We start from the raw sequence: 57,671 nt of genomic DNA on the forward strand, positions 1-57,671 counted from the left end.
ACTCTCTAATTTGCGTTCTCTCCGTTAATCACAGCGAAGAGGTTCCACCGTCACGTGGACCAGGGACTGGCAGTGTGCCTGAATGCGCTCCTTATAAACTGCGGGCGACTCGGGCTGATGCGAGACGACTGAGACAATAGCCGCATGAATGTTTGGGCCTATCGCCCACACATGCAGATCACTGACTTTGGCATCGTCGTCTTCGACGGCCTGTCTGACGGTTTCCTCCATGTCCTGATGCTGCTCGTCGAGGAGGACCTTTGAGGTCTCTTTCAGCAGATGCCAGGACCAACGGGTTACCAGAATCGCACCGATAATCCCCATCATCGGGTCCATCCAGTTCCACCCGGCATATTTACCCGCCAGAAGGGCAACAATAGCAAGGACTGACGTCAGCGCATCCGCAAGTACATGAAGGTAGGCCGCACGGCGGTTGTGGTCATGGTGATGATGGTGGTGACCGTGATCATGGCCGTGACTGTGACCATGATCATGGCCTGCATCCCCCAGTATCCAGGCTGACACCCCGTTGACCACCAGGCCAATGATGGCCACAAAAATAGCCCCATCGAAAGAAATGGGGACGGGCTGAATAAAACGCCCGACGCTCTCGATGACCATGTAGAGCGCAAAGACAGCCAGCAGAATCGCGCCGGTAAAGCCGCCCAGCGCATTGACCTTCCCCGTCCCGAAAGAGAACCTGGCGCTGCCCGCGTTTTTCCTGGCATACGCATAGGCGAAGGCGGCAATACCCAGAGCCACCGCGTGCGAACCCATGTGCAGGCCATCAGCCAGCAAAGCCATTGAGCCATAAACGATCCCGGCCAGGATCAAAACCAGCTTTTGACCTATCCCCCCTGGGGGGATGGCATGAGAATGCTACTGTAGCCAGATGGCTTCAACAACCTTGACAGAGGGGGGCAGTGTCCAATTCGGCATACTCTCACCCTCCCCCCCATGAAGACGAGTAAACCAAGGTGCTATCGCTTTCCAACATGGCTTACGATCTGGAAGACCTCATCAGCCCTGCGCTCACGGGGCCAGGGGTCATGTCGCTGAACCTGGTTGTGAGCTTTTCAGGGGTGCAGTCATGCCTTATCCGATCCGGTCCATGGCTCAGCGGCCCGGTGTTGCTTACAACCCTCCCGGGGTGCCGTCAGCGGCTCATGATGCAGCGCCTTCAACAGGCCAGCTGTCATAGCAACGATAACCAGCGAGAATGGCAGGGCCGCGAGGATGACCGCATCCTGGAGGACGGCAATACCTCCCGCCACTAGCAATACCGCGGTCAATACTCCGTTGCCAATGGCCCAGCCTGCTCTCGACGCCTTGGGAGGCTCAAGCTGCCCTCCCGACAAAATGATATTGACGACCAATGCGCCCGAGTCAGCAGACGTTATAAAGTAGATGCTGATAAGGAGCGTTGCCACCAGACCCATCAAAAATTTAATTGAGTCAGTCGTCTGCAGGTGCTCAATGGTCGCGAAAAGTGCATAGGCGATGTCTTTATTGACCGCCTCAACAATTCCGCCACCCCCGAATAGCTCGCTGTGGAGTGCAGCGCCCCCCATCACCGAGATCCATACAAAAGTCACCAGCGTTGGTAAGAGAAGAACCCCGAAAACAAACTCTCTCAGGGTTCGGCCGCGGGATATCCGGGCGATAAACAACCCGACAAAAGGTGACCAGGCCAGCCACCAGCCCCAGAAAAACACCGTCCAGGTCGATTGCCAATTTCCCGGTTCATTGGCGCCAACATAGAATGTCATGATCAATAGACTATCCAGGTAACCGCCAATTTCCTGCACCAACAACCCTGCCATGTAATCAAAGGGGCCAATAATCATAAAGGCGGCGAGTAAAATCAGCGTTAGCCAAAGATTTACCTCACTCAATATTTTCACGCCCCGCCTGACCCCAGAAACCACCGAAATCGTCGCGATTACAGTAACCACGGCGACCACCGACAGCTCCACCCAAAGAGACGCCTCCACGGAGAAAAGCCACTTGAGCCCCGTGCCAGTCTGACGGGCTCCCAGCCCCAGCGTCGTCGCCAGACCAAATACAGTCGCAAAAACAGCGAGCGCGTCAACGACGTGCCCCCAAAAGCCAAAGATTCTTTCACCAATAAACGGGTACAGCGCTGATCGAGGCGCGAGCGGGAGATCATGGCGATAGCTGAAGTATCCGAATGCAATCGCGACCAACGCAAAAATAGCCCATCCGTTCAGCCCCCAGTGGAAAAACGACAATTGAATTGCAGTAGACGCAGCGGAGGGAGTAAAGCCCTCCGAAGTAAAAGGGTTACCCTGAAAGTGCATGATTGGCTCGGCGATGCTCCAGAACAGCAGCCCCACACCCGTGCCGGCCGCAAACAGCATCGCCAACCAGGGAAAAAGCCGGTATTCCGGTTGTTCGTAGTCTTTACCAAGGCGCACGTTCTTGTAACGCCCCAGCCCTAGCCAAATAACAAATGCCGTCAGAAACGCAACCAGTGCCACATACCACCAGCGCAGCAGACCATCCACGTACGAGGAAACATAATCAAGCGCATACGCAAACTCAGACTGCCAGATCAGCGCGCCAGCGAGGGTCAAACCAATGGCGCCAATGCTGAATAGTGACGGCAAGATGGGTTGTTGGAGATGGCTATTGCCTTTTTCGTTCCACATGATGATTAGCCTTTTATTATGTCCTGGTCTGCCAATAGCGATGCTCGTATAAATTACGAAAAATGCTGCAGTTATTATCTGAATTCACGACCCCAGGGGAGCGGTACCAAGGCTCATCCTCAGCATCTTCTTATTGCAGGTAACAACAAGAACCAATCCCGACAGCAGCACCAACAACACACCCCAGATCAAATAGGTATAGAGCATCGGCATAAAAAACCATCCTGGCTCAGTGTTTATTCACAAGATTGCGGGGGGCACCCTCGATGAAGCCAACAATGTTTTCGCCAGTGGTCTTGAGGATTCTTTCGACAGCCTCTTTCGTATTGAACGCACTGTGGGGGGTGACGATGACGTTTCTCATGTGCTGAAGAACATGGTTGGCAAACAGCGTTTCCAGATCATGTTCCTTGTCAAAAAAAGAGCGGATCAATTCCACCTCTTCCCTGATGGAGGGCTCATCCGGCAGTACATCAAGACCGGCAGCCGACACCTTCCCATCCGCCAGCGCGTGCAGCAAAGCCTGGGTATCAACAATGGAGCCGCGAGCGGTATTAATCAGGACAACCCCGCGCTTCATCCGGGCGAACTCCCTGTCCGACAGAAGATGCTTGGCCGATTTGCTGCCAGGAACGTGCAGCGTCACAACATCGGACTGCTCAAGAAGACCATCCAAATCGACGTAAGACACGTTATATCGGTCCGCGAATACGTAATCCGGCTTGGGATCGCAGGCAAGAACGTTCAGACGAAACCCTTGCGCGATTTCCACAACACGCTTACCGATAGCACCGGTACCGATCACTCCAAGGGTTTTGCCTTGCAGATCGAATCCCTGCAGGCCTTTCTGCGAAAAATCCCCCTTGCGAGTGCGATTGATCGCCTCTGGAATCTTGTGGCTAATGGCAAGGAGCAGCGCAAAAACATGCTCCGCAACAGTCTGGTCACCGTAGACGGGCACATTGCTGACTGGAATCGCATTTCTGGTGCAATACTCCAAATCGATATGGTCGTATCCCGTCGACCGGGTAGCGACAAATTTCAGATGCTCAAAGCACTCAAGTACCGAACGATCCAGGGCTGAATGAACGAAGGGTGAGATGATATCGGCGTCCCTGTATAACCCAACGTTGTCTATTCCGAGTTCCTCGTCCGTGAAGACAACCTCATGATTGCAGCAGGCATGCTGCAAAATATCGCACTCCCACTTCTCTGCCTCAAAGAACACAATTTTCATTAGCTTTCCCTGGCCAAACTCATTTTTACTCCGACCTCAGCACTGAGAGCCACAGGATAGGGCTACCAGTGAGAGGTCATCGATATGGTCGTTTCGCGCCTAGACTTTCTCTCGACGCAAACGCAGGGAGTTCATTACCACCGACAATGAGGACGCGCTCATTGCAAAAGCGGCAAAGATAGGTCCTATCAGGATGCCAAAGAATGGGTAGAGCACACCAGCAGCCACCGGCACACCCGCACCGTTGTAGACCAAGGCAAAAAACAGGTTCTGCTTGATATTTCGCATCGTCGCCTGGGACAACCGTCTGGCGCGGACAATGCCATCGAGGTTACCCTTAACCAAGGTAAAGCCCGCGCTCTCAATGGCGACATCCGCGCCGGTTCCCATTGCAATACCAACATCGGCCTGGGCCAGGGCGGGTGCGTCATTCACGCCGTCCCCCGCCATCGCTACCTTGCGCCCCTGGCTCTGAAGTTCGCGAATGATGCTGGCCTTGTCCTCTGGCAGCACATCGGCACGAATCTCATCGATACCGAGTTTACCCGCCACCGCCTTTGCCGTGCGCTCATTGTCGCCAGTTGCCATAATTATGCGGAAGCCAGCGGCGTGGAGGGCCTTGAGCGCAGCGGGTGTCGTTTCCTTGACCGGGTCGGCTACGCTGACAAGGCCTGCAACGGCGCCGTTAAGCACCACAAACATGACCGTTTCGCCTTCATCGCGTCTGCTATTGGCAACCTCCATCAGATGGCCACCGTCCAAGCCCAGCTCTTCCAGTAGTTTGGCATTGCCCAAAGCCACTGGTTTGCCATCCACAACGCCCTTAACACCCTTGCCAGTAACGGCTTCAAAGTCATCGGCCTTTCCAAGCATTACGTTACGTGCCTCGGCGCCGGAAACGATCGCTTCAGCTAGCGGATGTTCTGACCCTTTCTCCAGTGTGGCCGCAAGCCTGAGGACCTCGGTCTCGTCATGATCCGATTCCGGCAGCACCGCCACTAGTCTGGGCTTACCTTCGGTCAAGGTACCAGTTTTATCCACAATCAAGGTGTCCACCTTGGCGAAACGCTCCAGGGCTTCGGCGTTCTTGATCAGCACACCCAACTGGGCGCCTCGCCCTGTCGCCGTCATGATTGACATGGGCGTAGCCAACCCCAATGCGCAAGGGCAGGCAATGATAAGAACCGCTACCGCAGACACGAGCGCATACGACAAAGCTGGCGCCGGTCCCCAGATGGCCCACGCCACAAAGGACAGGGCGGCTATGGCAATAACCGCCGGTACGAACTTGCCGGCCACCATATCGGCAAACTTCTGGATAGGCGCGCGGCTACGCTGGGCGTTGGCAACCATTTCGACAATCTGACTGAGCGTAGTATCCGCACCAACCCGGGTCGCCTCCATAACCAGGCTTCCGGTACCGTTGATGGTGGCCCCGGTGACCTTGTCTCCTTCCACCTTCTCTACCGGAACTGGCTCCCCGGAAATCATCGACTCATCAATGGAAGAGCGACCTTCAACAACCACGCCGTCAACGGGCACCTTATCACCGGGCCGAACACGCAGGTGATCACCGACCTTCACATCCTCCAGAGCGACTTCTTCCTCGGTTCCATCGGGCCGGATCAGGCGCGCCGATTTCGCGGCCATGTCCAGCAACGCACGTATGGCTTTACCTGTGCCCTCACGGGCCCTCAGCTCCATCACCTGGCCCAGCAGAACCAGCGTGACGATAACGGCTGCCGCCTCAAAATAAACGCCGACGTTTCCTTCAGAATCCCGGAAGCCTTCCGGGAAGATCCCTGGCACAAGGACCGCTACGATGCTGAAGATATAGGCTGCCCCAACTCCCATGCCGATCAGGCTGAACATATTCAGGTTCATTGTCCGAAACGAGATGTAACCGCGAGCAAAGAAGGGCCAGCCGGACCATAGGATTACAGGAGTAGCAAGCACCAGTTCAATCCAGAGTGACAAACGCTCACCGAAGAAGTCGCGAACCGCCATGACACCGATATAGGGAGTCATGGTCAAAATCAGCAAGGGCACTGAAAATGCCAGGGCAACCCAGAGCCGATGAGAAAAGTCCACCAACTCCGGGTTGGGCCCCTCATCTTCCGCGGTGGCCGATTCCTGCTCCAGTCCCATACCGCACAGAGGACATGCCCCGGGCTTTGTCTGTCGGACTTGAGGGTGCATGGGACAAGTGTAAACCACCCCCGAATACCCGGGTGGTACACGGTCATATGTTCGATCGTCGCCTGACGGTTTTTCATGATCTCCAGAACAATGGTGAGAGTGATCTGAATGAGAACTCACTTTATTGTTTTCCAGAGGCACAAGGTGCATCCCGCATTTCGGGCAATTCCCAGGCTCATCAGATATGACCTCCGGATGCATCGGGCAGGTATACTGGCCCTCCGACTCCTTCCCAGCACTATCTTTGATAGCAGAACTATTTTCTTTGGCAGACATCTTCCGATCATCCTTTCGATGGTTTCATACCATTCGAGCCTCTCAAGGTTCGACCCGGTCATAAGCAATGTAGTTGCCCTCTACTGCACCCCATTCCACTACACCCGGCTGAACTGAACCTGAAAAGCACTTCTGCGCTTTGCATTTTTTTGATCACCATCAACTTTTCGGTAAAGCCATTGCCCTGAGGTACACGTCAAACCGGACTTTCAGCTGAAATTCAGTCTTTGTCTATAATCTGGTCACTTAAGCAACATAACAGTTCGCTCGCCCCTTTTCAGAAGCTGGAGATACAAAAGATGGTCGGTCAGAGAATTATTCGCGTCGCGGTCAACGGTTATGGCGTTATCGGCAAACGGGTAGCGCAAGCCGTTGCGGTACAAAAAGACATGGCTGTGGCTGGCGTAGCTGATGTCGCGCAGGACTGGCGAGTGAGGGCCGCGCTGAGTAGAGGGTATGCCCTGTACGGCGCGACTGAAGAGCACGCCGTTGCCATGGGCGCAGCCGGGCTTGATGTTTCCGGCACACTGGATGACTTACTTGAAGCCGCGGACATCGTGGTGGACTGTACACCGAAACACCTGGCCAGCAAGAATATCGAAACCTACCGGCGGCTCGGTATCAGGTTCATCGTTCATGGCGGCGAGAAACATCAAAGCACGGGCCATTCATTCGTTGCCGAGGCCAACTACGCCAGCGCTGTCGGCCGTGACTGCACACGCGTCGTATCGTGCAACACGACGTCGATCATTCGTACCCTGTCAGCGCTCAAACGCCACGGCTTGCTGGACCGGGCACGGGGAACCCTTCTGCGCCGGGCCACCGATCCCTGGGAGAGCCACCAGGGCGGGATCATGAATACCGTCGTGCCAGAGCCGGAGATTCCCAGTCACCAGGGCCCGGACGCCCAAAGTGTCGACCCGGACCTGGATGTGGTAACCATGGCGGTCAAGGTTCCGGAGACACTGGCCCACCTGCACTACTGGTCCGTTCAACTGACACGTGAGGCGAGCAAGGACGAAGTGCTCGATGCGTTCCGCACCTCCTCCCGCATTGTTTTCCTCCGGAACAGCGACGGGCTAAGCGCGATCAACAGCGTCAAGGAGTTGATGGCCGACCTTGGCCGACCTCACGACAGCCTGTATGAAGTCGCGCTTTGGGAAGACATGCTCAAAGTGCAGGGCAATGAGCTGTTTTATGCCTATATGGTCGACAACCAGGCGATTGTTGTTCCGGAAACCATCGATGCCATACGCGCACTGACCGGGGCCGAACCCGATGCGGAAACGTCGATCAGAGACACCAACGACAGCCTGGGTATCGGCTCTTTGGGGTTATAGATATGGACGGCAACCCCGGCGACGTCGCCTGTGAACCCGAGGGCGGGGCCGTGAAGGGTGTGTTCAGGCTGTTCGGTGAGGGAGACGAACTCTATGCGGAGATGATTCGCTCGGTCCGTGCTGCCACCCAGCGTATCTTTCTTGCTTCGTATATCCTCGCGGCGGACGAGGTGGGGACTGAACTGCTTGATGAACTGATGAAGCAGTCCCGCCACGGCCTCGACGTGCGCATTCACGTTGATGCGCTGGGCTCAAGCAGCGTTCTTACCCGAAAGCACCGACGCCAGCTCAGAGCCGCCGGCATCCGTCTACAGCGCTTTCACCGCTGGAGCTGGCGGCAACCGATGCGTTACAACCGTCGCGACCATCGCAAGCTGCTGGTCATTGACGGCAAAACAGCGTATCTCGGCGGCTTCAACATTCATCGCGAAGGCTCGAGGCGCTATTACGGCCCAAAGCGTTGGCGCGACGTGCATGTGTGCTTCGAGGGGCCTCTGGCGGCGGAGGCTGACGCTCTGTTTGACGCCTTCTGGTGCGGTCACCCTGACTGGAGCCCACAGAGTCATACCATCGGTGACAGCCGGATCACTCCCAATACCACACGCGCCTGCCGCATCCAGCTGCGGTGCTCCATCAAAGACCAACTGGCCGGAGCATCCGACAAAATCTGGCTGGCGACGCCCTATTTCGTACCGGACCGGGGATTACGCAAACAACTTGCTCTCGCGGCCCGCCGGGGAGTCGATGTGCGGATCCTGACCACCGAAAAGACCGACTCGACCCCCGCACAATGGGCTGCCCGCGCCATTTACGGGGAACTGCTGGAACACGGCGTTCGCATATTCGAGTACACACCCCGGCTATTGCATTCCAAAGTACTGCTCGTTGACGATGCCTGGGGCAGCATAGGGACCGCGAACTTCGACTACAGAAGTTTGTTTATTAACTATGAACTGACGCTGATTTCCACAAACGAAGCCTTGAATGGCCAGTTAAGAAACGAGTTCGTAACTGACTTGCAGGATGCCAGTGAAATCACTGGCATCGCCTGGAAACACCGCGGCTTCATGAAAGGCGTGTATGACACGCTTGGCCTGTTGCTACGCAAGTGGCTTTGACGTGGGCCGACTTAGATCGGGGCTCAACTTGCCTGGTATGCCGAACCAGGGGCCCAGCCACCCGGTGCGGCAATGATTAAGGACGCAGCGAGTGCTTTGGTGCGAGTCGAGTCATACCGCCTTGATAATCTCCGACAGCCTATCTCTCACCTCACCCGCAATATGCTTGAGTTGCTCATTATCGATCGCTGTCATGGATAACACGGGATCAACCGCACTGACTTCAACGCCCTCCGGGGTCTCGCGCAGGATGACATTGCACGGCAACATAGCGCCTACCCGGGGTTCCACGCCAATCGCTTCCCAGGCCATGGCCGGATTGCAGGCACCGAGAATTCGGTAGGCGGGCATGTCCTTGTCCAGTTTCTTTTTCATGGTGGCCTTGACGTCTATCTCCGTCAAAACCCCGAATCCCTGATCGGCCAGGGCCTTACGGGTTCGCTCATCCACGGTCTCGAAATCCACATTCTGAATTACGCGATTCATTGTGTAAGACATATACATCTCCTTTTCTTTGGGTAAACCGAGTAAGGCCTACAGTAGCCAGCCCTTCAATATCAACACCTAACCTTTTCAGAACCCATAGCGCACCCCCAGATACAGGTTATTGTTGTCCTGAAACTGACCGAAGAAGGTTTCCTCCCGGGCGCCGAAAAACAGGTTCCCGCCGGCTTCAACAGAGAGATGATCATCAACCTGATAGCCCACCCGGGGGCGCAGGTACGCGTCCCGGTCCGAGGGCGAGTAGAACAGGAACAACGACCACTCCAGATTCTGGCTGTGTGTCAGCCATGTCAGCCGCTGGGTGAGGACGTGGCGATTCTCGTCCCGCACCGGGGCACCAGGGGGCAAGGCCCGCCGGTAGGCCTCAAACTCGCCCATGCGCTCAAGGTAGTATTGCAGGCCCAGGGTCAGGTTACGGGCAATTTCCTGCTCATAGCCGAGCAGCAGGCGCAGCTCGCTGTTGCGCACCGTGGGATCGTCGCCATCGCGGTCGGCGCGGGAATCGTAATAGCCCAGCTCGACGTTGCCGATGCCGGCCCCCACCGGCCCGCGCAGGCTGGCGCCGAGCACCGACAGCGGAGGAAACCTGGCCCGACCGCTGGCCGGCTCGGCCCCGGCCGGGCTCTTCCAGAAGCCGTCGTAGCCGTAGAGCGCGACCTCGTAGGCGCCAAGGTTACGGTACAGCCGGGCGGCCCACTCGTCGTCTTCGAACGCGTCCGCCGGGCGGTCCGCCAGTACAACCGCATTGCGCCCGGTCAGCCGCCCTTGCCCTGTGTTGAAGAAAGAGAGACGGCGGCCGTCGATGAAGCGATCAGCGTCAAACCGGGGGGTGTAGACAAGGTCAAGATTGGCCCAGCTGGAAAAAGCCGAGACCTTCAGCGCGTCCGAGGGCGCCTTGAGGTACTCCACATCGCGGCCGATAAAAAACGAGACCCAGTCCTTGGGAAACAGATCGTTGATGAACACCAGGTCGCCGGTTCCCCAGGTTAGTATCTGGCGCCCCAGCTTGACATCGGTGTCCGCGCTCGGCGAAAACACCAGGCTGGCCTCACGCAGGTCGAACGCGCCCTCACCCGATTCCAGGTCCACCGACCGATCATCGTCCAGGTCGTCATAGAGAAAATCGCCGGTAAGGCGCAGCGTTACTCCCTTGAAATACTTCTCCGCCTCGAGCTGCAACCGGGTTTCGGCGATGGACAGATCGCGCTGGTGAGGATCATCGCCCAGCCGGGTTCCGCCGCGGGCCTCCCAGAAGCCGCGCAGACGAAATGGCAGCGCCGCCGAAGCCGGTCGGTCGGTGGTCTGTTCTGCTCCGGTCTCACCCCCGAGGCCCGCTGGCAGGGCCGGTTCTGCGGTATCACTGGCTGGCGCACCCAGCCCCTCCGGCAGCTCGGGCGCGGCCGCCCATAGCGCCCCGGGCGCCCCACCGAGAACGCTGCCCGCCAGCAACATACCCCAGAGCAGGCTTCTGGTGTTCATCCACGCCCTCCTGCTCTCAGTGCACCGGTGGTCACTGCAAGTACTCCTTTGGTGCCCGGCGCAGGTAGCGCTCCGAAAACACGTCTTCCGGCAGGCCCAGGTCATAGTCAATGCCAGTGTAGGTCAGCTCCGTGGTGCCGCCGCTGCGCAGGTTCTCCATCCTCGCCTTGACGACCGTGGGGTAACCCTGCACCTTCTCCACCGCCAGCGCGGTGTAACGCCGGTAGAGGTTGCCACTGTCGTCGACATACTCGGTGCGAACCGGCAGGAACGACTGCTTGTGGATATAGACATCGTAGTAGGCGAACTCAACCTCCCCGGGCCGCTTGGGTGTGTTGCGCACTACGTAGTAATTGTCTGTGGTCTCGATCAGCTCATGGCTGTCGGCATCAATACTGCGCCCGGAGATATCCTCGTAAAAGAAATCCGAGCCGACGAAGCTGGTGCGTTTGTCGGAAGCGGCAATTCGCTTAACCAGATCCAGCGCCGGCAGGTACAGCCAGCGGTCGTCGTCCCGGTCCTGGTGTTTCCAAACCAGCAACGTCATCTGGCTCACATCCGCCGGTCGTCGGAAATAGACATAGTACTTCTGCTCGCCGAGATAGGCGCTCCCCTCAATGGCATCTGTCTCCGGACCGTCTCTCCGCAAAATGGTGAGTTCGCGACTACGGGTACGCCCCTGGCTATCCGTGATGGTCATAGCGACCCTGGCGCGGCCATCACGCCCCTGAAAGTAGGAGACCATATTGGCACGGTTGACAATGCGCTCCACCGAGGGCGCAGCGCCGGCATCCTGGGCCAGGGCAATGGGCGTGATGCCCAGAGCGATCACCACCAGGGCCAGCTTTTGGAACAGGGTAACAGGCCAGTATCTACTCATTGCACGCCTTCCTCTTGGTTTTGCGGATTCGGGGCGGCCCTGCGGGCACCGGGAAACAGCCATCGTTGCAGCAGGGTTACCAGTGCCGGCAGGATCAGCAGTGTGCTCAGGCCGGCGGTCAACAGAATGGCCGCGATAAATACCCCCACCGTCTGGTAGGGCACGAGCGGCGCCGCCAGCAGCGGCAGGAAACCAACGCCAAGCACGATGGCGTTGCGGGTTATTGCTCGTGCAGGCTCACCGAACATCGGTGCCACCGAGCGACGCCAGGAGCCGGTCTCGGCCTGAGTGGCGCGGGTACGGGCCAGGAAGTGGATGGCGTAGTCCACGGCGAGCCCCAGACTCAGGGCGCTCAGCACGGCGACCGGCATATCGTAATTCTTGCCGACAATGCCGATCAGACCGTAGATGGCCCCGATGGTCACGGTCAGGGGGATCATGCACAGCAGGCCCCAGAGCAGAGAGCGGAACAATAGGGCCATCAACAGGAGCACAACAACGAAACTGCCGAACAGGGCCATGGCCATGCCGCTGACCATTTTTTCCTGCCAGACGACATTGATATAGTTCAGACCGAACCAGCGTGCCTGGAGCGATGCAGGCGGAGGGTTAGTTGCGATGAAGTCGTTGAGCGCCTCGACCACCCGGCTCATGTCCCGGTTGTCGCCGCTGGTGAGCTGAACCCAGATGCTGGCACGGCGGTAGTCGGGGGTAACGAAGTGCCAGAGGTCCTGGGGGCGGTGGCCATTCTGGTAGGTGAGCAGGGTCTGCGCAACCGCCGCCGGACTGTCCGGAATGCGAAAGGCTTCGTCATCGCCGCCCAGCAGTTCGCGGTGAACGGTTTTGACCAGATCGGCGACGGAGTTGGACTTGCCGACCACACCGGTCTCGCCCAGCCGCTGCTGCAGGCTGGCGATGTAGCGCAGGACTTCGGGGCGTTTGAAGATCTGGTTGTCCTGGGCCGCGTTATCCCCCTCCGGAACCAGTGCCAGATAGGCCATGTAGGTGCCGCCGAAATGTTCGTTGAGCACCCGGTCTGCCACCCGGATGGGGTGCTCGGGCTCGAACCACTTGACCGGGTTATCGTTGATGCGGATCTGGCTGATGCCATAACCGGCGGCCACCACCACGACCATGGTAACCACCAGCACCGCCCTGGCGTGGCTGACCACGCCCTCGCCGAGGCGACGCAGCCAGCGCCCCATGACCGTATCCTGGTCCGGGTCCCCGGCGGCGTGACCGAAGCCGGTGAGCCGCCGCTCCGGCATCAGCATGATGTAAGCCGGAATGAAGGTCACCGTGCACAACCAGGCCAGGAACACACCAATCGCGATAAAGATGCCGAACACCTGAACGGGCGGGATCGGGGTGAGTGCCAGTGAGGCAAACCCCGCCATCGTCGTCAGGGTGGTGAACAGCATCGGTTTGAACAGTATCCCCATAACCTCCCGGATGGCCCGGTGGCGGTCACGATGCAGGGGATAGCGGTCGAAGAATTCCGAGAGGATATGCACCGCGTCCAGCACCGCAATGGGCATGATGAATACGGGGATCATCGAGCTCATGATGTGGACGGTGCTGCCGCTGATCACCAGCAGCGCCATGGTGCTCGCGGCCGCCACCATGGCCACGATCATCGCCGAGGTAATGAGCCGGATGTGGCGGAAGAACCACCACATCGCCAGGAAGATGACCAGCATTGCCAGTGGCGCCGAGATCGCCATCTGATAGAACATCTGCACACCGAACGTGTCCTCCGCCACGGGCAGCCCGGTGATGTAGACCTGGTCGCCGGTATCTTCCCAACTAGCGACTTTGTCAAGCAGGGCTTCGCGGACCCGGTAACTCATGTCCTTGCTGGTCAGCGGCAGGTAAAGGGCGACTGCCTTACCATCGGCGCTGACCAGGGTATTGTCGAACAGCGGAATGCGTTGCGCCCGCTCAAGAATAGCGAGCGCCTGGTTGCGGGTATCCGGCGGCTCTGGCATGAGCCAGCTGAAACGAACCGAGCCGACCCCCTCTTGCTCAATGTTGTCGACCCGCGAGAGCGCGAGCATATCCTCCTCAACCACGCCCTCCTGCCGGCCCGGGTTGTCCGGATCGGGCCACCTGAGCGTACTGGCATACTCCGTCAGCTCATAGATGCGCCGCAGCGAGCCGACATTGAATACCCCGTCAGGGTTGCTTTCGTTGACCACACCCACCACGACCATGTCATAAAGCGAGAATTGCTCCTTCATGTCGTCGTGGAAAACGCGCACGGGTTCGTCGGAAGAGAGCATGTTCTCGGGGTCGGTATCGATGGTCAGCGGATTAAGCAGACCGAACCGCTCGGGCCAGACGCTTGGCAGCGCCGCCAGCGCCACCAGCGCCAGCGTGGCAACCACCATGGCCCAAACGGTCAGTCGAGGACGGTCAGTGGCGAACTGTAGCCACGAACTCTCGGTGTTTTCAGACATTTACAGTGCCTCCGTGCGTCAATCGAAGGCGGCACCGGGCTTCTTGCCCAAGGCCTTGAGGATCTTCGCCAGAGGGCAGAATCCGCTGAAGGCAGCCTGCAGCATGTTGGCGCCCACAAACGCGGTGAACCACAACCAGTAAGGTGAGTGGAGCTGGGAGAGAGCCAGACTTACAAGAATGAAAGATCCTGCGAAGGCGAGTACAAGGCGATCAATGGACATATCTCTCTCCTGTTATACTAACGCGCTCTAGATCCAACAGATTGCGCGCCCCGTCGAAATTACACGGTATTTGGGTTGTCTGCTTGGCGACTAACTATAAGGAAGCCGAAATTTGCCAGAGGACAAGCAACGCTTAACTTGTTGACCAAGTATGTTTCGGAAAAACTAACATATTCACGAATTCAGAGCTATGAATATATGAATGGCAACCAGATGTCAGAAGCGGCTGATCACGCTACTAACTTGTTAAAAGCACTCTCCGGAAAGAGCAGATTAATGATCCTCTGCCAACTAGTGGAAGGCGAGCGGGCGGTGAGCGAACTCGCCGATACACTGGATATGCGCCAAGCGGCTGTTTCCCAACAACTTGCTCTACTGCGCAAAGATGGCCTGGTCAATGTGCGCCGTGACGGACGAACCATGCGCTATTCTCTGGCGGGAGACAAAGCGCGCCGTATCATTGAGCTTCTATATGAACTGTTCTGCGATAACGAAACATTCTAGGGCCCGGAATTATCCATCGCAGGCTTACGGTAATATGGGGTGCATCTATCCATGTAGGCATGAGAATTCGCAGTAAGAAATACATCACGCTGCCTCATCATCGCTGCCGTTATGTGACGCAGCGGCGAGCTGACGCCACCGCCCCCAACGGGGGATGAACATTGGCACCTGCCGCTGGTAGGCACGGTACTCCTCACCAAACTCCTTGAGCACCTGCCGTTCCTCACGCCGAGCCAGCCATGTGTAGACAAGCACGATGGCCGGGAAAAGGCCGACCGAGAATAACGTTGGCCAATGCACCACCCCTTCTCCAAACAGAGCGATGAATAGCCCCGTATATTGCGGATGCCGCACATACGCATACAAGCCGTCTTTCACCAAACGGTTTTCACCTCGCGCCTTGTGGACCTGACGCCACCCCTGAATAAAGAGGCCGATCCCGGTGAACGCGAGCGCATAGCCGAGCAACATTGAGACCAACATCCCGGTTTCGCCCAGCCCTATCAGGGTCGACCACAGGCTGGCGCTGACATACTCACTGTCGAGGCCAAAAAAACGCACCAACAGATAAATAGTGAGCGGAAAACCGTACATTTCCGCATAAAGTGCAATGATGAAGGCCTGCACCACTCCGGCGCCGGCCCATTCCCGCCAGTTTTTCGGCGCGAAGTAACGGTAAAAGAACCAGGACACCAGAACGATAACGATCAGTGTGATGCCCCAGGCCCCAGCGTGATTGAACGATTCATTCATAGCATGATTGACCTGTATGTCGGGCGGCTAGCTGAATCGGTTGCCGCCCGGATTGTTTTAGTGTGAGAATCAGCACGGTGATCACCAACGCTTTACTTTTCCCCGTAAAGACTGTTGTAAATCGATCCTCGCGCTCCATCGCTACAATGTCGCCTTATCAGCGCCTGAGGAGCCACTTTTTGACAGGATCGCCTGCACTATCGAATGTGCATCACATTTGTTGGCCTGCAGCAGCCCCGATGTATCCAGGGTGCCACCATGGTTTTCATAACCAAACGCCAGCGTCCGGTCAGGTCCGAGATCGAGAGGACGGCAGATTCCCAGCAATGCCTCTGGGCGCATATGGCAGACGAACACTCTGAGTTTTGTATCGTGGGGAAACAGCTCGGCCCTGTAAGAAGTACCAGACTGATGTCCTGACTCGATTGGATCCCGGGGACTCCGGAATCGACCGGGCTCGAGAAGGCAGACCACACCACTCGAAAGCCCTCTCTGAGCCAGCGCTTCGGCAACCTCAAGGCAAACCCGGAGTTGATAGGCGCCGACAGCGATCAACTGCACATCACCGGCTTCACCAAGAGCGATGGCACCATCCCGGAGCAATTGCACAGCCTGACGGCCGTCAAAAACGGCAGGCAGTTTTGCCTTGGGAACCGTCATGGCCCAGAACTGCCCCTGGGTTCGAAAACACTCGTTAAGGCACGCCACAGCACTATTGCAGTCGGGAGGATAGACAACGCGGGCAGTGTCACTCATTTCTCCCATCAGGACTTCGCCGAAGGCCGGGTCCTGATGAGACTGCTCGTTCTTGCCGTTTTCCCAGAGGTGCGACGTCGCAATGACCGGCACGGATAACCATCGGGCGGGCCGACCGAGACTTTTCTGGTGTCGCGCAAAAATAATTTCCTGCCGAAGAGCGCCAATCATTTTCATGGCAAACGCTTCGTAGGACACCACCAGATTCATACCTCCCTTATTACCCAGAGCGGCGCTGACAACGGCCTCCTCATTCAGGGCTGTGATTACCGAGCCGTGAAGGGATTCCGCAAGGCCGGGCTCGGGCGTCAGGGTGCGATGCTTCAGAAGGTCAAGCGACTGGTTCATCTGATTACTACGCAATTCATCCGGGTTCCCCAGGCGAATACGAAGCGCCGGGTTGGCCTTTACAAGGGCAACAAACTGCCGATCAATCGCAACCATGGGCGACTCTGATACCGCCGTTTGCAACCAGACCGGTTCGGGTACAGTTTGCAGCTTGACGTCACGACAACTCAGCGGATGATCCTTTTCCGCAGGCCGATCGTCTGCCCGGTGAGTTGCCAGCACGTCGCGGGCGCCGTGAATCTCGATCTCGGGCACAAACAAACGGGCAATGGATTCGTTAAAGTGCCTGCGCGAGACCTCATCAAATCTCGGTATTGCCGGAAGCGGGGTACCATGCGCCGCGTTTGAACCAGCACCATAGAAACCATAGCCTTTGACCGTCTCGGCAATCAGATAGGGGAGCTTTACAGGGTACCTCATGTGGCCGGCGCTGACCTGTTCGCTGCACGCCTGAAGCCTCGATTCGGCCTCGAAGATGCCCCAGATAAAGGCCGCAGGATCGCGGCCATCAATGAGTATGGGGTAAAAGCCATTGAGTTCCAGGTGTTGCCGGAACCAGTCCGCCCCCCCTTGCAGAAAAATCGTTGAACGTTGATCGATGCGGCGGCCGTTGGCAATCATCACCGGGGTCACCAGGCCACAGTCCTCGGCTCGCCACCAGCGGCTTGCCCAGTCGCTGCCCCGCTGCTCCTCAAATGCCCCATCACTGAGAAACGCGACCAGACGCTCCCCCGGCAGCGGCATGTGGGTGTATTGCAGTTCAGCGAAGCCCAGATATCCGCCCTCGATCAGCCCGCCGGCAGTGTGGGGGTTGACGTGACTGCCCAGGGGAACCCCCGGTGTGCCATCCGGAGTGACGGCGTAGCTGTAAAAGTCACTCACCAGCCGGGACAGCCCCGCCTCGTCGAGCGTGTACCGAGCCTGCTGTTCTGGATGCAGATTGCCGAGCAGTATGTTGACGCTTTCGATAGCCGCCACACAGTGCCCCTGCCCCATCAGCCAGCTACGGGTCAGCCCCGCCAACGCGTTGGCGGCCGTGTAGCCAAGATAGGCAGGCACCATGTTCAGCGAACCACCGGTATGCCCCTGAGGATTTTCCTTGAAGTCATCCGCCGCCAGCGGCTGTCCGGACAGGTCCACTCTGCTGGCATAAGTCATGTGGGCTACCAGCCACATGGCCGCGTTGGTGAGGGTGTCTGCAGCCTCGAAAATAATCAGGGCATCGTCGAGCGAGTCATAACGCCCGGCACAAACGAGTTCCTGGCACAGGTCGAACACGCGCACCTGGGTCAAATCGGTATGTTCGATCACCCCGCGCCCTTTTGCCCAGTTGGCAAACTGGGGGTAACGCTGCCGGTATTGGGCAGCACGCTGCTGGATTCGATGTGAATCCTCAATGGAATAGCCGTTCATGATCTCTCCCTGATAACTCTACTGACGTTAATGGTGGCCTACTAGAAATCCTCGCCGTAAATATCCGGATTACCCCGGGTATTTGCCCGGTCTCACATCATTCTTAGTGGCGCAGTGGGACAGGCATCTTGCAAGATGAGCATGCAGGTCCCGTGTCCAGTTAATAAGTTCTCCGAAGGTTTTAATATCCATCTTCCCTTTCCCTTATGTTGTTTCGTTTTGCCAATTACGCCAGCAGACAGCCATTACCTACTACTAAAACTCATGAGCCTGAATTCATGCTGAAAAAATCCAACAAAAGATGAAAAAAGAGCCTCTCTATAATGAGGAATTGATACGCATCAAACTTTCCACTTTGGCAATTCTTCAGCACCGGAGAATCCGATGGGAACCACCTTCCGCCCCTATTCACCTGATCAGGAACTGCTTCTTCCCCCGAGCCTGAACGAGTGGCTGCCCGAAGGGCATCTGGCCTATTTCATCAGTGACGTGGTCGAGGAACTGGATCTGAGTGCCTTCTACGCCCGGTATGAAGGGAGCGGTCGGCGCAACTCGCCTTTCGATCCGCGGATGATGTTGAAGGTGTTGATCTATGCGTACGCGACCGGCGTGTTTTCATCACGAAAGATCGCCCGGAAGTTGGAAGAAGATGTCGCCCTTCGGGTCCTGGCGGCTGGCAATTTCCCCAGACACCGCACTATCTGCGATTTTCGCAAGCAACACCTGGCTGCGTTCAAGGCCGTATTTATTCAGGTGGTCCGGATCGCCCAGGAAGCGGAATTGGTTACTCTCGGTACGCTGGCGATTGATGGCACCAAGGTCCGGGCCAACGCCAGTAAGCACAAGGCCATGAGCTATGACCGCATGCGGGAGGAAGAAGCCCGTCTGTCAAAAGAGGTTGATGAGCTTTGTGGCCAGGCTCGCCGTGTGGATGAATCGGAAGACCAACAGTTTGGCCCGGATCAGCGGGGCGACGAGTTACCCGAAGAGCTTCAGCACCGTCAGGGGCGGCTGGACAAGATCCGGGCAGCGAAGGAGAAACTGGAAGCGGATCAAAAAACGCAAGATGAGGCCAAAGGCCGGCATCCAGACGATGATCGCCGCTCACCCAAGGGTGGCCGGAACTTCAAGAGAGATTATGGAGTTCCGGAGGACAAGGCTCAGAGTAACTTTACCGACCCCCAAAGCCGGATCATGAAAACGAATGATGGGTTCCAGCAATGCTATAACGGCCAACTGGCCGTGGATGGCGAGTTCCAGATCATCGTGGGCAACCGCCAGGGTAACAACCCCAGTGATAACGGCTGTCTGGTGCCGCTGCTGGGCGAGGTAAAAGAAACTCTGGGAAGTTACCCGGGCCAATGTCTGGCTGATGCGGGTTATCGCAAAGAGGAAGACTTGCAGGCATTGGAGACAAAAGGCATAGATGGCTACGTCTCGCTGCGCCGGGAAGGCAAAAAAACCGGAGATATAAACGCGAGCCGGTACCCGGCGACGGCCCGCATGGAGGAGAAGCTTACCACGGCGGAGGGGCGAGCAGTCTACGCTCAGCGCAAGCACATGGTTGAGGCGGTGAATGGCTGGATCAAGAATGTCCTGGGCTTCCGGCAGTTCGGCTTGCGGGGCCTTCAGGCGGTGCAGGGTGAATGGGATCTTGTCTGTCTGTCGCTCAATCTCAGGCGCATGAGTTCACTGATGAGGCTGGCATAAGTCGCTGAGGCAGCCTTTGGCTCACGGTAGGTACAGCTGGGGCCCTGCGATGCCCCTTTTAACCGGTTAACTGGCTGGATCGAAAGCGATGATGGAGCCGATCCGATATCGCGAACACTCCTTCCGGCCAGACAATGATCCGGTCTGGCGGAAACGAGGGCTCAAAACGTTTCTGCCGCGCAGACTCCTAGCAGGTAAATGGTGAGCGGGAAGCCGTACATCTCGGCATACAGAGCGATGATAAAGGCCTGTACCACCCCGGCGCCCGCCCACTCGCGCCAACTTCTAGGTGCAAAATAACGATAGAAAAACCAGGATACCAGCACGATAAAAATAATCGCGATACCCCAAGCCCCTCCGTGACTGATCGACTGGTCCATCACTGACATTCCAAGCCATTGCAAAGGCCAGCCGGCGGACTCCCTACCGGCCAGGCCGTTTTTCTAGGGCTCATCCGGCCTACCGGTGATCCTTCTCGTAACGCCGACGCAGTAACATTGAGTTACCAATGACCGAGAGCGAGCTGACAGTCATCGCCACTACACCAATCATCGGGTGCAGCAGCCCCGCCGCAGCTATAGGAATAGCCGCAGCGTTGTATCCACTGGCCCATAGGAGGTTCTCAACGATCTTTTTGAAGGTCGCACGTGACAGCACCATGGCGTCAACAACACCAGATAATTCGCCACGGACCAGGGTAACGTCAGCAGCTTCGATAGCCACATCCGCACCAGCGCCTATGGCAATGCCTACGTTAGCCTGTTTGAGTGCCGGGGCGTCGTTAATGCCATCACCCACCATGGCAACATGATTGCCGTACTTTTCCTGCAGTTCCCGAATGGCATCCACCTTGCCTTCCGGCAACACCCCGGCGCGAACCTCGTCAATGCCCACTTCACGGGCAACGGCGTTGGCTGCACGCTCGTTGTCACCAGTAATCATCACAACATACAGTCCTTGCTCGTGCATGGCCCGAATGGCGGCCACCGATTCGTCCTTGAGCGTGTCGGCTACCGCGACAATGCCGTAGGCCTCGCCATCACGGGCAACAATAACGGCGGTTCTGCCCTGATCCTCAAGGTCGGAAAGACTCTTGTCCAAGGCATCCAGCCCATTAACGCCCTGCTCTTCCAGCAGGAGGCGGTTACCAATCAGCACGGTGCTCTCACCGACCCTTCCCGAAACACCTCTGGCGCCGGTGGAGCGGAAATCAACAACGTTCCCGGGTTTGATACCACGTTCCCGGGCACCGTCCACAATGGCACGGGCGATGGGATGCTCAGACGCATTTTCTACCGCGGTGGCAAGCTCCAGCAGCTCGGTCTCCGAAACGCCGGCGGCGGGTACTACATCGGTAAGCTTCGGCTCACCCCTGGTAATGGTGCCTGTTTTATCGAGGACCATTACCTTGACGTCCTTGAAGGTCTGAATGGCCTCTCCAGAGCGAATCAGGATGCCCCGCTCGGCGCCGACGCCCGAACCCACCATCAGCGCAGTCGGCGTTGCCAACCCCAATGCACAGGGGCAGGCAATTACCAGCACAGCAATAGCCGCCAGGATAGCCAGCACCGGCGTGGCCGCCGTCGGGTCCACCCACGGCAGGAAAGCGGCGCCCCATTCAAGGATTGGTCGGAGTGTATCGACTGCAAACAGCCAGACCACAAGACTGCCCAGGGCAATAACAAGAACCAGCGGCACGAAGCGACCGGTCATGCGGTCAGCAAACTCCTGGATTGGCACCCTGGAGCCCTGAGCCTCGTCGATCAGTTTCACCACCTGGGCCAGGAAGGTATCACCACCAACACGGGTAGCCTTGACTCTCAGGCGACCTTCCTTGTTGATGGTGGCACCAATAACCGTGTCTCCCGTGCTTTTGTATACCGGGACAGACTCGCCAGTGGCAATGGATTCATCCAGATGACTCTCACCATCCACCACTTCACCATCAGTGGGCACCTTGTCACCGGGCCGGACAATCATGATGTCGCCTGGAGCCAAATCCTTCACGGGAATTTCGACCTCTTCCCCTTCCCGTTCCACGCGCGCGGTCTTAGCGCCGAGGGTGAGCAATTTCCGGATGGCCTCCGAGGCCTTGCCCTTGGCTTTTGCTTCCAGGTACCGACCAAGCATATGGAAGGTCATGATGGTAACGGCCATTTCGATGAAAGAGGTCATCGGATAGACAAAGCCCACCAGACCAATCAGGTAGGGGGGAAGGCTGCCCATGGAAATGAGCACATCCATGTTGAAGGTGCCATTCTTCAGTGAACGCCAGGAAGCCTTGTGGGTAGCGGCACCGCCATAAAGAAACACTACCGGGAAGCCGAGCACTGCAATAATAGCCAGATACCCCGGAATGGGCTGCCAGAACATATGAAACATCATCAACACCATGATCAGTGTTGTCGGTACCGCAGCGATCCAGAACCTGCGTAATGCAAGCTTCAGATAGGCCTCTTCAACGGCCGAGTCCTCCTCCTGACTGGCATCTCCCTCAAGAGCGACAGCAGCAACATCATATCCGGCGCCCTCTATCAGCTCTTTCAGCTCATTTTCTGTCGGCCCATCCGAGCCGACCACCACGCTCACTGTGTGATTGGCTATGTTGGTTGACGTCGTCTGCACGCCGTCGTGTCGCGCAAGGGTACTCTTGATAATACCCGCACAATGGTCGGACCCCATTCCGGGTACCGTGACCCTGAAAGTCCTGCCACCCACTTCCCTCACGGAGGCCACATCGTAACCGGCACCCTCCACAGCGTGTTTTAAGGCTTCCCCGTCAGGCCCCGACGCAAGGGAGCGAACACTCACCTTATGTTTGGCAATGTTAGTCTCTATCTGGTCGATTCCGTCCAAGCGGCCAATCGTTTTGTTGATAATGCCGGCGCAGTGGTCTGACCCCATTCCCGGCACAATCAGCTCAAGGTCCCTTTGCCTTTGCGGTGCCTGTGTTTTCGTACTGTTCATCAAGATCTCCCGTCATTGTTTCTGTTGCTTGGCCAGTCACTGAACGCAATGAAATAAAGTAATACGAGATTGACGATGGGAATCAGTATCAGGATGCCCATCCAGCCCGGATACCCGGTACGCTGGCAAATACGCCAGGCCGGAATCACAACTACAATGGCAATCACCAGCATCCACAGCCAGTGCCCTGCCCACATGGTGTTGCCAAACATATTACCTTCCATCATAGCACTGCCCTCCACGTCGAATGCCGGTTAATGGTGATCATGAGCATGAGATTCCTCATCTCCCGATTGCCGGGAATTCTCGGACTTTTTCAAAAAAATCTGCTCTGCCACTGCAATAACGATCATGGTGGCCACCGCAACACCGATGACAAACGGGTCCGTATTCAGCTTGACCCACACAAAGCCCCCAAGAACGAGCAAATCCAGCAAAATGGCCATGACTGGCACCCAGGCGCTGGCCTTCACGTCTTCGCGTAGATAGCGAAGTACACCCCAATGGATGGCAATATCCATGATCAGGTAGAACACGATCCCCAGTGCTGCAATTCGGGAGAGGTCGAAGAAGGCCGTAAGGATCAGCCCCAGGACCACGGTGTAGACCAGGGTGTGCTTCTGGATGCTGCCAGGCATGCCGAAATGCCGGTGGGGGACCAGCTTCATCTCCGTCAGCATGGCCAGCATGCGTGAGACCGCAAAAATGCTGGCCAGAATGCCTCCGGCAGTAGCCATCATGGCAATGGCAACGGTGAACCACACGGCGTACTCCCCCAGTGCCGGGCGGGCGGCGGCGGCAAGGGAGTAGTCCTGTGTCTCGATAATCTCGGCCAGGGACAAGTTGCTGGCAACAGCAAAACCAACCAACGTATAGATCACCACGCAGGCTGCAATGGAAATAATGATCGCCCGTCCTACGTTCCGCTTGGGGTCTATTACTTCGGAGCCGCTGTTGGTAATGGTGGTGAAGCCCTTGAAAGCTAGAATTCCGAGCGCGGTTGCTCCAAGGAAGTTGCCCACAGTTCCGGCCTCTCCGGGATTCGAGAAGTCAACCGATATGGAGTCGGCGACCCATACCCCCACCAACCCGAAAATCAGTATGCCGCCGATTTTCAGGACGCCGATAAAGGAAGCCACACCCTGAATCATCCGGTTACCCAGCAGATTTATGAGAAACGCTGCCAGGATCAGTGACACCCCGAGAATGGGCACCATTCGCCCGCTTTCGTCGCCACCGAAGAGCTGCATGGTGTAGGAGCCGAACGTGCGGGCCAGAAAACTCTGGGCGATCACCATGGAAAAGTACATCAGCAAGGCGTTAAATGCGGTCGGCAGCCGGTTTCCGTAGGCCTTGTGTAAGTACATGCCGATACCGCCCGCAGACGGGTACGCATCGGAAATTTTGATGTAGGAATAAGCACTGAAGCTGACGATCACGGCGGCCGCCAGAAACGCCAGGGGGAACAGAACGCCCGTCATCTGTGCCATCTGTCCGGTCAACGCAAAAATACCAGCGCCTATCATGACGCCGGTACCCAGCATGACGGTTCCTGGCAGGGTGAGACTGCCTTCCTGATAGCGAGTGGTTCTGTCTTGCTCCCTGCTCATTCAACCTCCGGTTATTGTCGTTTCTATTTACGCTTCATAGGTGGGATTTTGGAACAGCAAAACGGATCATGTTTTGCGTTGGCCCGAACATTGTCGTCTGTAAACCGACACCACGCCAGTTTCCGCTGGGTCCACCACCCGGCCTGCAACCCGCCTCCGTGGGTTTTGATCAGTTCCATTAACTCGTCAAGAGACCAATGGGTTCCATCGTAGACGACATGCAGCTGGTTGTTCGGTTTGCGCTCGGCAAAATCAACACAGGGATGATGGTTGAGTTCATGGATGAAATCGCCCCACTGACTCTCGCCAAATCACTCACCATTTTGGCACGTAGATGCCGGTGAGGTGAGGAGGAGTCCATCCCATTGATTCAGGTTACTGATGAAAATGAATAATCACGGTAATCCTGATGCCTATGCGCCGTATCCTCTTGGCCGTGTAGCGACAAACGTCAGGCACTCACCCAACCGATCTCATTGTACCCGGCGTCGAAAGACCCAAAGGGAGAAAATAAACAGCGTGACACCGATTACCAGCAAGGCGAGAGCCTCATCCCAGAGAACCGCCAGGCCGGCGCCTTTGAGGAAAATACCGACGATGATATCCATGTAATAACGCAGTGGACTCAGCAGGGAGAGGCTTTGCAGGAAAGGCGGCATGGTTTCTACCGGTGTCAAACTGCCCGACAGGAACATCAGCGGGAAAAGTCCGAAAAAGGAGAGCAGCAACGCCTGCTGAAGGGTCCGGCTGTAGGCGGCAATCAGTACGCCCAGCGCAATCGCACTGAGCAAAAAGATGGCGGTCAGCACCAGAAATAAAAGCAGACTGCCCTGAAGGGGCACATCAAAGACTCTAACAATCACCAAACTCGGAAAGATGGACAGTACGCCCATGATCAGCGTGGGTGTGACCTTGGCCAGGAACAGTTCCAGGGTGGAAATGGGCGTCACCAGCAGCTGCTCGATAGTGCCTCGCTCCTTTTCCCGGACAATAGAGGCGGCCGGGTGAATAACGCCCACCATCATACCGGCCAGAGCAATCATCGATAACACGATAAAACCCGATGTTGTCAGATCGGGGTTATACCAGATACGGATCAGGGGTACCGCGACCCCCTTCTTCCCGGCAGCAGGGAGCGCTTCGCGCTCCTGGCGCTGGACGATCTGCAGAGCATCATTGACGGCATTGGCGGCAATGTTGGAATTGGTGCCGTCCTGGAGCAACTGGAGCTGAGCACTCTTGCCAGCGAGAAGAGCACCTTCGAACCCGGCGGGAACGACCAACACCATGGTGGCATCACCTTTCTCCAGGAGGTCAGTGGCGGTTGCCACACGGGTTTCCTGAAATTTCAGGTCGAAGGTTTCGCTCACCGCAAATTTCTGGATCAACGAGCGACTCAAGGCGCTGCGATCCTCGTCCACCACCGCCAGGGGCAGGTGGCTTACATCAAAACTGAGCGCAACGGCACAGATGACGACTTCAATGGTGTAAAGCCAAAGTATCAGGGTCAGTATCAACCGGTCACGAAAGAACTGCACGAGCTCCTTGCGCAACAAACCAAATAAGGCAATTCCCATCAGGCCACCTTCTGCTTCATTCGCCAGGCCGCGAAGACAAATACCAGGACCGTATAGACGATCAACATCATCAGATTTGGCAGAACGGCTTCAAGGCCGGCTGATTTCAGTACGATGCCCCGGGAGATTTCCATAAAATAACCGGCAGGGAAAAGCCAGCTATACAGTTGCAGGGCAAGAGGCATGGTGAACAGAGGGAACAGAAAACCGGAAAACAAAAACGACGGCATCAAGGTGACAATCAGCGTTATCAACATGGCCGCCAACTGGGTACGGACCAGGGATGAGACCAACAGGCCGATACCCACCGTGGTCAGCACATAAACGAAAGCGGACGTCAGCAGCAGTATCGGGCTGCCGGCAATGGGGACCTGAAACCAGGCAAACCCCACCACCATGACCATAAGAATCTCCAGGAAAGCCACCAGACCGTAGGGCACCAGCTTGCCGACAACAAACTCGGTTGAGGTGATCGGCGATGCATAGATCTGCTCAATCGTACCGGTCTCTTTCTCACGCACGATCGCCAGGGCGGTCAGCAGGGGTGGGAACGCCATCAGGATCACGGCAAATAACCCGGGGATGACGAAATTGACGCTGCGCAGGGAGGGATTGAACCAGACCCTGGCCTGGACCCGGACGGCGCTCTGACGCGGGGCGGGGAAATTTGCGATTACCGCCTCGGCATAGGCCGATGCCAATCGACCCAGAACAGGATAGCCGCCGTCCACGATCACCTGGACAGGCGCCTCGTCGCCTCTGAGCAGTTGCCGGGCCAAGCCGGCTGGAATCACCACGCCCATGCTGATGGTCGAGCTTTGCAGTGCCGACTCCAGATCGCGGAGATCGGTCGTTTTCTGCTCTAATTGAAAATACCGCGAGCTGTCGAAACGGGCTGACAGGTCGCGGCTTGCCGGCGTGTTGTCCAGATCGTAAATGCCCACGGCAACCTGTTCCACATCCAGATTGACCGCATAGCCGAACAGAAAAAGCATGATCAGCGGCATGATCACGGCCAACGCAATGGTAACCGGGTCGCGAATCAGCTCGCGACTTTCCTTGACGATGAGGGCTCCAAGCCGATGAGCCTTCATGGTCCCAACGCCCGGGAATTGGCCGTTCCCGCCTGTTCTATGGCCGCCGTGAAGAGCATCTCCACCGTGGCGTCGGCTTCGAGGCCGAGCGAATGATTCAGCGATGATCGGCTACCGTGTGCAAGCAGCCGCCCGTCCAGCATTAACGCCAAACGATCACAATAGGCCGCTTCCTCCAGGTAGTGGGTAGTGACCAGCACGGTCATACCGCTGGCGGCCAGCTCACGGATAACCCGCCAGAAACGGTACCGGGCGACGGGATCGACACCCGAGGTGGGCTCATCAAGGAACAAGACCCGGGGCCGGTGAAGCAGGCTGCAGGCCAGCGCCAGACGCTGGCGCAAGGCACTTGAAAGATCACCGGTGAGCTTGTCGGGAATATCTGTCAGCCCCGTTACTTCCCTGGCCCAGTCGATCGCAGCCCGCGCCGCGCCTCCGGCCAGGCCGTAGGCATTGGCAAAGAAGCGGAGATTCTCCCAGGGGGTCAGTTCCAGATAGAGTGAAAACCGTTGTGACATATAACCAATTTGCCGGCGCAATGCGGTGCTACCCCCGCCGGAGCTCACCCCGGCCACCCGGGCGTTGCCCTCATCGATGGCCACCAGCCCGCACAAGGCCCTGATCAGGGTTGTCTTGCCCGCCCCGTTGGGCCCCAGCAACGCAAGCAGTTCGCCAGATGGCGCCTCGAAACTCACCCGGTCAACGGCCTTGAAATGTCCGAAGCGGACGCTCAGGCCGGTGGCCACCAGCCCTTCCTCTTTTCCCCTGTCTTGCCGGGCCAATTCCGGAAACTGCTGCTCGCCGGCCCTCCTGTCCGTCCGCAGCACAAACAGATCCTCGAGCCGGGGCTCGGCCGCCGCCAGGTGGGTTCCCTCGGGCAATAACTCGGCGAGCTGGTTTTCAGCGATGTCCGCGTTCATCACCAGTCGCAGGTGATCCGGCAACCACTGCACTGAATGGACGCTGTCAATTTGAGCCAGGATGCCGGACAACTCCCGCAAGCCTCGTCCGGTATCTCCAGCATTTACAGTGAACACCCTTCCGGCGGCGGGCCTCAGCAGCTCTTCCAGCGACCCATCCGCAAGAACGCGGCCCTGTTCCAGCAGCAGTATCCTGTCGCAGCGCTCCGCCTCGTCCATGTAGGAGGTAGCCACAACCATGGTCAGGCCCTGCGACCGGAAGCGGTCGAGCATGGTCCAGAGATGGCGCCGGGACAGGGGGTCGACGCCGAGCCCCGGTTCGTCAAGGATCAGCAGCTCCGGTTCATGGACCAGATTGGTACATAGCGACAACTTTTTCTGCATGCCACCGGACAGTTTGGCGGCGGGCCTGTCAGTAAAGCGGCCAAGCCCCGACATGGATAGCAACCTTTCTGAACGCTCCCGATAGAGTTCGTCGGGCACATCCCGGATGCGAGCGGCAAAGCTCAGGTTTTCCTTGACGCTGAGTCGATCGTAAAGCGTAAATCCCTGGGACATATAGCCAATCTTGGCAGCAACCTGCTTGGCCTCACGACGGGTATCGAAGCCCAGGACCCGGCATTCCCCCACAGTGGGGTCCAGGATGCCAGCCAACATCTGTAACAGCGTCGTCTTGCCAGCGCCATCAGCACCGACAATGCCCACTCGTTGGCCGCGATCAACGGAAACATCCAGTGGCTCGATGACAACATTGTCTCCGAATTGGCGGCCAAGGCCTTTGGCGACGATGGGTTCCGGGGAAGACATGACGGCTCAGCGCGCCGGAACCGAGAGGGTCGCTGGCCACTCGGCGCCCGGATCCCAGCGAATCCAGGCATCTGCCGGCATACCCGGTTTCAGAGCATCGGCCGGATTATCCAGCACCAGGGTAACGCCATAGACCATCCGAACTCTCTCGTCGGGCATGTGGACATCGCGGGGGGTGAACTGGGCGAAATCGTCAATCCTGCCGACTTTGGCGGAAAAGTCCCCGGGCAAACCGTCCACGCGGATTCTGGCGGGATCCCCCAAGCTGATCCGGTTGAGGATATCACCGGGGACATAGACCTTGAGTTCGAGCTGCTGCAGATTCACCATCGTGGCCAGCGGCTGGCCGGTATCGACAACCTCTCCCGTCTCCACCGCCCGGATCAGGATGGTTCCGGAGAGCGGCGCGGCAACCTCCGCTTTGTCCAGTTGCGATTCAGCCAGTGCCACCTGCGCCGCCCTTGCAGCCACCTGTTCTTCGGCGGCATCCTTCTGCCGCTGGAGAGACTCAAGTCGGCCCCGGGCCTCACTGACGGCATTTTCCGCCTGATCCAGATCACTCGAGCTGGCCAGATTGCGGGACCGCAAGTCCCGGATCCGCTGCCGTTGTTTCTCGGCATTCTTGAGATGATGACGCCAGGTGGTGATTTGGCTGTCGAAGCCGTCACGGACTTCCCGCGCCGAGGCCAGCTCGGCCTGTGCCGAGCGCAGGCGGTCTCTGGCATCGGCGGGGTCGATCACGGCTACCGTGTCGCCAGCCGAAACCTTGCTGCCTTCCGCGAGATGGTGCTCGATGACCCGACCGGCCACTTCGGCCGCGATCCGCACTTCCCGCCCCTCGATATGGCCATTGCCATAGACGATTCCCTGCGGCAAGGGCTCTTCCCCAAACAGAACAAAAACCCCATAAGAACCGCCGGCGAGCACCAACACCGCTATCAGAGACCAGAGCCAGGATTGGGATTTCACCAAACACTCCTTATGACATTACTGTTCAGGTTGGAGCCGGGATCAGGGCCACTGCCTCTCACTCCAGCCAATGAGATCGCCCACTCTAGCACTCGGCAGCCGCCGCGTCCAAGGTCGTTGCCGGATCTTAAGCGGCTCATTCAGGTCGCCCTCGAAGATGGCCGTCAGGGCATCGTCAAAGACGCAAAATGGATTGGTAGCCTGCCACCTCCACCTCAAACCGGGTGTTCTGACGCAAGTGATCCTTCATGGCCTCCAGCGCCTCCGGATCACCGTGGATCAGGTTGATCGGCGTTTCGGGGGCTAAGTCACTTTGAGCCAGCCACTGTTCAATCTCTGTGAAATCTCCATGTCCGGAAAGCCCACTCAACACCTCCAGCCGGGCCTTGACCGGAATCCAGTCGCCGTGGATCTTGATCCTTTCCGCTCCATCAACCATTTTGGCGCCTCGTGTCCCCCCTGCCTGATAACCGGCAAAGATAACGGTTGTACGGTGCTGGCCGAGGAGACGTTTGAAGTGATGAAGAATGCGACCGCCCGTTGCCATACCGCTGCCTGCAATAATTACGTGCGGGTAGGCCTGATCAGCCAGCGCCTTGGAGTCTTGGGCGCTGCGGCTATAATGAACGGTGCTGCACATTTCGTGGCATTCTGAACTGCTCAACCGATGCTGATCTTCGTAGCGGCAGTAAATCTCAGAAACATCAATCGCCATGGGGCTATCCAGATAAACTGGCAACCTTGGAATTCGTCCCGCCTTCATCAGGTCGGTGAGCATATGCTGCAAGACCTGCGCTCTGCCCACGGCAAAGGCCGGAATCAGTATATTGCCCCCTTTGTCGACGGTTTCATTAACGATGTCTGCCAACTGCGACAACGGGTCCGCATCGTCGTGGCGACGATTGCCATACGTTGACTCCAGCATCAGCATGTCCAGAGCTGGCAGAGGCGCAGGTGGCCTCATGAAAATATCATTGAGGCGGCCCACATCGCCGGAAAAACCGACGCGTTTACCTTCCGCCTCGATGATGACACAGGCCGCCCCGAGAATGTGCCCGACCGGTCGCAGATGAAAGCGTATATCACCGAGCTGGATCACTTGGTGAAAGTCCACCGACTGAAACAGCTCCATGCAGGCTTCTGCATCCTCCTGATCATACAGGGGCTCCGGATTCTCATGCCTGCTCAGCTTATGGCGGCCGAGGTAATGTGCCTCCTCTTCCTGAAGATGGCCGCTATCGGCCAGCAATATGCTGCATAGCTCTCGGGTGGCATGATGGGTATAAACCGCCCCCCGGAAGCCCTGCTTGTACAACACGGGGATGTAGCCTGAATGATCCAGATGGGCATGGGTCAGAAGCACGGCATCCAGCGAGGCAATATCGAGCGGCAACGGTTGCCGGTTGCGCTTTCTCAGCCACTTGTACCCCTGAAACAGGCCGCAATCGACCAATACACGTGTCTGGCCGGTTTCAACCAGGAACTTGGAGCCGGTCACGGTTTCCGTGCCACCCAGAAATGTAATGTTCATCGGCGCTCACCCTCCACCTGATTGAGAAAATGCCTGACCGGCGGCACCAGCAACTCGCTGACATCGATCTCATTGCTGCTGTGTGGAACCGTGTTGGTGGTCACCAGCGTCTGCAGGCCGGTACCCAGAAGGTAGGTGTCCGAGGCCTCCGCAAAAATGCCATGCACCGCCGCACACAGGATGGCCTCCGTGCCTTGCGCCTTAAGTGCCCTGACACACTCGCCAATGGTGCGGCCGCTGGAAATAACGTCATCAATGATGACGGCTTTCCGGCCGTTATACGCCGAGATATCCGGCAAGGTGACTTCAACGCGCCGGTCACCCAGACGCTGCTTGGTGCCAATGACATAAGGATGGTTACTGGCCTGCGCGATACTTGATACCCATTGCTCACTTTCCGCGTCCGGACCTACCAGCAACAGACCGTTTTGCCCCCGTAGCCAATCCGCCAGCGCCGGTGCTCCCTGAACAACTTGCGTGGGTATGCTGTAGATTTCGTCAAGAGACTGGTACCTGTGCAAATGTGGATCAACGGTGATCAGCCAGTCGATATGTAAAGACAAAGACTGGGCAAACACCCTGGAAGTGACCGCCTCCCCTTCTTCGAAGCGTCGATCCTGGCGCATATAGCAAAGATAGGGCGCCACCAACCCAATCGACCTGGCACCGAGTTCCCGGAGAGTTTCAAAGAGAAACAGGAGAGCAAGGTATTTGGTGTCTGGATGCGTTAGGTCGGCCAATATTACGCAGTTCGCACCTTTGACTGATGTGAGCACACGTAAGTAGGACTCACCATCAGGGAACCTCCGCACCTCCAAACTTCCCGGCTCCAAGTTAAGCTGATCACAAAGCTTCTCCTGTAATGGGTGCGGGGTGAGGCTAAACAGCACATTTTTTTCAATAATGTCCACAATCATTCCTCTCGCTTTACAGTGAAGATTGCCGGCCCCATATCGTTAAACGCCAGCGCATAATCCTGCTGCCCCGGACTGTCACTGAGCAATTCATAGAGAGGCTCTCCCTTAGTGACTCTATCACCGACGGTCGCCAGTAGCCGCAGCCCTGCGGTAGAGCTGGCAGGTGCGCCTGCCAGCTTGGCGACACGGGCAAGCCGACGATTGTCGATAGACACGATTGTTCCGGATTCCGAGGACAGAACTGGACGCCGAAAACGGGCTTCACCTAAGCTCTTCAGTCCCCCCTGAGCCTTTGTTATGCGCTTGAACTGCTCCCAGGCAGAGCCGTTTTGAAGTAATCGCTCTGCTTTGATCATCCCCTCTTTCACGCCAAGACCATCGGCCAGATCGAATAAATGGCCAGCCAGCAAGATGGCGCGGCTCCGTAGATCCTCCGGCGCACCCCGCTTTCCCTGCAACACGGCCAAAACATCACGGGCCTCCTCTGTCGGCCCGATCCCTGCACCAACCGGCTTGCTGCCGTCTGTCGCGATGCAGCGTACCTTCAGCCCACAGGCCGCCCCAACGCTTGTGAAAAGAGAGGCCAGCCGATCAGCATCGGCTGGCGTTCGAACCTTGGCCGTCTCCCCCACCGGAATATCAATCACCGCATGGGTGGAACCGGCAGCAATCTTCTTGGACAGCACCGAGGCCACGAGCTGGCCCTCACCATCAAGGTCCAGCGCTCTCTCGATGCGAATCAACAGGTCATCAGCCGGGCTGAGGTTCATCGCCCCACCCCAGGCGAGACAGGCACCGGTTTCTCTGACCACACGGCGAATCTCGTTCAGCCCAAGCCTCACATTGGTCAGCGCTTCCATGGTGTCCGCTGTTCCCGCCGGTGAGGTGATGGCACGGGAGGAGGTTTTAGGCATTACTAAGCCTGCTGCGCTGACGATCGACACAACCAGCGGCGTGGTCCGGTTGCCCGGCAGGCCTCCAACACAGTGTTTGTCGAACACACGATCCACGCCTGGCCAATCGAGCTGTTGTCCGCAATTCACCATCGCCTGGGTCAAAGCAACAATCTCATCGAAACCTAATCTGCCACCCGCACAAGCGCTCAGGAAACAGGCTATTTCGACATCGCTGTATTTGTGTGCGGAGATATCGGAGACAATGCGGGCCATCTCAGCCGGAAGCAAGCTGTGTCCGAATACTTTCCGACGAACCAGACTCAAGGATTCGATATAGGGCGCATGATGTACTGAAACCAGGTCAGACTGAGCCACCCCGAGCCGCTCTATGGCGATATCTGAAAGCCCCGCATACCCTTTGGGAACCGTTTCATCAGACGAAATATTGAGAGTTGCGATGATGGAACGTCCCTGCGAGGAAATTCCCACCCTGGAACTGGCGGCGAATCCTTCTGAAAGGCACACATCACAATCATCACGCATGTAGACGACAGGCTCCTGATGAGTATTGATACCCATCTTGAAAACCCGTAACTGACTGGAAGACGCCACCATGTATCAACATCCTTTTCTGCGTCGAAGAATAATTTCAGTGTTCTGATCAGAGGTCGTTCATACGCCCTATCTGCCTGGCCAATCGCATAGCTTCGTTCTCTTCCATGGTTAGCAACGACTGCAGTAATTCTTTCGCCTCGGGAATTTCGGCTTTGTCGGCCAGGGTACGATAAAGGTCCTCTATCTGATCATGGAAATCGAATACTTCTCTGCATATGCCCTCAAAATCCAGCTGTGCGTAGGGCTCATCGCAGGTTCTGTGGGTCTTAATGGGATGGTGAGACAGGTAGTCGTAGACCCTTGTCTCCAACGCTTTGGAATCGCCCTGCGACTTGAACTCGTTCACAATACGTTCCATTTCCGATTCATGGGTCGCCAAATAGTCCAGCAACGCTTGTGCTCGCTCTTCTTCATTCTTAGTGGCGCAGTGGGACAGGCATCTTGCAAGATGAGCATGCAAATCCCGTGTCCAGCTAATAAGTTCTCCAAAGGTTTTGATGTCCATTTACCCGTTCCCCCTTGTTGTCATTAATCATGTCAGCAAACAGCAATTACCTACCACTTAAACTCATAAGCCTGAATTCACACTGAAAAACCCCAACAAAAGATGCAAAAAGAGTCGCTCAATAGCGTGGGCTTGATGAACATCAATTTTTCCAATTGGAAGTGTTCGTCTACCCTAAGCCGTCCAGTCGGGTTCGCTTTAGCAGGAGTGCATTTACCGCAACAAGAGCGGAGCTTCCAGACATTGCGAGCGCCGCTACTTCTGGGCTTATCACCAACGGATAGAACACGCCTGCCGCCGCGGGAAAGGCGATGACGTTATAGCCCACCGCCCAGAACAGGTTCTGGTGCATCTTGCGCAGGGTAGCGCGCGACAGCTCGATGGCTCCCAGCACATCGTAGGGGTCGCTCTTCATCAGCACCACGTCAGCGCTCTCAATGGCCACATCAGTGCCGGCACCGATGGCGAAACCCACCTCCGCCTGGGTCAGTGCCGGGGCGTCATTGACACCGTCGCCCACCATGCCAACCTTCTTGCCCTGAGCCTGGAGCTCCTTGATCTTGTCTGCTTTCTGCCCCGGAAGGACATCGGCGATCACCATCTCAATGCCGAGTTCCCGGGCGATGCGCTCGGCGGTGGCCTGGTTGTCGCCGGTGAGCATCGCCACCTCCACCCCGCGTTCACGCATCTTTTTGACCATGGCAGTAGCGGTGGGGCGCGGCGCATCGGCAATGGCGATAAGGCCGACCAGCTTCCCGTCCTGGGCGACGTGCACCACGGTCTGGCCCGCACTCTGCAGACGCGCGGCCTCGTCCTTCAGGCTCGCCATGTCGACCTTCTCTTCGTCCATCAGCCGGCGGTTGCCGAGCAGCACGGTCTTGCCGCCAATCTCCGCCCGCGCGCCCTTGCCCTCGATGTTGGTGAAGCCGGTCAGCGGATCAAGCTGCAAGCCTTCGGCCTTACTTTGTATCGCCTGGGCCAGAGGATGGTCCGAGCCCTGCTCCACCGTCCCCGCCAGTGCGAGGACCGCCTCCTCGGTGCTGCCCGCCACCACGACCACCTCGACCACCTGCGGCTCGCCCATGGTCAGGGTGCCGGTCTTGTCGAAGACCACAATATCCAGCCGGGTGGCATCCTCAAGTGCAGAGGCATTCTTGAACAAGATGCCGTTCCTGGCACCGAGGCCGGTGCCCACCATCACCGCCATGGGCGTTGCAAGGCCCAGGGCGTCCGGGCAGGCGATCACGAACACGGTGATAGTCAGGGTCACGGCAAGCAGCAGGCTTTGGCCAATCCACCAGAACCAGACGGCGAAGGTGAGCAGGCCGATTACGATGGCAATCACCACCAGCCACTGTGACGCTTTGTCCGCCAGCAGCTGCGCCGGGGCCTTGGAGTTCTGCGCCTCCTGCACCAGCTTGACGATCTGCGCTAACGCGGTGTCGGAACCTACCTTGGTGGCGCGATACCTGAAGCTGCCGCTCTTGTTAATGGTGGCCCCGATCACCTTATCGCCGGGCTTTTTTTCCACCGGCATGGACTCGCCAGTGAGCATGGACTCATCCACCAGGGACTCGCCCTCCAAGACCTCACCGTCCACCGGAATCTTATTGCCGGGGCGGATCACGACGATGTCGTCCTTCAGAACCTCAGCGGTGGGTACCTCCCGTTCCTGGCCATCACGCAACACAGTGGCCTTGGGCGGCGCGAGATCCATCAGCGAGCGGATGGCGTCCGAGGCACCGGCACGGGCGCGCATCTCCAGCCAATGGCCGAGCAGGATGAACACCAGCAGCACCGCCACCGCCTCGAAAAACTGCACCCCCGGGAAAAAGAGCGTGGAACCGACGCTGAACAGGTAGCCAGTACCCACCGAGAGAACGACCAGCACAGCCATGTTGAGCACGCCGTTTTTCAGCGCGCGCCAGGCGGCAACAAAGAACGGCCAGCTTGGCCAGAGCACCGCGATGCTTGCCAGTAATAGCAACCACAGGTCTAGCCGCAGCCCGAAGGGCGGTGCTGGCGGTTCGAACAGCCCACCCATGGGCGAATAAATGAAAATCGGGAGGCTGAAGATCAGGCAGACCCAGAAACGGTTGCGCATGTCGCGCACCATTGCCTGCATGTCCATGCTGCCGCCGTGGCCCATCTCGTGAGCCATCTCGTCCTTTGCGCCAGTATGTTCGCCGTGTTCAGCAGGATGCGCGGTATCGTCGTGGCCGGTGTGGGAGGCATGGCCATCGTGGACGGGCGTGGACACAGCCCCGGCTTCGGTCGGCGGGTCCCCCGGGTCGCAAACGTGCCTGGGCAACTGTTCTCCGGAACAGTGATAGCCGCACTCGTGTATCCGGGCCTTGATAGCCTCAAGGTCCACCGTCGCCTCATCATAGGTGACGGTCGCGCTGCCGGCCACATAGTTGACCTCGGCCTTCTTGACGCCGGGCAATCTCAATAGCTGTTTCTCTACGCCCCGGGCACTCAGTGCCGATAGCAAGCCGCGGATCTCCACAACGGTATTTTTCATTCCTTGTTTCCCTTTCCTTATTTGCAGACCGGAGCTTTCGTCAGCCCGACGCGCGCCCGACACCGAGATGGCGATGAAGCCAATTGAAGATCGGGCAGAACACCAGCCCGACATAAGCGCCATATAGAAAACTCTCAATCAATCCGAGCAGAAATCCCCACCAGGTCAGCCACTTGAACGCCGGCAGCACCTGCTCGAGAAACGTGTGCATGTGCAGGCTTTGCGGCGTCACCAGTCCATAGATCACGCAAACGATGAAGGTGACCGCCGCAAAGAGGCCCAACGCCCAGGTAACCAGTCTTGTGTCAAGCATGTTCCGTCCTCCGTTAATGCCGATGGCCAGAACGCCTGTCCGGGTCGTTTCCCGACTTGTCCCGCGCACTATGTCCACCATGCCCGCCCCCGCCGTGACCACCATGTCCTCCGTGACCGAACATATGCATGCCCACGAAAACGATGCCAATAAGCACCGAGAACCAGTTTTCCGCCAACCATTCCATAAAGACCTCTCCAGTCTGCTGCTGTACCAGCTGCCTTTGCATTACTTCAGGCCCGGGCATGGCATTTCCTGACGCAAGTCAACCACATCTGCCTGAATTCAAACTGAATTACCGGACCGAAACAGAGCACACCTTGATCTCGATCAAATTAGAAACAATGTCCTAAAATTGATGACGCATGCACTTGCCGGTTACTGAATTTACTGGACACATGTTTTCTAGGAACACTCTGAGGAGAGAAAGGCATGAGCAACGAATCTTTCTCGGCAAGCATGCACCTTGAGCCTCAAAAAAGGCCTGCGGGGAAAAGCAGCATCATTCAGCTCAATCTTTTTCGAAAGGCGCTGAGATCTCTTCAGTTCGGCTCGTTATCACTTACATGGCCAGATGGAGAAAAGACGTGCCATGAAGGGAAGCAAGACGGTGTACATGCAGAAATGACAATCCTGCAGTGCATGTCATTGATCGTCTGATCACCCACGGTGATGTGGGACTGGGAGAAGACTACATGGCAGGCAAATGGTCCACGCCCAATTTGCTTGCCCTAATGCGCCTTGTCACGGTGAACATAGTCGTTTTTGACCGCGCTTTACGCTCTAGCGTGGGGCTCAGGTTATGGCATTGGTGCAAACATCGGTTGTTTTCCAATACGGTTAAGCGCAGCCGCGAAAACGTCCATGAGCACTACGACTTAGGCAACGATTTTTATCAGCTCTGGCTGGATAAGAGCATGACCTACTCCTGCGCCCTGTTTGGTGGCAACGAGTCCCTCTCGCTTTACGAGGCACAGCAAGCGAAATATGAGCGGATCCTTCAGCGACTGGCACCGGAACGGGGAAGCCGCATCCTGGAAATAGGCTGTGGCTGGGGCGGTTTTATGGAAGTGGCAACTGCACACGGGTGCCATGTAACCGGGGCAACCTTGTCCAGCGAACAGGCGGATTGTGCCCGCCAACGACTCCGGTCCGCCGGACTGGAGGGAAATACCGAGGTGCGTTTACAGGACTACCGGGAACTGTCGGGTCCGTTTGATTTCGTGGTATCAATCGGGATGTTTGAACACGTGGGCGAGACCTATTGGCCCACTTACATGAAGGATGTACACGATTATCTGAGACCCGGCGGCAAGGCACTGATACAAACCATTACCATTGCCGAGGAGCGATTTGAGCGGTATCGCTCCGGCAACGACTTTTTGCGGGCACCCACCAACCTGATTATTCCACCACATCAATATCTTGATAACAATGTGTTGGAGATAGGCACCGATGCCACAACCGGTTAACGCGTGTCCGTCGATTGCAGGAATCATTAATCGATAAAAGGAAACAACCATGAACGATCGATTCCGCCCCTCCTTGTCGGATATACCGGTTTCACCACGTCAGATCACTCTGTATATAGGCATTGCGGTTGCGGGACGATTACAGTGTTCGGTCGCGACTGGAAGATATTCTCGGTAGTGAAACCCGCAAAGCTGTTGCCAAACACGAATTGATAGAACTTGCACACACCAAGAAAGGCAGGGAGCCCGCCTTCGACCAGCCGCTCACAAAAGCGGTGATTGGCCAACCGCGGTCCGTCCGACGGGGGCGGCAGCTAATAGAAGCGGACATCTCTGCCGCGGCTTCGGCAAAGATGGCTAAATTTGGCATTGAATTGCCCGACATTCGTTTTAAGCGGATCAACTACAATGAAAGCGTTCGCCAGAATGATCAGCAAACGCCAGCAGATTGCCGAGCGATTCCGTTCCGAGGGTGCCGGCGAAGCCGCTAATTATCGGCGACAAGGAAAAGGATTTGCAGCGCATTGAGTCTGAAGCCTATCGGGAAGCTCAAACCATTCAGGGGGTGGCGGACGCGAAAGCCACGGAAATTTACGCAGCGGCGTATAACCAGTCGGAAATATCCCGTGATCTGTATGACTTTGTCAAAACCCTGGAGACCTATAACCGGGTGATCGACTCTTCCACCACGCTGGCATTAACCACTGAAAGCGAGCTACACCAACTGTTGAATGGTATAGGCCAAAACCCCTGAGGAGGGCTTGATGAACAAGCTGGCGTCCACGATTCGTTGCCCCGTGTGTGATATGAAAAAAATCAATCGCTCGCTACTATGGAATTACCAGGGTATAAACCACTATTTCTGTTCGCGTCAGTGCCTAGAGCGATTTAAATCCCGCCCGCATCTGTTTGTGGGCGATCCTCAACACGGATTGTCGCCCAAGCAGAAAAATCAAGTGATTCTAAAAAAACGCCGCATGCGACTCCGCGAAATAATCAGCGATGACCTCAAGGCTGATTTGAAAACATCACTGCAGTCGCTGATGGGTATTGATGCAGTGGACTTCACGGATCAGGAGCTGTATGTGACTTACGATCTGCTGCAGGCTTCCCTGGAAGATATCGAAAAAACCATCGAACAGGCGGCAGCCCGGCTGTCAAAAGGTATGGCGGAACAGGTAAAACGCGGGCTGATTCATTACAGCGAGGAGTGTGAGCTCGACAATCTCGCACACCTGACCAAAAACAGTGACTGTCATTGAGCAAGAAAGCATGGGAAAAGGCATCAACTACACTTAGTCTACCTTTTTGCGGCGCGGTGTGGGGGGGCGTTGCTGTTTCAGAGCTTCTGGGCATAACCGTCATCTACAGGGAACTGAGCCACAGCGAGTTCAAACGCTGCCTGAAGCAGGGTTGGTTAAAAGATCTGATGGTTGGTGGGTAAACCACTCGCGACAGCTTAAAGGAACCTTTTGAAAGCAAAAACAATTTTGTCACCCCGAGGGTCTATATCGATCTGGCGGAAGAGCTTGCTCCCTATGACGTGGATTATAAAGGCGTCATCTCCTATGGGCCTCTCGCCACGTTGATCGGCTGGGTCGCACAGGCGGTATTAACGTCATGCGAGTGGAGCTAAGGCGAAAGAAGGCGGCTTGAAGATCAGGGATCTATGTTAACGAGCGTTCACTTATAAGTGACACCGTGTCGGTCAAATATTTCATAGACTTCTCTTGCTTCCTCCGCCGGCAACATCACCCGGATCGTCTGCTCATCCTTATCAATATAGATCAGATCCTGTGGAATTTCGCTGCCAATAAGGTCGTCTCGCGTATTGTGTGCCTGATCCATGTTCTCGAACTTACCATTAATAGCTTTACCCATCTTGTTTCTCCTTGTTGTTTAGCTTCTGCATAAAGCATAGATAACACATCAATTTCTGTAAATTTATGACATTGCCACGGACCGAGCGCCGTCCTTGAAACCATTCGCGGAGGGCTTAAAGACCCGTAAGTCGCGGATGATCGCCGGCCAGCCACACGCCTGCGTAACAGAGCTGACCGCGATTCGTGTTGTGTGCGGAAAACTTCCTGAGGCCTCCTCGACCGCACCGTTAGCCAGTGGCCCTTGCCATTCGGATTATCTTCCCCTCGGTCGGGGTGACTCCGCTTTCTTTCAGGCGGATGTCTGATTAACGCAACAGTGAGAAAGTCAGAACTTGACCTGTCCCCACAACCAGGCCTTGTCCGTATCCACACCGCGACCATCCTCGGCATAGCTGGCGAACTTGGCACCCACCGTGTAATGTTTGTTGACTGGGTAGGCAGCCAGCAGCCCCAGCTCAGAGCCATAGCTCAAGCTATTGATGTCACTGCTGTAGTCATGAAATATGGCCAGCAACTTGACTCCCTTTACTGCGGCACCCGCCGATACGTAAAGATCCTGCAAGCCATCGTCCGGGGTGACCAAGAACTGGTCGGCCCAACCGTTCATTGCGTGAAGCGTAGCCAGGGGAGTCTGAAATGATCGGCCGTCGTCCGACTCCAGGGTTTCCATGCCCACCTTGACCGTAACGCCATACGCGGCGAGGCCCGCTTCCGCCAGCCAATAGGCGGCCTCAAAGCTTTGCGGGTTGTCTGCATAGTCCTTCTGGATTGCGTACTCCAGAGTGTACAGGACTTTGGCGTCTTCCGTTACATCGGTGCCACCAGTGAATCGCAAGCCAAAATTCTGGGTTGAGTTGACGTCTGCGGTGGTAAAGTCGAACAGATATCCGTAGGCGGTAAGGGTTCCGGCGGCCAACCCCTGATACTGAACATTAAGAATCGGCGACTGCATGGGGAAATTGCCATTCGGGCTGGCGTCCGAGAATATCCGGTTAGCATTGTAAAGATAGCCCGCTGTAATCGTCGTGTCTGGAAGCGACTCGTTGGCGCCGATAAAGGCATCGAAGGTCTGCTCATTCTGGCGCCAGCCAACTGTGCCTATAAACCGGTGATTGTCCAGAGCAAAGCGCTGACGACCATAGGTCAGTGTGGTATCCGGAAGGCCTTTGTAACGTACGTAAATTTGGTTGACTTCGGTTTCCGTCGGATCAGCGACCACTGAGTGATCGGTTGTATCATTAATGGTGCTATTGTAGTTCTCATTCCCCACAGCGGTCACATCTTCCGCCTCGGCAAACACCTCAAACCCCTGGAAATCACCAGTCCGGTACCCCAGTCGGGTTCGAACGGTGGAAGCATGGGCTTGATCGAGAGGGTTGTCCTGATCCACAAATTCGTAACGGTAGCGAACTTCAAGCGAAACCGCTCCCCCGGTCAAGGCGTCGGTAAGGGTCTGGGACAGGACAGGCGTCGCGGAAGAGGCCAGAAGTGAACCAATGGCCAAGGCCAGCAACGACTTCTGGTTTCTTTGGCCTTTCCTGGCAGGGAGCGGCGTTAGCATCGTTTTCATCCTAGTGGTACCTTCTGTGGCCGTATAAGGGGTGAGTGGAGTCAATGTTTCATTCATGAGTCGATAATTCAGTTTAGGGCGCCTATGTCCGTGGCAACCTTGATATCGGTCAGATTGAGCCTGACTCGCACCCTATACACAGCCTAGAGTAAATCTAGTGACCCTCCCCGGCAACCTCTAGTTTATAGAATTACCCGCACACCCTAGGCACTCACAGCATTCTCCAGGGCTGAGAAGGCCGGCGCGCTGGCCAGACCCTACTCTGCCTCAAGCGGTTTCACTCGGCGTCCGGCTTGAACACCGGGCCATGGCGCAGGGTGTTGACGTCATTAGCATCGGCATACCCGCAAGCTATCTGAACAATCCTCTCGGTCGATAAAGGAAAAGCGGGAGTTGACGGTTTTCAGCCTGTTGACACGTTTCGACCCATAAGAATTGGCTATTGACTTAATAGCTACAAAACCATAAAGTTTCGAAATGTAATGCTAATCATTATCACCTGCATCCGGCAAATTCAATGATAACGGAGAACAACCGTATGTTTAGACCTTCCCAACTATCACTGGCTGTGGCGATCAGCCTGGCCCCAGCCATGGGCTCTGCCGCTGGCGATGACCAGCCCCAGACCCTTGAAGCCCTGGAAATCATTGGCGATGCGTCTGCAGCCCAAACTCTGCCGGGGTCAGGCTATGTAGTTGGCGATCAGCAGTTGAAAACCGAGGTTGAGGCCGACATCAACCAGGTATTGAAAACCGTCCCGGGCGTGTATGTACGGGAAGAGGAAGGTCAGGGCCTGCGCCCTAACATTGGCATTCGCGGTGCCACCGCCGAGCGCAGCAGCAACGTCACACTGATGGAAGATGGCGTTCTGATCGCCCCGGCGCCCTACTCCAATCCGGCCGCCTATTATTTCCCGACGTTCAAGCGCATGTCCTCGCTGGAAGTACTCAAGGGTGCCCCGCTGCTGCGCTATGGTCCGCAAACCACCGGCGGCGTGATCAACCTGATTTCCACACCCATTCCCGACGAGCAGAAGGGCTACGTCGAAGCCGTCACCAACGAGCGCGGCTCCACCGACGTTCATGCAACCTATGGCGACACGAACGGTGACTGGGGTTACCTGTTTGAAACGGTCCAGCGCTCAGCGCAAGGCTTCAAGGACATTGACCGAAGTAACCGCAACAGTGGCTTCGACATCAGTGATTATGTCGGCAAGCTACGCTGGCAGGGTGATCGCCAGAGCGTGACCGCCAAGCTGCAGTATTCCGAGGAAACCTCCAACTCGACCTATGTCGGACTGACGGATGCGGACTTCAACCAGGACCCCAACCGGCGCTACGGGCTTTCCAGTCCCGACCAGATGGATAATACTCACTCCGGTGTCAGCCTGACTCATCAGTTCGAGTGGAGCGACAATGTAAGCAGCACCACAACCCTCTATCGCAACGACTTCAAACGCAATTGGTACAAGCTCAGTGGCGCCGGAAACATCATCGACCAGGCAAACGCCGGTGACGCCAATGCCCAGGGTATTCTCGACGGTACCGTTGACACCAGCGGCCTGAATTACAAGAACAACGCCAGAGAGTACGTCTCCCAGGGCGTGCAGACAAACTTCGATGTAAACATTGGCAACCACGAATTCGACTTCGGCGCCCGCGCCCACGAAGATGAAATGGATCGCTTCCAGCCGGTGGATGTGTACGACCAGGTCAATGGCTCCCTGGTGTTCCAGAACAGCGTGGCCCCAACGGGCAGCAACAACCGCTTCGAGACCGGCGAAGCCCTGAGCTTCTGGGCACTCGACAAATGGCAGGCGACGGACAAGCTCAGCATTAATCTGGCCCTGCGCTACGAAGATGTGCAGACCAGTCGCACCCAATACGCGGATCCCGGCCGCACAACCATCGACAGCACCCGCGCCAATGACAGCGCTGAACTCCTGCCCGGCGCTTCCTTTACCTACGACCTGACCCAAAGCTGGCAGGTTCTGGGCGGTGTGCACCGGGGTTTCTCCCCTCTCGGAGGTGGTGCCAGGGCAAACGAAGATCCGGAAACCAGCAAGAACTGGGAGGCCGGCCTCCGGTACTTTGGCAATGCGTTCTTCGCGGAAATGATCGGCTTCTACAGCGACTTCTCCAACAAGGCCGAAAACTGTTCCGTGGGCTCGCCGTGCAGCAATGGCGCCACCTCTGGCAGCTTTGTAACCGGCGAGGCTGAAATTTCCGGTGTTGAGTTCCAGCTCCAGACCGGCACCCGGGCAGGCGAGTTCTACCTTCCGGTCAGCCTTACCTACACCTTTACCCAGGCGGAAATCAGCAAGGACAATGCCGCTTCGGGCCTGAAAAAAGGCGAGCAGCTCAAGGACGTACCTGAAAACCAGATGAGCTTCCGGACAGGCATGGAACACCCGAGTGGCTGGGACAACTACCTTGTGGCCACCTACGTCGATGAGATGTGTGTCAGCGCGGGATGCAACAACACCGCCACGAAACTGGACGAGACCGAGTCCCTGTTCCTGGTCGATTTCATCAGCCGCTACGCACTGACCGCCAGTGCCGATGTCTTCCTGAAAGTGGACAACCTGTTCGATGAACAGCAAATTGTCTCACGTTTGCCCGATGGCGCCAGGCCAAACATGCCACGTACCGCTTCGCTGGGGATCAGCGTTAATTTCTGATCAACAACCCAAGGCCAACTGATCGGCGGCGAGTTCGCCTTTGCATTCCCTCTCTGTCATAGCCCCGGTTTCCAGCCGGGGTTTTCTGGCTATGAGAGACCTAACAACCTAATCCCGACAGACTGCCAGACGACTCCACGTGCGCGTCGGTGCGCCCCTTTTTCAGGAATTGATTATTGCCAGATAGCTATGTACCCAGAAACTTCAGATGAACTCTATTCAGAGCGGGGCAGACAAAAAAATGGGCAGATGAATATCTGCCCTAAAAACCTGAGTACTTCATTAACTCGCAAGAACTATATCAAGCTAAACTGAACTCTAACTGAATTTTCCGATTGTTTTTGATCGCAATGTTTCCCGTACCAGTGCCCTATCAAGTGGTGAGCTCAACCAAGCCCCCTCCCATGCGTTCAAAATGCATATTGCAACCTTGCACGCACTTCATCTCCGCTAGCGCCATTGGCTTCTTCCCCATCCATATAGCTCACGCCAAGTCGGACATTACTGTTGGCATAATAGTTGAGCCCCAGTGTCGTTTGCTCGCCGTCAGTTGTGGCCAGCCCCACATCACTGTATTTTCCGTCACCATCCTCAAAGCGGGCAACAACTTCCCAGGCTCCTTTGGGCGATGACGGTTTCACTCGCTTGAATGCTCCAGCTTTGTAAGGACGGCTTTCGCCGGTGATGATCCAGCCAAGCTGTACGTAATAGCCATCAACATCCACCTGGCCTTCCTCGGAATCGAAATATTCGGCCTGGGCATGGAAGGGCCCGGAAGCGCCGGCCAATTCCAGATTAAACGTATCGACCTCATCGGCCTGAACGTCGGCGTCACGCGTGGTATAGCCCGCGCCAAGATGAACAACAGCATTATTCGTTTGAACGGGTGCAAATGTGCCCCGCGCGGTTACTGCCGTGTTATTGAAGTCGTCGCTGCCATCGCCGTCTGCCTCGAAATAGCCGATACCGTAGGTCCAGTTGCTGCCCTTGCCGCTGAGCTGGATGCCACCGCTGCGACCGGGGGCATAACGCTCGGTCATGGCAGATCGCTCAAGCGCTGAGATGTCTTTCGAACTCGTTAATTCTTCCAGGCCGAATGGCTCTTTCTGTTTACCGATAGTCACGGTTGCAGCTGAGCCAAATCCCATGTAACGAATGTACAGGTCTTCAGCAGTACCGCCGTCGGCGCCATCACTTTCAGCGACGTTGAACTGGGTCTTGTACGCCCAGTCGCCAAAGTGGCCCTTGGCGTAGAGGCGTGCCCGGCGCACATCGAAATCGGTAGTGTCAACACCGTTGTCGTCAGACTGCGTGGCGTCGTAATCCCACTGAATGCGCCCGCCGAGCTGAAAAGACGCAGAGTTATCCGACACTTTCACTTTGATACCGCTGTCGGTATCGATCACAAGGTCTTCGCCGCTGGTCGTAACGTTTCCGGCCTGTGCAGCAGAAGCGGCAGAAATCGCCAAAGCCAAGCCCAAATATTTCTTGCTCATGATCTGTCTCACCTTTTTCGGTTTGCTTGTGTGTGTTGAAGCGCGATTAAAGTCTATTTGGCAAAGATTACAGAATGGTTACAGAGAATGCATCAAAACAGGGCGCTGGTCCGGGCCGGTGACAGGTTCTGGGGCGCTAGGTGTTGCGGTCGTTTTTCGGGGGCAAGCTCAGAATGTGCCGATTTGTCTCTATAACTATGATAAAAAAGAATAAATAAGATGTGGCAAGACTTTTGCTTATCATATTTGGAGCAATGAAACCCAACCGAAGGTATCCATTATGAAGAAGCAGTTTTTCACCAAATCCGGATTTATCAGTATCACTTTGCTTGCAGCACTTCAGGCTGCGCCCGCCATTGTTAGCGCTGACGTCAGCTCAAATGTGAGCGCCAGCAGCAACTATCTGTTCCGGGGCGTCACCCAGACAGACGGGGCTGCGGCTGTCCAGGGAGGGTTGGATTATGAGCATGCGTCGGGCTTCTACGCCGGTGGCTGGGGTTCCAATGTCGATTTTGGTGACGGCACCAGCTATGAGCTTGATCTTTATGCCGGATTCTCCGGCTCTGTGGAAGAACTGGGTTATGACGTTGGGTACATTTATTATGCGTATCCTGACGCGCCGGACTCCATTGATTTCGGCGAACTTTACGGCGAGATCAGCTATGGCATTGCTGCTGTAGGCCTGGCCTACACGATCAACAGCGACACCAGTGGTGATGGGGTGTTCGTGCAAGGAGATGCCTATTACTACGCCTCTGTTGGGGTGCCTCTGCAGGACAGCTACAGTGCCGGTGTGACGCTTGGCTATTATGACTTCGCCGATGACGGCAAGGCTTCTGTCGGTGAGGCAAGTTATTCACACGTCGCCGCCAACGTTACAAAGGATGCGGGAAACTTCGGTTCCTTCAGTGTTAACGTGGAGTACGCGGACATTGAGTCAACCGACGCGCTTGGCTCTGTCAACTCGGATGATCCGAAGTTCTGGCTGGGTTGGAGCAGGAGTTTCTGATCGGCCAAGTGATCACAAGCAATTCAGATCCAGAATAAAAAGCCGGCCCAAATGACGGGCCGGTTTTTATTTATCATGCAAGAACCCACCATCGTGCGCCTGCCTTGACGCCCGGTGACTCGACATCCTCGCCCTTACCTCTGCCCCCCCCCTGCCGCCAAAGCTCATTTCTTATCCGGTGCCTGAATTTCAAACTGTATTAAAGGTTTGTCTGTAAGGTCGTTCCAGATTCCCACGCAAAAATGCTGACTCACTGACCTCAGTCAAACAGCCAGGATGATACTGAATGAACAAACGATTGTTGTTGTGCGCGATGATAGTTCCGGGAGCCTTGGCCGTCTCTCCTATGGTGTCGGCCCAGGCAAAAGAGAGTGTGTCGCTGAAAGAATATCAGCAGGCCAAAGCCAGCCAGGCTGTTTCCCTGAACCAGGCCATGGTGATGGCTTTCGAGAATAGCCCGGTATTGGCTTTGAGGCGGGCCGCGGTCTCGATACAGCAGGGACAGCTTGATCATGCCAGCCGCTGGGCGCCGAGCAATCCAGAGTTTGAGTTGGGGGCCCGTCAGGCCCCGGATCAGGCCGACGAGTCCCTGGAATATGGGGTGAGGGTTACTCAGGAGATCTGGATGGGTAATCGCGGCGACCTTGGGCAGTCGCGTGCCCGGAGTAATCTCACGTCCCGGCAACAGGAGCTTGAATACCTGAAGGTAGCCACCAAGGCGCGGGTGCGGGCCGCCTATTTCCGGATACTGCTGGCTCAGAAAGAGTTGGAAACCGCAACCCGTGCCGTTGAACTTATGCAACGCACCAAAGACCTGGTTGAAATGTCCGTAAAACAGGGTAAACAAACCCGGATTGATCTCAATACCGCAGTCATTGGGCTTGCCAGGGCCCGGAATCAAAAAGCCTCGGCGGAACAAAAGCTCGAGCAATCAAAAATTGACCTTACCGAAGTGCTCGGGGTGTCCCCCTCCGATGCCGTTGGGGTGACCGGCGAGCTTGATGTGACGCTCGAAGACCTGCCTCCGACCAGCCAGCTTGTCGAGATGGCACAGAGTCAGAGAGCGGACCTGAAAGCGGCGGCCGCCAGAATTGCAGCGGATGAATCTGGCCTTGAAGTTGCGAAAAGCCTGACGATTCCAAATCTGAAAGTCTTCGGATTTTATGATCGTGAGGAAGGCTCCAACCTTTTCGGTGCAGGGGTGTCGATGCCTTTGACCGTTTTCCATGATTATTCCGGTGAGCAGAGACAAGCTGCTGCGCGGCTGAAAACCTCCGAGCTTGAGGCAGAGGCCTTGCGCCTGGCTACAGAGCGTCAGGTTGTGTCGGCTGTGGCCCGGTATAAATCCACCGCCGTTCGGCTGCGCCAGATGAACGAGTCGATCCTGGAGCGTTCAGAGGAAACATTACAACTGATGCAGAAAGCATTTCGGGCGGGCAAGGTCGGTGCCTCGGATGTTCTGGCAGCACAGGACAATCTCCTGTCGGTAAGGCAGGAATACGTTCAGGCGCAGAATGATTATATCGATGCCGTCCGGGCGCTGGAGATAAGCACAGGAGGTGCTCTGTCGATGTCAGCCGGTTCCTGAGGGTACGAAATTCAAAACTGACCGTTCTTTAAATAGCGAGGGTGAATGAATGATTCGCAATCTGAAGATATTTTTAATAGTTGCCAGCATTCTGAGCCTGCAGCAAGCATACGCTGCCGGAGAAGCTGGAGGTGACCAACACGGTGAAGAAAGCGTCGAGCATGCCGGAGAGGAGAACCAGTCCCGCCAGATCCATCTGACGCCGGAGCAGACAGAGTTATTGTCCATTGAGACGGTGACGGCTGCCAAGGGGCGCGCTGGCGCAATTGTTACGGCACCTGCCGAGATTCAGTATGTGCCGGATCGCGTGGCCGAGGTTGGTCCGCTGTTGGAAGGAAAGTTGACGGGGTTGGTGGTTGACCTGGGGGATTACGTCAAGAAAGGGCAGCTATTGGCAACCTTGAACAGTGTGGAGTTGGCCCGGATTCGCTCCCGGTTGATCTCGCTGGAGGCCCGTAAAGAAGCAGCCGAGTCAGACTACAATCGCGAAAGACAATTGCAGGACCAAGGTATTTCCAGCGAGGAAGAATTTCTTGATGCCAAGGCGATCTACCTTGCCACAAAAGCGGAGTACGATTCCGTGCGGGAACAACTGGCGGTATACGGTAGTGAGTCGCCAGGTGACAGTGGGGGGCTGGCGCAATACGCGCTTCGCTCACCCATTGAGGGGCGTGTCGAACAGATGCCTGTCCGGCTGGGTCAGACGTTAAGTCCATCGGATACGCCTTTCATCGTGGCAGACACCTCGGTTTTGTGGGCCATTCTTCAGGTGTCGGAATCCGATATTGACCAGATTTCAACGGGAGACGAGGTTCAGATTGCCTCCAGGGATTCAGGTTCTGACCGGTTTCACAGTGGGCAGGTATCCTGGGTGTCGAGCATGCTGGATGGAAAGACCCGCACCATCCCCGTTCGCGTTGTACTGAAGTCTCCCAGGGGCGACCTTCGCCCGAATACCTATACCACCGCCAGAATCATGACGGAAGCGGAGGCATCACTGCCGCTGGTTCCGGATGATGCGGTTCAAACCATTAGCGGTGAATCTGTTGTGTTTGTTCCGGGCGATGAGAAAGGGGCTTACAAGGCTGTTCCCGTCACGCTTGGCAAGGAAGCAAACGGCTTGATTGAGATCAAGTCCGGGATCAGCGCGGGCACGGAAGTGGTTTCAGTAGGCGCTTTTGATCTGATGTCGGCCATTACCGCCAGTGGCCGTAGCGCCGCTCACGGACACTAAAACCCGGGGGGAACATGGTTAACGCAATTGTGAATTATGCGCTGAACAACCGTCTGATGACGATTGTTTTTGCTATCGCCGTGATCGTTGCCGGGGTATTTTCATTTCAAAAACTGCCGGTGGACGCATTTCCCGACGCGACGCCTACCATGGTTCAGGTTTTTACTGCCAGTCCTGGTCTGTCGCCGGTGGATATTGAAACGCTGATTTCCTATCCCATTGAAATCAGCATGTACGGCATCCCCAAGTTGCAGAAGGTTCAGAGCACGTCGATTTTCGGGCTTTCCCGGGTGACCATCTATTTCGAAGATGGCACCGATATATACTTCGCCAGGCGGCTGGTAAACGAACGGCTTTCAGAAGCCAAGCGCCAGATCCCGGAGGGCATGGGGGAACCCGAACTAGGACCCATCACCACGGGCTTGGGACGTATCCTGATGTATTCCCTGAAAGCTGAGGACGAGAGCCAGTACAGCTTGCAGGAAATTCGCACGATCCAGGACTGGATTGTTAAGCCGCAGCTCAGAACCGTACCCGGGGTAACCGGTGTGCTGTCCATCGGAGGCGAGGTTAAGCAATACCAGGTCAATATCGACGCGCACAAGCTTCAGGCAAGGAGCCTGACGGTCTCGGATGTTCGCGGTGCCCTTACCCAGAACAATCGCAATGTCGGCGCCTCTTTCATTACCAGAGGAGGTGAAGAATACATTGTTCGCGGTTACGGCTGGGTCAACTCTGGTTCCGAAGGCATCAAAGACATCCAGAACATCATTGTGTCCAAGAGTGAGGGGGAGTCCCCAATTTACGTCAAGGATGTTGCGGAGGTTGGTCTTGGACCGGCAATTCGCCGTGGTGCAGAGGTGTCCTCGGGTGAGGAGTCCGTTGGCGGTTACGTGATGAAGTTGATCGGGACCAACACCAGCCAGGTGCTTGAGGACGTCAATGCAAAAATCGACGACCTGAACAAGTCACTTCCGGAGGGTCTGAAGATCGAAGCGTATTACTCCCAGGCGGAGTTGGTGGGCAAGGCTATAGGCACTGTCGAGAAAGCGTTGCTTGAGGGCTCGGTTCTGGTGCTGGTGTTCCTTTATCTGTTCCTGGGAAACATTCGTTCCACACTGATCGTGGTGGCGACGTTGCCGTTGTCTGTGCTTTTCGCATTCATTGCGATGCGGATTTCGGGCCTGTCCGCCAATCTGATGAGTCTGGGGGGGCTGGCTATCGGCATCGGTATGATGGTGGACGGCGCCGTTGTGATGATAGAGAACATCTTCCGACATCTGGAAGAACGATCAGAGGAAAAGGTCAGTGTTCTGAGGCTTGTAGGTGAATCTGCCCGGGAAGTGGCTCGTCCGATTGTGTTTGCCATTGGCATCATTATTATCGTTTTTCTGCCGCTATTTACGCTGCAGGGCGTCGAGGGCAAGCTGTTTTCGCCCATGGCTTACACCATCAGTTTCGCTCTGATCGGCGCATTGCTGCTCGCGTTGACGTTGGTGCCGGTTCTGGCCTCGCTCTCATTCAGGATGGGTGGGCACCATAAGGAGCCGAAGCTGGTTCTATTCCTTAACCGGCTTTACAAACCGGTGGTCAATGTGGTCGTCAAGGCGCCAAAGGTGGTGATGGGCGTTGCAGTGCTGGCCTTTGTCGGAAGCCTCCTGCTGTTTCCCTATCTTGGGAGCGAATTCGTCCCCACCCTGAGGGAGGGCACTTTCCAGATCCGCTCAACACTGCCGCCGGGAGCCAGCCTGGAGTCCGCGATTAAATATGGCAAACGAGTCCAGTCCGTTGTGGAAGAATTTCCCGAGGTAACAGGCACCTACGCACGGATCGGTCGAGCCGAGGTGGGAGGCGACCCTGAGCCGGTAAACGTAGTGGCGACGCTTGTTAACCTCAAGCCTTTGGATCAGTGGAGAGAGGATGTGCGCTATGAGGATCTTCAGAGCGAGATCGCAGAAGCGTTGAATGAACGAGTCCCAGGGCTTGCCAACAATCTGTCCCAGCCGATTCAACTCCGTACCGACGAACTTCTGTCGGGCGTTCAGGCGCAATTGGTCGCCAGCATTTTCGGTGACGACCTGGATGAACTGGGTCGGATCGGCAGGGAAGTCGCTGCCCTGGCCAGAGAGGTGCCTGGTGCAACGGACGTCCGCGCCCAGCAGAGTGCGGGCAAGAAGCAAATTGTTATTCGCCCCGACCGTGAAGTGCTGGCGCAGTTCGGCATCAGCATTGATAACCTGATGAGTACGGTCGAAACCGGAATTGGCGGTAAAGGGGCCGGGCTGGTCTTTGACGGTGTCCGGCGATTTGAGATTTTCACCCGACTGCAAGAGTCCTACCGTGGGTCCATTGATGAAATCAGAAAGCTTCCCCTCAGGGGCAACAGTGGCGAGCTTATTCCGCTTTCACGGGTGGCTGATGTTGAAATGTACGCCGGCCCGAAGAAAATTTCGCGCTCCAATGCCAGTCGGCGACAGTACGTGCAGATGAACGTGCGTGGTCGCGATATGGGCGGTGTTGTTCAGGATTTGCGCAAGCGGATCGAGGAGCAAGTGGACATGCCGCCGGGGTATTTCGTGGAGTTCGGCGGTCAGTTTGAGAACCAGGAAAGGGCCATGGCTCGGCTTGCGATCGTTGTGCCCATTACCCTGGCGCTTATTTTCCTGCTTCTTTTCTCGGCATTCAGTAGTCTGCGCTATGCGGTGCTGATCTTCATGAATGTGCCCTTTGCGATTACCGGTGGCATTGTCGCGCTGTTTGTGACGGGGCTTTACCTCTCTGTGCCCGCTGCCGTGGGATTCATCGCGGTGTTTGGTGTGGCCGTACTTAACGGCGTGGTGATGGTGAGTTACATCAACCAGTTGCGGGACGAAGGCTACGAAGTCATTGAAGCAGTCAAGCTGGGTGCTCAACGCCGTTTGCGGCCGGTTCTGATGACCGCCTCTGTGGCTATTCTGGGGCTGATTCCCCTGCTGCTGGCCGATGGCATTGGCTCTAATGTCCAACGGCCACTGGCAACGGTTGTGGTTGGCGGTCTGATCACTTCAACGCTGCTGACGCTGGTGGTGTTGCCCAGTGTGTACCAGTGGTTTGCATCTGAACGTCGTGACATTTCAGTCTGATAGTCAGGAGACGGTTTATGTATGAAATAAAAGCGTATGTCAGAGAAGTGATGGCAGAGCATGTGGTTGATGCTCTGGCCAAAGTTAAGGGGGTGGCAAGTATTGCTGTCGTGTCTCTCGGCGAATTTGGTCATCTGGTCGGCGATGAGTCGCCTCTGGAGAAAGTGAAGATGGTCAAGCTGGAAATAGACGTAGCGACCGATGATGTCGCTGGTGAAGTTGTGGAACTCATTGTCAGAACGGGCAGAACCCAGGAAGGGCACCCGGGTGACGGCAAGGTGCTTGTATCCCGCCTGGTTCGGGCTGTTCGTATCGACGATGGTGCGACCGACGAGAGCGCACTTCAACCGGCATCAAACCAGCGCTTTTCCTAGATTGGATGGCGGCATCGTGGCCATGAGTCGCGATGCCGCTTCTCCCCGCCCTTATTGAGGAGCACTTTCAAGTTCCCTGAGCTAATGCCTTCCAAATTCAAGTTCATTTCAACCTTTTCACTTACTATCTCCACCTACCTTGTCATGGGCGTCTCGCCCCCATGAATTGTGGCTAACAACCCCTTCGGGAGAAAGTCGATGAAGGCAAGCAAGCACTCGCCCAGGGCGTTGCTGTGTTCAGTACTATTGTCTATTCCTCTGTTCGGTCAAGCGGAGACTGTGAATTGGACAAATTGGCTCACTGGCCAGATAAGCAAGCATCCGGATGTCATGGCGGCGACAGAGCAGGCGGCAGCCCGGAATCAGGATGCTGAGGCAAGCGAACAACCGCTGTATAACCCGGAGCTGTCTGTTGGAGCAGACAGAACGGGCAGTGAAAACAACTTTGAGGCAGGGCTATCACAAACGATCGATTGGTCTGATCAACAGGGTGCGCTAAAGCACAAGGCAAAGCTGATCAGGCTTTCCGCTGAAGCTGATTTGAACGAGGCGGTTTTGGCACAAACGTCCGAGTCGCTGTTTGCGCTTGTCGAGTGGCGCGCGGCGACGCGTGCCGAAGAAATTGCGGAATCCCAGCAACACCGTCTGGATGCCTTGCTGGAGCAGGTTGAGCAACGCCAGCAGGCGGGCGACCTGGGGAGTACCGATGCAGAGCTGCTTTTTTTAAGCCTTTCTCAGCAGCTCAGTGAACTCGCCCAGGCAAAGGCTGCGGTTGATCAGGCGCAAGCCCGGGTCAGAGAGCTTCTGCCGGATTGGCGGCCTCAGGATGGGGGGATCCCCGGGCACATTTGGCCGGCTCTTGCTTCCAGGGTCGATAACGACAATTTGCTGGATCATCCGTCAATTGCTGCTGCCCGCGCGAGGTGGCAGGTGCTGCGGAGCGAAGCCGAGGTGGTCAGTCGCAGAGCGACGGCATCTCCCACGGTCGGGCTGAGCGGAGGGCGTGATGGCGGTGAGAACCTGGTTGGCCTGACGTTCTCGATCCCTCTGAATGTCCGTAATAACTACCGTGCCGAAATCCAGGCTGCCAACCGACGATCATTAGAGGCCGAAGCTCGGTTTCAGGCACTTTATCGGAAGCAGCAGTATGATCTGGCGGGCGCCCGAGCTGCCTGGAAGCGATACGACACCCAACTTCGTCGATGGACAGAACTCTCCCAGGGGCGTGTACAGCGAAGTGCCGATTTGCTTGAGAAGCAGTGGCAGGTCGGCGACCTCTCCACCTCTGAGTATCTCCAGGCGCTGGGCCAGCGCGCGGAGAGCCTGAAAACCGGTATTGAACTGGAAAAGCAGGCGCAGTTGGGTTTGATTGAGCTCTTGAGCCAGTCTGGCGAACTGATCACCCTCTTCCAATACTAGTCTGGAAACTGGATATTCATTATGAAAAAAACTCTGATTTCTGTATTCGCATTGACGTTGCTTACAGCCCCACTTTCTTTTGTACAGGCAGAGGAAGATGCTCATCAGGAAGCCGGTCATGATCATGCTGCCAGTGGCGACGATCATCAGGAAGTCACCGGTGAGGAGGGCGAGTATAAGGAAGATCATGGTGAAGAAGGTGAGCATGAGGAGGAAGGTGATCATGAAGAGGAAGGGGGGCACGGCCACGAAGACGAGAACGGTGGCCATGAAGAAGCGGCCACCGCAAGCATCAATGCCAAACAGAAAGAGCTCGCCGGCATTGAAGTAGCAACCCTCGAAAGCAAGCACGTTGACTATGAAATCTACGCTCCCGGTGAGCTGCTGACCAACGGCTATACCAGCTATCACGTGTCCCCCCGGGTTGCCTCAGTGGTGCTGCGGCGTCACGTGGAACTGGGTGAGCACGTAACCAAGGGCCAGCCGCTGGTAACCCTGTTCAGTGAGACGGTGGCACAGGCGCAGGCGGATTACAGGAAAGCTTTTCCTGAATGGAAGCGAATCAGCGGGCTGGGTCGTTCCGTGGTTGGCGATCAGCGGTTCAATACAGCGAAAGCCAACATTGAAGCAGCAAGGGCGACTCTGCTTGCTTACGGGCTGAACGATGATGACATTGGTGCGTTGAAGGCCAGCGGGGTGGATAGTCTCGGTGAATACATGCTCAGGGCTCGCGTGGATGGTGCAGTACTGACCGATGAGTTTGAGCAAGGACAAAGAGTTGAGGCTGGCCAGCCGCTGGTGACTCTTGCTGATGAGAGTGAGCTTTGGGTAGAAGCCCATCTGCCAGCAAGCTCCGACATTGTTCTAGAGAAGGGCGCGGAAGCCGAAGTCAGGGCAGCGGGTCGTGTGGGCGTGGCAACGGTGTCCCAGGAAGCCCACACCATTGATCCTGTGACCCGCACGCGGATTGTCAGGCTGGAGCTGGACAATCCTGAAGATCGTTTTCATCCAGGAATGTTCGCAGATGTGTATTTTCGTTTTAAGACCAGCGAGCCGGTGCTTGCCGTGCCGGAGACTGCATTGATGCGTGGCGCGGACGGCGACTGGACGGTCTATGTGGAAGAGGCCGAAGGCGAGTATGAACCCGTGGAAGTGGAACTGGGCCGCTCAATTGGCGGGCTCCGTGAGGTTTCCGGCCTGGCTGCGGGCCAACGAGTCGTTTTGCGGGGCGCATTTTTTGTGGCCTCTGAGATTGCCAAAGGCGGCTTTGATCCGCACAACCACTGATTCCGGGAGCCATTATGTTCAACCGAGTTGTCGACTGGGCGGTTCAGAACCGCCTGTTGGTTCTTATTGCGCTTGCAGTGCTTATCGCCACGGCCGCGTTTCAGATACCAAAACTGAATCTTGATGCTTTCCCCGACGTTACAAACGTCCAGGTCGCTGTTAATACAGAGGCGCCCGGACTTGCGGCTGAGGAAGTCGAGCAGCTGATCACCTATCCCATTGAAGCGGTGATGTATGCGTTGCCGGATGTTGAGGAGGTTCGGTCCATCTCCAAAACCGGGTTGTCTGGTGTCACCGTGGTCTTTAAAGAGGGCACGGATATCTATTTCGCGCGCCAACTGGTTTTCGAGCGGTTGCAGGCCGCGCGGGAGCTGATTCCGGACGGGGTCGGGGTGCCTGAAATGGGGCCGAATACGTCCGGTCTTGGCCAGGTCTACCAGTACTTGCTGATAGCGGACCCGGATTCGGGGTACGACGCAATGGAATTGCGCAGCTTGCACGACTGGCTGGTCAAACTGTTGCTGATACCGGCTGAAGGGGTTACGGAAATCCTGTCGTTTGGCGGAGAGGTCCGCCAGTACCAGGTTAACCTGAACCCGGCGCGAATGCTGTCCTATGACTTATCACAGAACGATGTCATGGAAGCCCTGGAGAACAACAACTCCAATGTTGGGGGCTGGTATATGGGCCGCGGGCAGGAGCAGTTGGTTATTCGCGGTATGGGCTGGCTGGGTAATGGCGAGCAGGGGCTCGAGCAGATCCGTCAGGTGCCCGTTAAAACCAGTGATGGCATTACAGTGACAGTGAACGATGTCGCCGAGGTAGCGCTGGGCACTGAAATTCGCCAGGGTGCGGTAACCATGACCCGGAAGGATGAAGCCGGTCAGGTTGAACAACTGGGTGAAGTGGTTTCTGGCATTGTACTCAAACGAATGGGGGCCAACACAAAAGCCACCATCGACGGCATCGAGGCCCGCATTGATCGCATAAATCAGGCGCTTCCGAGTGGGGTTCGTTTTGAGCCCTATTACAACCAGGCGGATCTGGTGACCAAGGCCGTAGAGACGGTGACCAATGCGCTTCTGTTGGCTTTTGTGTTTATTGCGATCGTGCTTGCCCTGTTCCTGATGAATCTGCGGGCAACAACGCTGGTGCTGCTTTCAATACCGATTTCCATCGGGATTGCCCTGATGATCATGGCCTGGTTCGGTCTCTCGGCCAACCTGATGTCTCTGGGCGGTATTGCTGTGGCAATCGGCATGCTGGTGGATGGCTCTGTTGTTATGGTTGAGAACATGTTCAAGCATCTGACCCATCCTGATGGCGAGCATGACGCCCATCGGGATGAGTTGGCTGGAGATGACCCCGATCCATTGGACGCGTCACACGATGATCATGGCATTGCCCTTCGTCTCCAGGAAG

General features: G+C 56.5%; 46 protein-coding genes and 3 pseudogenes (1 of these 49 running past the window's edge). 18 read left to right on the forward strand and 31 right to left on the reverse strand.

What is annotated here, in order from left to right:
- Positions 1–24 precede the first annotated feature (24 nt).
- From dmeF to JIF53_RS01835, 4 genes are all read right to left on the reverse strand, one after another.
- Positions 25–834, reverse strand: coding sequence for a CDF family Co(II)/Ni(II) efflux transporter DmeF (gene dmeF, locus JIF53_RS01820; protein ID WP_228285435.1), 810 nt, complete (start codon positions 832–834; stop codon positions 25–27).
- Between the two features lie 254 nt (positions 835–1,088).
- The gene (locus JIF53_RS01825; protein ID WP_008169995.1) at positions 1,089–2,672 is read right to left on the reverse strand and encodes a BCCT family transporter; all 1,584 of its coding nucleotides are present in this window, start codon (positions 2,670–2,672) and stop codon (positions 1,089–1,091) included.
- A 229-nt stretch (positions 2,673–2,901) separates the two neighbouring features.
- Positions 2,902–3,909 carry a hydroxyacid dehydrogenase gene (locus JIF53_RS01830; RefSeq protein ID WP_091854530.1) on the reverse strand — a complete coding sequence of 336 codons (1,008 nt, stop codon included), beginning with the start codon at positions 3,907–3,909 and terminating at the stop codon, positions 2,902–2,904.
- Between the two features lie 99 nt (positions 3,910–4,008).
- On the reverse strand, positions 4,009–6,309 hold the full coding sequence (locus tag JIF53_RS01835; protein WP_228285438.1) for a copper-transporting P-type ATPase: 2,301 nt from the start codon (positions 6,307–6,309) through the stop codon (positions 4,009–4,011).
- A gap of 374 nt (positions 6,310–6,683) precedes the next feature.
- On the opposite strand from JIF53_RS01835, the gene JIF53_RS01840 reads away from it, so the two are divergent.
- Together JIF53_RS01840 and JIF53_RS01845 are read left to right on the forward strand one after the other, a co-directional pair.
- Positions 6,684–7,724, forward strand: coding sequence for a type II glyceraldehyde-3-phosphate dehydrogenase (locus JIF53_RS01840; protein WP_053114010.1), 1,041 nt, complete (start codon positions 6,684–6,686; stop codon positions 7,722–7,724).
- 2 nt (positions 7,725–7,726) lie between these two features.
- Positions 7,727–8,842, forward strand: coding sequence for a phospholipase D-like domain-containing protein (locus tag JIF53_RS01845; protein ID WP_199451720.1), 1,116 nt, complete (start codon positions 7,727–7,729; stop codon positions 8,840–8,842).
- A gap of 111 nt (positions 8,843–8,953) precedes the next feature.
- Here the strand turns inward: JIF53_RS01845 and JIF53_RS01850 are convergent, their stop codons facing one another.
- The 5 genes from JIF53_RS01850 to JIF53_RS01870 all read right to left on the reverse strand — a co-directional run bounded on the left by JIF53_RS01850 (position 8,954) and on the right by JIF53_RS01870 (position 14,386).
- Positions 8,954–9,340 (reverse strand): DUF302 domain-containing protein, encoded by a 387-nt coding sequence (locus JIF53_RS01850; protein WP_092033463.1) that lies wholly within the window; start codon positions 9,338–9,340, stop codon positions 8,954–8,956.
- A 75-nt stretch (positions 9,341–9,415) separates the two neighbouring features.
- On the reverse strand, positions 9,416–10,825 hold the full coding sequence (locus JIF53_RS01855) for a hypothetical protein (protein WP_199451721.1): 1,410 nt from the start codon (positions 10,823–10,825) through the stop codon (positions 9,416–9,418).
- A 31-nt stretch (positions 10,826–10,856) separates the two neighbouring features.
- Entirely contained in the window at positions 10,857–11,705 is an 849-nt protein-coding gene (locus JIF53_RS01860; RefSeq protein ID WP_199451722.1) for an outer membrane lipoprotein-sorting protein, read from the reverse strand.
- Positions 11,702–14,164, reverse strand: a complete 2,463-nt coding sequence (locus tag JIF53_RS01865; RefSeq protein ID WP_199451723.1) for an efflux RND transporter permease subunit — start codon at positions 14,162–14,164, stop codon at positions 11,702–11,704. The genes JIF53_RS01860 and JIF53_RS01865 overlap by 4 nt, the downstream gene beginning before the upstream one ends.
- Before the next feature lie 18 nt (positions 14,165–14,182).
- A complete protein-coding gene (locus JIF53_RS01870) occupies positions 14,183–14,386 on the reverse strand; it encodes a DUF2892 domain-containing protein (RefSeq protein ID WP_053113999.1) in 204 nt (67 codons plus the stop codon).
- A 138-nt stretch (positions 14,387–14,524) separates the two neighbouring features.
- Between JIF53_RS01870 and JIF53_RS01875 the strand changes: the two genes are divergently transcribed.
- Positions 14,525–14,890, forward strand: a complete 366-nt coding sequence (locus JIF53_RS01875) for a metalloregulator ArsR/SmtB family transcription factor (RefSeq protein ID WP_320108782.1) — start codon at positions 14,525–14,527, stop codon at positions 14,888–14,890.
- An 84-nt stretch (positions 14,891–14,974) separates the two neighbouring features.
- Here JIF53_RS01875 and JIF53_RS01880 read toward each other — a convergent pair whose 3' ends face one another.
- The 3 genes and pseudogenes from JIF53_RS01880 to JIF53_RS19735 all read right to left on the reverse strand — a co-directional run.
- Positions 14,975–15,643: a methyltransferase family protein gene (locus JIF53_RS01880; protein WP_199451724.1), complete on the reverse strand. Its 669-nt coding sequence runs from the start codon at positions 15,641–15,643 to the stop codon at positions 14,975–14,977.
- A gap of 141 nt (positions 15,644–15,784) precedes the next feature.
- On the reverse strand, positions 15,785–18,160 hold the full coding sequence (locus tag JIF53_RS01885; protein ID WP_199451725.1) for a xylulose 5-phosphate 3-epimerase: 2,376 nt from the start codon (positions 18,158–18,160) through the stop codon (positions 15,785–15,787).
- A 96-nt stretch (positions 18,161–18,256) separates the two neighbouring features.
- Positions 18,257–18,352: pseudogene (locus JIF53_RS19735) on the reverse strand (ATPase); the annotation flags it as partial.
- A 192-nt stretch (positions 18,353–18,544) separates the two neighbouring features.
- On the opposite strand from JIF53_RS19735, the gene JIF53_RS01890 reads away from it, so the two are divergent.
- Entirely contained in the window at positions 18,545–19,870 is a 1,326-nt protein-coding gene (locus JIF53_RS01890) for an IS1182 family transposase (RefSeq protein ID WP_053113971.1), read from the forward strand.
- Positions 19,871–20,058: 188 nt separating this feature from the next.
- Here the strand turns inward: JIF53_RS01890 and JIF53_RS01895 are convergent.
- The 16 genes and pseudogenes from JIF53_RS01895 to JIF53_RS01970 all read right to left on the reverse strand — a co-directional run.
- Positions 20,059–20,250 (reverse strand): annotated as a pseudogene (locus JIF53_RS01895) (isoprenylcysteine carboxyl methyltransferase); the annotation flags it as partial.
- 79 nt (positions 20,251–20,329) lie between these two features.
- Positions 20,330–22,837 carry a heavy metal translocating P-type ATPase gene (locus JIF53_RS01900; RefSeq protein WP_199451726.1) on the reverse strand — a complete coding sequence of 836 codons (2,508 nt, stop codon included), beginning with the start codon at positions 22,835–22,837 and terminating at the stop codon, positions 20,330–20,332.
- Complete coding sequence (locus JIF53_RS01905) at positions 22,837–23,064, reverse strand: hypothetical protein (protein WP_068812734.1); 228 nt, start codon at positions 23,062–23,064, stop codon at positions 22,837–22,839. The genes JIF53_RS01900 and JIF53_RS01905 overlap by 1 nt, the downstream gene beginning before the upstream one ends.
- Positions 23,065–23,091: 27 nt before the next feature.
- Positions 23,092–24,447, reverse strand: coding sequence for an APC family permease (locus JIF53_RS01910; RefSeq protein ID WP_199451727.1), 1,356 nt, complete (start codon positions 24,445–24,447; stop codon positions 23,092–23,094).
- A 23-nt stretch (positions 24,448–24,470) separates the two neighbouring features.
- Positions 24,471–24,755, reverse strand: a pseudogene (locus tag JIF53_RS19740) (hypothetical protein); the annotation flags it as partial.
- 165 nt (positions 24,756–24,920) lie between these two features.
- Entirely contained in the window at positions 24,921–26,024 is a 1,104-nt protein-coding gene (locus JIF53_RS01920) for an ABC transporter permease (protein ID WP_199451728.1), read from the reverse strand.
- On the reverse strand, positions 26,024–27,118 hold the full coding sequence (locus JIF53_RS01925; RefSeq protein WP_136631409.1) for an ABC transporter permease: 1,095 nt from the start codon (positions 27,116–27,118) through the stop codon (positions 26,024–26,026). The genes JIF53_RS01920 and JIF53_RS01925 overlap by 1 nt, the downstream gene beginning before the upstream one ends.
- A complete protein-coding gene (locus JIF53_RS01930; RefSeq protein WP_199451729.1) occupies positions 27,115–28,845 on the reverse strand; it encodes an ATP-binding cassette domain-containing protein in 1,731 nt (576 codons plus the stop codon). The genes JIF53_RS01925 and JIF53_RS01930 overlap by 4 nt, the downstream gene beginning before the upstream one ends.
- Before the next feature lie 6 nt (positions 28,846–28,851).
- Positions 28,852–29,814, reverse strand: a complete 963-nt coding sequence (locus JIF53_RS01935) for an HlyD family secretion protein (RefSeq protein ID WP_199451730.1) — start codon at positions 29,812–29,814, stop codon at positions 28,852–28,854.
- A 175-nt stretch (positions 29,815–29,989) separates the two neighbouring features.
- Complete coding sequence (locus tag JIF53_RS01940) at positions 29,990–31,312, reverse strand: MBL fold metallo-hydrolase (RefSeq protein ID WP_323127138.1); 1,323 nt, start codon at positions 31,310–31,312, stop codon at positions 29,990–29,992.
- A gap of 29 nt (positions 31,313–31,341) precedes the next feature.
- The gene (locus JIF53_RS01945; protein ID WP_099615958.1) at positions 31,342–32,262 is read right to left on the reverse strand and encodes a ribose-phosphate diphosphokinase; all 921 of its coding nucleotides are present in this window, start codon (positions 32,260–32,262) and stop codon (positions 31,342–31,344) included.
- The gene (locus JIF53_RS01950; protein WP_199451732.1) at positions 32,259–33,773 is read right to left on the reverse strand and encodes a thymidine phosphorylase family protein; all 1,515 of its coding nucleotides are present in this window, start codon (positions 33,771–33,773) and stop codon (positions 32,259–32,261) included. Before JIF53_RS01950 ends, JIF53_RS01945 begins: the two co-directional genes overlap by 4 nt.
- Positions 33,774–33,819: 46 nt before the next feature.
- On the reverse strand, positions 33,820–34,278 hold the full coding sequence (locus tag JIF53_RS01955; RefSeq protein WP_153741193.1) for an ATPase: 459 nt from the start codon (positions 34,276–34,278) through the stop codon (positions 33,820–33,822).
- A 169-nt stretch (positions 34,279–34,447) separates the two neighbouring features.
- Entirely contained in the window at positions 34,448–36,802 is a 2,355-nt protein-coding gene (locus tag JIF53_RS01960) for a heavy metal translocating P-type ATPase (protein WP_199451733.1), read from the reverse strand.
- A gap of 40 nt (positions 36,803–36,842) precedes the next feature.
- On the reverse strand, positions 36,843–37,115 hold the full coding sequence (locus JIF53_RS01965) for a DUF5676 family membrane protein (RefSeq protein WP_091854502.1): 273 nt from the start codon (positions 37,113–37,115) through the stop codon (positions 36,843–36,845).
- A 13-nt stretch (positions 37,116–37,128) separates the two neighbouring features.
- The gene (locus tag JIF53_RS01970; RefSeq protein ID WP_228285436.1) at positions 37,129–37,362 is read right to left on the reverse strand and encodes a DUF2933 domain-containing protein; all 234 of its coding nucleotides are present in this window, start codon (positions 37,360–37,362) and stop codon (positions 37,129–37,131) included.
- Positions 37,363–37,547: 185 nt separating this feature from the next.
- Between JIF53_RS01970 and JIF53_RS01975 the strand changes: the two genes are divergently transcribed.
- The 5 genes from JIF53_RS01975 (at position 37,548) to JIF53_RS01990 (ending at position 39,849) form a co-directional block, all read left to right on the forward strand.
- Positions 37,548–37,775, forward strand: coding sequence for a hypothetical protein (locus JIF53_RS01975; RefSeq protein ID WP_092034301.1), 228 nt, complete (start codon positions 37,548–37,550; stop codon positions 37,773–37,775).
- 74 nt (positions 37,776–37,849) lie between these two features.
- Complete coding sequence (locus JIF53_RS01980) at positions 37,850–38,587, forward strand: SAM-dependent methyltransferase (RefSeq protein ID WP_228285440.1); 738 nt, start codon at positions 37,850–37,852, stop codon at positions 38,585–38,587.
- A 128-nt stretch (positions 38,588–38,715) separates the two neighbouring features.
- Complete coding sequence (locus tag JIF53_RS19745; RefSeq protein ID WP_091855219.1) at positions 38,716–39,078, forward strand: SPFH domain-containing protein; 363 nt, start codon at positions 38,716–38,718, stop codon at positions 39,076–39,078.
- 23 nt (positions 39,079–39,101) lie between these two features.
- Entirely contained in the window at positions 39,102–39,341 is a 240-nt protein-coding gene (locus JIF53_RS19360; RefSeq protein ID WP_091855218.1) for a hypothetical protein, read from the forward strand.
- 10 nt (positions 39,342–39,351) lie between these two features.
- The gene (locus JIF53_RS01990) at positions 39,352–39,849 is read left to right on the forward strand and encodes a hypothetical protein (protein WP_092034298.1); all 498 of its coding nucleotides are present in this window, start codon (positions 39,352–39,354) and stop codon (positions 39,847–39,849) included.
- Positions 39,850–40,270: 421 nt separating this feature from the next.
- Here the strand turns inward: JIF53_RS01990 and JIF53_RS01995 are convergent, their stop codons facing one another.
- Positions 40,271–40,468: a hypothetical protein gene (locus JIF53_RS01995; RefSeq protein ID WP_091855216.1), complete on the reverse strand. Its 198-nt coding sequence runs from the start codon at positions 40,466–40,468 to the stop codon at positions 40,271–40,273.
- Positions 40,469–40,795: 327 nt separating this feature from the next.
- Complete coding sequence (locus tag JIF53_RS02000) at positions 40,796–42,040, reverse strand: alginate export family protein (protein ID WP_228285437.1); 1,245 nt, start codon at positions 42,038–42,040, stop codon at positions 40,796–40,798.
- 538 nt (positions 42,041–42,578) lie between these two features.
- Between JIF53_RS02000 and JIF53_RS02005 the strand changes: the two genes are divergently transcribed.
- Positions 42,579–44,720, forward strand: coding sequence for a TonB-dependent receptor family protein (locus JIF53_RS02005; protein WP_199451734.1), 2,142 nt, complete (start codon positions 42,579–42,581; stop codon positions 44,718–44,720).
- A gap of 410 nt (positions 44,721–45,130) precedes the next feature.
- Here JIF53_RS02005 and JIF53_RS02010 read toward each other — a convergent pair whose 3' ends face one another.
- A complete protein-coding gene (locus JIF53_RS02010) occupies positions 45,131–46,216 on the reverse strand; it encodes an OprO/OprP family phosphate-selective porin (protein WP_199451735.1) in 1,086 nt (361 codons plus the stop codon).
- Between the two features lie 280 nt (positions 46,217–46,496).
- On the opposite strand from JIF53_RS02010, the gene JIF53_RS02015 reads away from it, so the two are divergent.
- The 8 genes from JIF53_RS02015 to JIF53_RS02050 form a co-directional block, all read left to right on the forward strand.
- Positions 46,497–47,225, forward strand: coding sequence for a TorF family putative porin (locus JIF53_RS02015; protein WP_053113982.1), 729 nt, complete (start codon positions 46,497–46,499; stop codon positions 47,223–47,225).
- A gap of 286 nt (positions 47,226–47,511) precedes the next feature.
- Positions 47,512–48,813 (forward strand): TolC family protein, encoded by a 1,302-nt coding sequence (locus JIF53_RS02020; protein ID WP_199451736.1) that lies wholly within the window; start codon positions 47,512–47,514, stop codon positions 48,811–48,813.
- Positions 48,814–48,862: 49 nt separating this feature from the next.
- Positions 48,863–50,047 carry an efflux RND transporter periplasmic adaptor subunit gene (locus JIF53_RS02025; protein WP_199451737.1) on the forward strand — a complete coding sequence of 395 codons (1,185 nt, stop codon included), beginning with the start codon at positions 48,863–48,865 and terminating at the stop codon, positions 50,045–50,047.
- 14 nt (positions 50,048–50,061) lie between these two features.
- Positions 50,062–53,169 (forward strand): efflux RND transporter permease subunit, encoded by a 3,108-nt coding sequence (locus tag JIF53_RS02030; protein WP_199451738.1) that lies wholly within the window; start codon positions 50,062–50,064, stop codon positions 53,167–53,169.
- A gap of 17 nt (positions 53,170–53,186) precedes the next feature.
- Positions 53,187–53,543: a P-II family nitrogen regulator gene (locus JIF53_RS02035; protein WP_035561679.1), complete on the forward strand. Its 357-nt coding sequence runs from the start codon at positions 53,187–53,189 to the stop codon at positions 53,541–53,543.
- 279 nt (positions 53,544–53,822) lie between these two features.
- Positions 53,823–54,962, forward strand: coding sequence for a TolC family protein (locus JIF53_RS02040; RefSeq protein WP_323127139.1), 1,140 nt, complete (start codon positions 53,823–53,825; stop codon positions 54,960–54,962).
- A gap of 21 nt (positions 54,963–54,983) precedes the next feature.
- Complete coding sequence (locus tag JIF53_RS02045) at positions 54,984–56,249, forward strand: efflux RND transporter periplasmic adaptor subunit (RefSeq protein WP_008174785.1); 1,266 nt, start codon at positions 54,984–54,986, stop codon at positions 56,247–56,249.
- Between the two features lie 14 nt (positions 56,250–56,263).
- On the forward strand, positions 56,264–57,671 hold the 5' portion of the coding sequence (locus tag JIF53_RS02050) for an efflux RND transporter permease subunit (RefSeq protein ID WP_199451740.1). It continues 1,790 nt past the right edge of the window; only the first 1,408 of its 3,198 coding nucleotides appear in the window; its start codon is at positions 56,264–56,266; the stop codon falls past the right edge of the window.

The organism is Marinobacter sp. bablab_jr008 (assembly GCF_016464145.1).
Classification (GTDB): domain Bacteria; phylum Pseudomonadota; class Gammaproteobacteria; order Pseudomonadales; family Oleiphilaceae; genus Marinobacter; species Marinobacter nauticus.

Coding starts and splice junctions, on each gene's coding strand:
- JIF53_RS01865 (WP_199451723.1), bottom strand. CDS start 14,164: ATGTCTGAAAACACCGAGAGTTCGTGGCTACAGTTCGCCACTGACCGT.
- JIF53_RS01945 (WP_099615958.1), bottom strand. CDS start 32,262: ATGATTGTGGACATTATTGAAAAAAATGTGCTGTTTAGCCTCACCCCG.
- JIF53_RS01890 (WP_053113971.1), top strand. CDS start 18,545: ATGGGAACCACCTTCCGCCCCTATTCACCTGATCAGGAACTGCTTCTT.
- JIF53_RS01965 (WP_091854502.1), bottom strand. CDS start 37,115: ATGCTTGACACAAGACTGGTTACCTGGGCGTTGGGCCTCTTTGCGGCG.
- JIF53_RS02025 (WP_199451737.1), top strand. CDS start 48,863: ATGATTCGCAATCTGAAGATATTTTTAATAGTTGCCAGCATTCTGAGC.
- JIF53_RS01995 (WP_091855216.1), bottom strand. CDS start 40,468: ATGGGTAAAGCTATTAATGGTAAGTTCGAGAACATGGATCAGGCACAC.
- JIF53_RS01905 (WP_068812734.1), bottom strand. CDS start 23,064: ATGATGGAAGGTAATATGTTTGGCAACACCATGTGGGCAGGGCACTGG.
- JIF53_RS02030 (WP_199451738.1), top strand. CDS start 50,062: ATGGTTAACGCAATTGTGAATTATGCGCTGAACAACCGTCTGATGACG.
- JIF53_RS01955 (WP_153741193.1), bottom strand. CDS start 34,278: ATGGACATCAAAACCTTTGGAGAACTTATTAGCTGGACACGGGATTTG.
- JIF53_RS02035 (WP_035561679.1), top strand. CDS start 53,187: ATGTATGAAATAAAAGCGTATGTCAGAGAAGTGATGGCAGAGCATGTG.
- JIF53_RS02005 (WP_199451734.1), top strand. CDS start 42,579: ATGTTTAGACCTTCCCAACTATCACTGGCTGTGGCGATCAGCCTGGCC.
- JIF53_RS01845 (WP_199451720.1), top strand. CDS start 7,727: ATGGACGGCAACCCCGGCGACGTCGCCTGTGAACCCGAGGGCGGGGCC.
- JIF53_RS01860 (WP_199451722.1), bottom strand. CDS start 11,705: ATGAGTAGATACTGGCCTGTTACCCTGTTCCAAAAGCTGGCCCTGGTG.
- JIF53_RS01835 (WP_228285438.1), bottom strand. CDS start 6,309: ATGCATCCGGAGGTCATATCTGATGAGCCTGGGAATTGCCCGAAATGC.
- JIF53_RS01960 (WP_199451733.1), bottom strand. CDS start 36,802: ATGAAAAATACCGTTGTGGAGATCCGCGGCTTGCTATCGGCACTGAGT.
- JIF53_RS01830 (WP_091854530.1), bottom strand. CDS start 3,909: ATGAAAATTGTGTTCTTTGAGGCAGAGAAGTGGGAGTGCGATATTTTG.
- JIF53_RS01990 (WP_092034298.1), top strand. CDS start 39,352: ATGAACAAGCTGGCGTCCACGATTCGTTGCCCCGTGTGTGATATGAAA.
- JIF53_RS01950 (WP_199451732.1), bottom strand. CDS start 33,773: ATGGTGGCGTCTTCCAGTCAGTTACGGGTTTTCAAGATGGGTATCAAT.
- JIF53_RS01930 (WP_199451729.1), bottom strand. CDS start 28,845: ATGTCTTCCCCGGAACCCATCGTCGCCAAAGGCCTTGGCCGCCAATTC.
- JIF53_RS01900 (WP_199451726.1), bottom strand. CDS start 22,837: ATGAACAGTACGAAAACACAGGCACCGCAAAGGCAAAGGGACCTTGAG.
- JIF53_RS01880 (WP_199451724.1), bottom strand. CDS start 15,643: ATGAATGAATCGTTCAATCACGCTGGGGCCTGGGGCATCACACTGATC.
- JIF53_RS02015 (WP_053113982.1), top strand. CDS start 46,497: ATGAAGAAGCAGTTTTTCACCAAATCCGGATTTATCAGTATCACTTTG.
- JIF53_RS02020 (WP_199451736.1), top strand. CDS start 47,512: ATGAACAAACGATTGTTGTTGTGCGCGATGATAGTTCCGGGAGCCTTG.
- JIF53_RS01825 (WP_008169995.1), bottom strand. CDS start 2,672: ATGTGGAACGAAAAAGGCAATAGCCATCTCCAACAACCCATCTTGCCG.
- JIF53_RS01885 (WP_199451725.1), bottom strand. CDS start 18,160: ATGAACGGCTATTCCATTGAGGATTCACATCGAATCCAGCAGCGTGCT.
- JIF53_RS02000 (WP_228285437.1), bottom strand. CDS start 42,040: ATGAAAACGATGCTAACGCCGCTCCCTGCCAGGAAAGGCCAAAGAAAC.
- JIF53_RS01920 (WP_199451728.1), bottom strand. CDS start 26,024: ATGGGAATTGCCTTATTTGGTTTGTTGCGCAAGGAGCTCGTGCAGTTC.
- JIF53_RS02010 (WP_199451735.1), bottom strand. CDS start 46,216: ATGAGCAAGAAATATTTGGGCTTGGCTTTGGCGATTTCTGCCGCTTCT.
- JIF53_RS01910 (WP_199451727.1), bottom strand. CDS start 24,447: ATGAGCAGGGAGCAAGACAGAACCACTCGCTATCAGGAAGGCAGTCTC.
- JIF53_RS01870 (WP_053113999.1), bottom strand. CDS start 14,386: ATGTCCATTGATCGCCTTGTACTCGCCTTCGCAGGATCTTTCATTCTT.
- JIF53_RS01925 (WP_136631409.1), bottom strand. CDS start 27,118: ATGAAGGCTCATCGGCTTGGAGCCCTCATCGTCAAGGAAAGTCGCGAG.
- JIF53_RS01970 (WP_228285436.1), bottom strand. CDS start 37,362: ATGCCCGGGCCTGAAGTAATGCAAAGGCAGCTGGTACAGCAGCAGACT.
- JIF53_RS02045 (WP_008174785.1), top strand. CDS start 54,984: ATGAAAAAAACTCTGATTTCTGTATTCGCATTGACGTTGCTTACAGCC.
- JIF53_RS01840 (WP_053114010.1), top strand. CDS start 6,684: ATGGTCGGTCAGAGAATTATTCGCGTCGCGGTCAACGGTTATGGCGTT.
- JIF53_RS01850 (WP_092033463.1), bottom strand. CDS start 9,340: ATGTCTTACACAATGAATCGCGTAATTCAGAATGTGGATTTCGAGACC.
- JIF53_RS01980 (WP_228285440.1), top strand. CDS start 37,850: ATGCGCCTTGTCACGGTGAACATAGTCGTTTTTGACCGCGCTTTACGC.
- JIF53_RS01855 (WP_199451721.1), bottom strand. CDS start 10,825: ATGAACACCAGAAGCCTGCTCTGGGGTATGTTGCTGGCGGGCAGCGTT.
- JIF53_RS01975 (WP_092034301.1), top strand. CDS start 37,548: ATGAGCAACGAATCTTTCTCGGCAAGCATGCACCTTGAGCCTCAAAAA.